Source organism: Parapedobacter flavus (assembly GCF_035818675.1).
Taxonomy (GTDB): Bacteria; Bacteroidota; Bacteroidia; order Sphingobacteriales; family Sphingobacteriaceae; genus Parapedobacter; species Parapedobacter flavus.
Genome location: NZ_JAYKZZ010000017.1, coordinates 1 through 57,671 on the forward strand (window position 1 = coordinate 1; position 57,671 = coordinate 57,671).

Below are 57,671 nucleotides of genomic sequence, written 5' to 3' on the forward strand. Positions count from 1 at the left end.
GTTCGGTAACTGTTGTTCGCCCTTTTTGAAATAACTCTGCCATTTACGCTTGCGTTAGCCAAACCGTTTCGTTTTCCAACCGGGCGGCGATAAAATCTTCATTAGAACATGTAGGTTTACAGCCCGAAGAAATTGGTCAGTCACCGATTTTCCGTGAGCCCGGACCAATATGAGGAAAAATAAAATCCGATTTTATCACGACGCCACACGAGAAAAAACCGATTGGTTTTGGATAATACGTGTTCCGCTCAACGACGGCCATGGCAGCGTGAAACTCGACCTTGACGAACCCGTATTCATGCGTATACGGGCGGCAAACCTGCAAAATTACAACTTGTTCATTTCTCCGGGCGACCGACTGGACATCGCGCCTCCAGAAACCAAAAACGGCCCAGTAATGGTTACCGGCAACCAGACCTGTAGTTTGGCGACTTTCTGAAAGAATTGGAACAGTTTAAGAATTTACTCATTCACAAACCAACCTCAGCGCTAATGAGAAATTTCAGCGAAAATTTGCAAAAGTGGGATGGCCCACTTACCTTTAAGCATGACAATTTATAACCGAAGGCAGGCAACCGCTCCACGGTCTGTGCCAGCAAAATAGGAACTAGTAAAAACGGAAAAATTATGGAATTACTTTTTTTGAATCTCGGAACCCAAGAGATGATTTTAATATGGCCGGTCTTTCTCACGGTCATACTGTATATATATTGCTTGATTCACTGCATCAGGAACAACCGGCTGCAAGGCAACAGCAAACTGCTTTGGCTCATCATCATACTCATAGCTCCTTTTATCGGGAGTCTAATTTATTTGGTGGTTGGCCGGAAAGGTAGTGGGGAGCCCTCCATATAGACTAGATATTAATCATTCAGAGATGAAATTCATTTACGTAACCGTAATTGCCTTCGTGGTGATTGCCTGCAAGAAAAGTGAGGTGGATATAGTGGAAAGGTTTGTGCGCGAAGTGAAGGCGGAGCGATATGAGGAAATTAAGCTACCTGCTTTCAACGCGTCATATATTGATGCGTTAATGCAGCATGCTTCGGATAAACAGATGGTATCCAATTACCCACGGCCTATGTATTCGTCATATTACGGTGGTTCTATGGAGGTGGGATTAGTGATGCTCTACACCATTGAGGCAGTAAGGCTTCAAGTTGACTGGCCGTCTTCGACGGTTCGGGTGTTTGACGAACAAGACATTAGCCGAGAGGTAGCCCTCAGCGAGGTATTACCGTATTATAAAGATTGGTGGGCCGAGAACAAAGGTAAAAGCCCTGCGGAACTTAAGGGTGCCGATCCGCTGGAAGGTAGTGGGCTGACTTGGCAGATTTATACGATAGCGGAATAGTATAGGGATATCATCAGATGCAGGTTAATGGCTAACATATAGGGAGCCCTGATTCAACGGAGTAGCAGAATTGAGGTAATATTTCAAAAAAAGGATCGTGAGTTTGTTGCTATCTACAGCTTTTATACTGATAAAGCGAAAAGACGATTGGCTAAGTATTGGAAAGCAACAGAACGCATACTTCGATATGACGATTGATAGGTAGTGGAAAGCTGCCGAGCCTCATCCAAAATCTATGTAATCTATTTCTTACCTTTAGCCGTAAGCATAGCAATGGAAAATACGATACCCGATCATATCCACTATACGATATACCAACCGCCCGGAGGGGCGATCAAGGCGGTCGTCCTCATCCTGCATGGCATGCAAGAACATAGCGGACGGTATGAGCGCTTCGCCAATTATTTAAAAGCGCGCGGTTATGCGGTACTCACGTATGACCACATCGGGCATGGGCGAACGGCGAAAACGGAGGCGGAATTGGGCTTTTTCCGTACGAATAATCCCGGCGGGTGCCTGATTGACGACGCGGAACATATGGTGCACTTCATGGCGCAACGGTTCGCCGGTGAAAAACTCATCCTGATGGGGCACTCCATGGGGTCGTTTATTGCCCGACTCCTATTAAAAAGGGTGCCGCACCACTTTGCGGGTGCAATTTTAATGGGAACAGGAGGGCCAAATCCTTTGGCGGCTCTCTTTCGTCCGGTATTATCTGTAGTTAACCAGGTTGCACCCAAACGCCGGAGCGAGCGACTCAACGCCCTCTTTTCGAAAATTAACAACAGAAAATTCAGGCATGAACATCCAAATGACGGAACGAATTGGCTAAGTGCCAACCTTGCCAACCGGAACGCATTCCTGCAGGATGAGCTATGCGGCGTAAACTTCAGCAATAACGCGTTCTTTGGCCTCATCTCCGTCAATGTAGAAGCGACAAAATCAAATTGGGCGGAAAACATACCGAAAAGCCTGCCAATGCTTTTTGTAAGCGGCGCAAACGACCCTATCGGCGACTTTGGGAACGGCGTGATAAAAACCGTGCGGGCATTGCGGAAAGGGGGCTTTGAGCGGGTGGAACTAAAGGTATATCCCGGCATGCGCCATGAGATACTCAATGAATGTGATCAAAAATCGGTTTTCGACGACATTGTGGTGTGGCTCGAGAAAACCTAGTAATTACTGGTGGGGATATTTTGCCTCCTTCTTCGCCTGCTTCCTGAAAAACCCACGGAACAGAAAATTATGCTGTAACGCTTCCATGTTCTGGTCCAGTTTTTCGGTACTCGTCTCGAGATTGATCAAGGTCTGTTTGATGTTCTCGGCCGCTTCGGGATCGTTGAGTAGTACGCCGATGGCATTGTCCTTATCGTCCAATTTACCGGCGGTTTGATTCAAATTGGTCACCAAAGCCGATGCCGTTTGGGTGATACCTTGAAGCTCGGCCACGGCGCCGCGAAGGTTGGCGTAAACCACGGTATCCGTAAGCAGGTCATTGATCAATGTCCCTTCCGCATTCAACTTGGTGGTCAACTGGTTGAGCGCACCGGATGCTTTAGCGGTATTGGCCGCGGTTTGGTTGAGGTTACTGATCATCTGCTTGATCTGCACGGCCATCAGCGAGTCCGTTAGCACGGCACCCATGGTGCCTTCGCCGCGGGCAATACGACCACTGATTTCGCCGAAATTGCGAGTAATTTCGACCAAGTTTTCATTATTCACCTGCAGGGTGGCCATCATGGCATCGAGTCCACCCGCCTCCGCGGCTTTCAGCACATCACCCTCTTCGATGGCAGGCACATCGCTGCTACCGCCTTTGATGACAATCAGTTTGTTGCCGATGAAGCTTTCCGACCCGATTTCGGCCACCGCATCTTTGCGGATGTATTCGCGCGATGACGCCTCGATATCCATCGCGATTTCCACGTCTTGGAGGTTCTTGAAACGGATGCTTTTGATGGTTCCGATCTTCACACCGGAAAACCACACGTTGTTACCCGCTTTCAGGCCGCTTACATCATCGAATACCGTGGTTACCGTAACCGTCTTCGAAAAGCGATTCTGCTGACCGCCAAGCACCAGGATGCCCGCCACAAGTATGATGATTCCAATCAGCACAAACAATCCGACGATTACTGAACGTTTATTTTCGCTAGCACTCATAGTTACTGAATAAAGTTGTAGTCATGAAACGGCTTCACACGGCCGTCGTCTGTATCAAAAATCTGATCAAAGCTTCCCTCCCGCTCAAACCGTCCGTCCAACAACATCACAATGCGGTCGCCAACACTTTTGGCGCAGGCCAGGTCGTGCGTAATGATGATCGAAGAGGTCTTATACTTCTCCTGCACTTCGTTGATGAGTCCGTTGATCTCGATGCAGGTAATCGGGTCGAGGCCGGCTGTCGGCTCATCATACATGATGATTTCGGGCCGCAGGATGAGCGTACGGGCGATGCCGATGCGCTTGCGTTGCCCGCCGGACAGCTCTGCAGGCATCTGGTTGAGGGTAGGTAACAATCCGACCGCATCCAGCACATCTTCCACTTCGTAGTTGATTTCCTTGCGCGAAAGGTGCCGTTTGTTGCGTACCAGCGGAAACTCCAGATTCTCGCGCACGGTCATGCTATCATAAAGTGCACTGTTCTGGAAGGAAAAACCGATTTTCAGCCGCAGTTGCTGCAGTTCTTTGTCACTAAGCTCATCCACATGCTCCCCAAGTACCTCAATGGTGCCCGTATTGGGTTTAAGTAATCCAGATATCAGCTTGATCAGCACCGACTTACCGGTCCCCGAACGCCCCAACACGACCAAATTCTCACCTTTAAACAAATCAAGATCCACACCGCGCAGCACGTCCAGTTCGCCGAAAGATTTGCTCACATTCCGCACGGTAATCACCCGTTTTTCGTAGTCGATATGTCCGCCTGTCTTTAACATTATGCACGCATGGCTTGAATGATCTGCACGATAAGGATTTCTTCAATGAACACCAGGAACATCGACATAACCACGGCCCAGTTGGCCGCCCGCCCCACCCCTTCAGTACCTTTGGATGAATGGTAGCCCTGGTAACAGCCCACGATGCCGATGGTGAAGCCGAATACAATCGCTTTCAAAACCAGTGAAAACACATCGAGAAACGTAACGGCATCAAACACCTGGTCGAAATATACGCGGAAACTGGTGTTTTCCACCTGGTTAACACTGAGGAATGCCCCCAGCAGGCCCACGGCTGCGGTGTAGCAAGAGAGGATGGGTATGCCGATGGTGGTTGCCAGCACCCTACTCACCACGAGGAATTTGAAGGGGTTGGTACCCGATACCTCCATGGCATCGATTTGCTCGGTCACCTTCATCGACCCAAGCTCAGCACCAATCTGTGAGCCTACTTTCCCTGAGGCGATAAGAGCCGTAACGAGTGGTGCCAGCGCCCGGATAATAGCGATGGATATCAATGCAGGCAGCCATGATGTGGCGCCAAACTCGGCCAGCGAAGGGCGCGATTGGTTCGTGAAAACGATTCCGGTAATAAAACCGGTCAGCGAAATAAGGGGCAGTGATTTCCAGCCAATTTCATAACACTGGCGGATAATTTCCTTAAACTCATACGGCGGCCGGAATACCTCCCGGAAGAAGCGCATCACAAACCGGTGAATATTGGCTAATTCGACAAGTGTACGCAGGATTTTCTTTGTTACCATCCGTAGATTTTCGCAGTTAAGGCGGCAAATTTAGCTAAAAAAGCCGTTAATTTCCTTATATAAACGCATGTTTTGGGAAATTGTTCTACAATGAACACCGTTGGCACTGGAGATCTGCTCCGGCACCACCGGATTAAACCATCGGGGTGTAGGCACAGTCATACTACCAGAACAAACAAGAATGTTGCACCTTTAAATCAGCAAGTCATGAAAACGATAAAAACGATGAAGAGAACCGGACTTACGCTACTGACAACAATCGCTTTTATAGCGACCATGGCAACACACGCCGTAAAAGCCCAACCCGGCATGAGCGTTTCGTTCCAACTGTTTTACGACGAATTGGCACCTCACGGGGATTGGGTGAACGACCCTGAATACGGATATATATGGCTTCCTTATGCTGACCAGGGTTTCCAGCCCTATGCTACGAACGGCCATTGGGTGATGACCAACTACGGAAACACTTGGGTATCGAACTACGAGTGGGGATGGGCCCCGTTCCACTACGGCCGTTGGATATATACCGATTACTACGGCTGGGGCTGGGTGCCGGGCTACGAGTGGGGACCGGCCTGGGTAAGCTGGCGGAGTGGCGGTGGTTACTACGGCTGGGCACCCCTGGGGCCGAGCATGAGTATCAACGTGCATTTCGGCATACCGCGCCATCATTGGGTATTCGTGCCGCAGCGCTATGTCTGCAGTCCCCGGTTGTACAGCTACTATGTGCCCTATCGTAACCGGGTACGGATATATAATACCACAACGATCATCAACAATACGTACGTATACAACAACCGTACGTATGTAAGCGGTCCACGCCGGGGCGAGCTTGAACGCGCCACCGGCCGCCGGGTAGCGGTACGTGAAATCAATCGTGCTTCGCGCCCCGGAAGGGCGTCGGTAAACAATCGATCGGTAAGCCTCTACCGTCCCGAGGTGGAGCGCAACAGCCGCTCGTCGGCACGCCCCGCACGGGTAACCGATGCGTCGGCCGCACGCTCGTCCAATCGGGTTACCAATGGCCGGACCCCCACCTCGCGGGCGGCAAACAGCCGCAATACGACCACTACGCGTGGCCAGGCCACACGGAATACCGAGAGCCGAAAGGCAAGGCCGACCAGTAGCCGCAATACGGAGGCCACGCGACCAACCCGTTCGAACAGCGGCCGCGAGGCTATACGCACAAATAGCCGAAGCCGGACACGTGAGGCCGCTAAGCCGGCAACACGCACACAAACCACTACGCCGAGATCGAACTCAGTACGCGGCACCGGCAACACGCCGCGCAGCTCGACGAAACGTGCCGAAAGACCAAAGCGCCAAAACCGATCGACAACGACCACGGTGCACCAGGCCAGCCAACCTAAGGTGGACCAGCGCAGTCGATCGTCTTCGCGCACACAGCGCGCCACGCCGGCGCGAAGCACCCGGTCTTCGCAACAGGCCAGTCGCCCCAGTCGCAGCACCACGGTGAAGAGCCAGTCTTCATCGCGCCCGAAAGCGTCAACGAGCAGCCGCTCAAAAAGCAGCCGGGGCAGTGCTACGCGCAGCAAGTCGGCGGAACGGAGAAGTTCTTCTGGACGTGACCGCGGGTAACGCGAGCGACCGATCGAAATCATAGAAATCAAAGAAGCTGTAACCCGTGTCGTTAAAAACGGCACGGGTTATTTTTTCCTGATAAATACCTACCTTTGAAGTTGTCAAAACCAAATGAATAACCATGGATAATAGTAGAAGAAAATTCTTAGGAACCACCTTGGCGGGCGCAGCGCTGGCCATCAGCCTCCCCGAAATCGTAAAAGCAGCTACCGCACCTGCCGCTGCAGCACCAAAAATCCGGATAGCGGAAAACGATGTCATCCTGTTCCAGGGCGATTCCATTACGGATGCCGGCCGGGACAAAAAGAACAGCTCGCCCAACAACAGTGGCGCGCTGGGCCACGGTTATGCCCTTTTGGCCGCTGCCAGCCTCTTGAACGCGCATGCGGCAAAGCAACCAACGGTTTACAACAAGGGCATTAGCGGCAATAAGGTACATCAGCTGGACGCCCGTTGGGAAGAAGACTGTATTACCATAAAACCCAATATCCTGAGCATCCTGATCGGGGTCAACGACTATTGGCATACGTTGTCGGGCAACTACGATGGCACCATCCAGGTGTACCGCGACGACTTCCGGAAGCTGCTCGACCGTACGATGAAGGCACTTCCCGATGTGAAGCTCATCATCGGTGAGCCATTTGCTGTAAATAATGTGAAAGCCGTTACCGACGACTGGTTCCCCGCGTTCGACGAATATCGCGCTGCGGCCCGTGAAATAGCCGACGAGTACCGTGCTGTCTTTATCCCCTACCAACGGGTATTCGACGAAGCTGCGAAAAAAGCCCCGGCCTCCTATTGGACAGGCGATGGGGTACATACGACCTTGGCAGGCGCACAGTTGATGGCAGAGGCATGGCTGCAGGCAGTGAAATAATTGACAACTAACAATTGACAATTGACAATTAGCTCCATACTGGATAACGATTTTTATAAGTTCACCATGCAGCATGCGGTGATGAAGCTTTTCCCAAAAGCGCGGGCAAAGTATCAGTTCATCAACCGCGGCAGGCATGCGTTCCCGGCCGGATTTGCAACGGCATTACAGACCGCTATTGCCGATTTGGCCAAATTGCAGCTTACCGACCGCGAGAAAAACTACTTTGCCACTACTTGTCCCTACATCGACCCCACGTATTTCGACTTCCTGCAGGGGTACCGCTATGACCCAACGGAAGTGCACATTGAGCAACACGGCGGCGAGCTCACCGTGGCCATTGAAGGCTATTGGTACCGCACCATCCTGTGGGAGGTGCCTATTATGTCGTTGATCTGTGAGCTCTACTACCAGCTTACCGGCCAGATGCGGCTACCGGATGAACAGGTAGTCAGCACCGCCACGGAGAAAATCGAGCGGTACGGGCGACTGGGGGTCACCATCGCAGAGTTCGGCACCCGCCGGCGCCACTCCTATTCGGTGCATCGGCTGGTGGCACAGGCGCTCCGTACCGCGGGCGAGGGCACCTTTATCGGCACAAGCAACGTACACATGGCCATGCGCAACCAAACGAAGCCCATCGGCACCCATGCACACGAATGGTTCATGTTCCACGCCGCCAAATACGGGTTTAAGATGGCCAACCTGCTGGGTCTGGAACACTGGTCGGACGTATACCGCGGCGACCTCGGTATAGCCCTCTCCGACACTTATACAACCGATGTTTTCTTCACCCAATTCGACAAGAAGCTCTCGAAACTGTTTGACGGGGTACGGCACGACAGTGGCGACCCGCTGGCCTTCGCCGATAAGACCATTGCCCACTATCGGGAACATGGCATCGACCCGCGTTCGAAGACCATCATTTTCTCTGATGGACTCGATGCAGACAAGGTAACCCGCATCGCCCTGCATTGCCGCGACCGTATCGGGATATCGTTTGGCATCGGCACCAATTTCACCAACGACGTGGGCTTACCACCGATGAATATTGTGATCAAAATGACCGAAGCACACCCTGAGGAAGCGCATTGGACACCCGTTATCAAACTTTCTGATGAACCAGGCAAGCACACCGGCGACAAGGGGATGATTGCGCTTGCTAAACAAATCCTTGACATTCCTTAAGAAAACTATGCCGCTTGATGTATTGGGCCGAGCCCTTCATGATTATTTACAAGGAAACCGCAAAGATGAACTGCTTACGCACACCGGCTTCGGTGGTGTGGAAGAAATGCCCGTGGCCGAATTTTTCCGGCAGCCGATTGATTTCCCCGAGTTGGAACACATTGCATTAGCGCTGTGCGATGGGCACGTGCTCGACGTGGGCGCAGGTGCGGGAAGCCATGCCTTATTTCTGCAAAAACAGGGAAGGGACGTCACGGCGCTGGAGCGCTCTCCCCTAGCCTGCGAGGTGATGCGTGCACGCGGTGTGAAACAAGTGGTAATGGCCGATTTTTTCGCGTATGCCGACGGCCGTTATGATACCCTTCTCTTTTTGATGAATGGCATCGGCGTGGCCGGGAATATCGAGGGACTGAAAAAGCTACTCAACCACTGCAAAACGTTGCTGGCCCCGGGCGGCCAGCTCCTTTTCGACTCGTCAGATATCACTTACCTCTATGCCGATGGCGCCGTGGACAGGCCTGCAGGCTATTACGGTGAAATCCGGTACCAATATGCTTACAAGGGTAAGCGCAGTGCACCCTTCGATTGGTTATTCGTCGACCAGGACACCCTCATCGGCATTGCGCGGCCGCTGGGTTGGGTGGTGCAGGTTTTGTATGAAGACGGGCACGACCAGTACCTGGTGCGGATGGAGTTACAACACACTTAGTCTACCCATTCGAAGCCGGTATACGGCACCAATACTGTCGGTACCTTTACGCCTTTTTCCGTCTGGTTGTTTTCCAAAATGGAGGCCAGGATCCGCGGCAACGCCAGTGCACTGCCATTGAGCGTGTGCGCCAGCTGCATTTTCCCGTCTTCGCCCTTGAACCGCACTTTGAGCCGGTTGGCTTGATAGGTTTCGAAATTGGATACGGAAGACACCTCCAGCCAACGCTGCTGGGCCGCACTCCACACCTCCATGTCGTAAGTGAGCGCGGAGGTAAAACCCATGTCGCCGCCGCAAAGCCGTAATACGCGATAGGGCAGTTCGAGTGCTTGCAATAACGACTGCACGTACGTACTCATTTCCTCAAGCACGTCGTAAGATTTGCCGGGATGGACGAGCTGAACGACTTCTACCTTATCGAACTGGTGCAAGCGATTGAGTCCACGCACGTGCGCACCATACGATCCGGCCTCCCGGCGGAAGCAGGGTGTGTAGGCCGTGTGTTTGATCGGGAAATCGCTTTCCTTCACAATGGTATCGCGGTACAGGTTGGTGATGGGTACTTCTGCCGTAGGGATGAGATAAAGGTCATCTACCCCAACATGGTACATCTGCCCTTCCTTGTCGGGAAGCTGGCCCGTGCCGAAGCCCGATGCTTCGTTGATCAGTATGGGCGGCTGCACCTCTTTGTAACCTGCCTTTTCCGCTTGGTCGAGAAAAAAGTTGATCATGGCGCGCTGCAACCGTGCTCCTTTACTTTTATATACCGGAAAGCCCGCACCGGTTATTTTGTTGCCCAGTTCGAAATCGATGATATCGTATTTGGCCGCCAGTTCCCAGTGGGGCAACGAACCCGCCGATAGCTCCGGCCGCTCGCCATGCTCCAGCAATACCTCATTGTCGTCGGCACCCACACCCTTCGGTACCGACCGGTGCGGCACATTGGGAATGAGCACGAGTTTCTCGTATAGGTCGGCCTCCACCGCCGCCAGCTCTTCGGCAAATTTCTTCTGCTGCTCCTTATATCCGCCCGATTGCGCTTTCGCCGCTTTCGCTTCATCGCGCTTGCCCTGGCGCATCAGCTCACCGATTTGGCGGGCTGCGGTATTCGCCGCTGCGGCGATGGCATCCGATTCGGTCTGGACCTGTCGGCGGCGTTCATCCAACGCGATCACGTCATCCACCAATTCTGCCCCTGGGAAGTTCCGCACAGCCAAACGTTCAATCACCTGATCGCGGTTTTCACGGATATAATTAACTTGCAACATATATTTCTTTATTTTGTGCTGCAAAAATAACAAAAATGCTTTACCTCGTCCCCACCCCCATCGGTAACCTTGAAGATATGACGCTTCGGGCTATCCGCATCCTTAAAGAAGCGGATTTTATCCTCGCGGAGGATACGCGCACGAGCGCCCCCATGCTCAAACATTTCGGCATTGCCGGAAAGGTGTTTGCCCACCATCAGCACAACGAGCACAAGGCCGTGGCCGAAATCATCCGCTTTCTGGAGGATGGAAAAACCGTGGCCCTGATATCCGACGCGGGTACCCCAGCCATATCCGATCCGGGATTCCTGCTGGTACGGGAAGCGATCAAACACGGCATGGCGGTGCAATGCCTCCCTGGCGCCACCGCCTTTGTGCCGGCACTGGTTGCATCCGGCCTGCCGTGCGACCGTTTCTGCTTCGAGGGATTCCTACCGGTAAAGAAAGGGCGGCAAACGCGACTGAAATCCCTTGCCGACGAAACCCGCACCATGGTCTTTTACGAGTCGCCCCACCGTCTGCTTAAAACACTCGATGAATTGATCACAGTATTCGGTGCGGAACGCCCCGCGTCCGTGTCGCGCGAAATCAGCAAGGTCTTTGAAGAAACCGTGCGGGGCACGTTGGCAGAACTCAAGCTGCATTTCGACACGCATACGCTCAAAGGCGAGTTTGTGGTTTGCGTGCAGGGGCACGATGTGTCGTACAAACGATGAGCCATGTATAAGTCCATTACGATCAAAGATATCGCCCAGGCGTTAGACCTATCACCGTCTACCGTGTCGCGCGCGCTCAGCGACAGCCACGAAATCAACGAGGAAACCAAAAAGCGTGTGGTGGATTATGCCGAGCAGCACAACTACCGCCGCAACCCTATCGCTTCCAGCCTCCGCCATGGGCGCAGCTACTCCATTGGGGTGGTGGTGTGTGAGGTGGCTAACAGCTTCTTCTCCCAAGCCATAGACGGCATCGAGTCGGTGGCCTACGGCGAAGGGTACCATGTGATCATTTCGCAGAGCCACGATGCCTATGAGCGGGAGGTGGTAAACATCCAGCACCTGGCCAACCGTGCGGTAGATGGCTTGCTCATTTCCATGTCGGCCGAAACAAAAGATTTTTCGCACATCGTGAAACTGCATGAGCAAGGACTGCCCATCGTGTTTTTTGACCGCATCATCGATGCTTTCGACACCCACACGGTTACCTCCAACAACCTGATGGGCGCGCAGAATGCCACACAGTCGCTCATTGGCCGGGGCTTCAAGAAAATAGCCCACTTGGCCAATGCACCGCACCTTTCTATTACCGCCGAGCGACTGGAGGGGTACCGGGAGGCGCTGGAAAGCAACGGCATCGAGTTGGATGAGTCGCTCATCCGCTACTGCCACCACGGCGGGCGCATACAGCAGGAGGTTGAAGGTGCAGTAGGGTATTTCCTCAACTTGGACGAGAAACCGGATGCCATTTTTGTGGCGAGCGACCGACTGAGTATGGGTTGCCTCAGCGCCTACAACAAACTGGCACCCAAAGAAACCCATCCCGCGATAGCGGGTTTCTCCAACTCGGATGTGCTGGATCTTTTCCAGCCGGGTTTTACCTGCGTACGCCAGCCGGCATTTGAAATGGGCCGCGTAGCCATGGACATGCTCATCCAACTCATCGAAAGCCGGTACCCGGTATACGATTTTGAAAACATCGTACTGGAAACGAAACTCATTGCGCGGTAAGTTCCCACTGCTAATCCCGCCTCGCGATTTAACTTTTTAAACCGTACCTTTGCGGCCATGATTAATGTATCCAATCTTTCGCTCCGCTATGGTAAGCGGGTTTTGTTTGAAGACGTCAACCTCAAGTTCACACCTGGCAACTGCTATGGCATCATTGGTGCCAACGGTGCTGGCAAATCCACGTTTCTCAAAATCATCTCTGGCGATGTGGACCCGACTTCGGGTTCTGTAAGTTTCACGCCGGGCGAACGGATGGCAGTGCTCAGCCAGGACCACTATGCATTTGACGAGTTTCCGGTGATCGAAACGGTAATGATGGGGCACAAGGCCCTCTATGACATCATGAAAGAGAAGGATGCCATCTACGCCAAGGAAGACTTTACGGATGCCGATGGAGAGCGGGCAGGTGAGCTGGAAGCTAAATTTGCGGAAATGGATGGCTGGAATGCCGAAAGCGACGCTGCCACGTTGCTCAGCAACCTGGGTATAGACGAAAACCTCCATTATAAATTGGTGAAAGAACTTGACGGCAACCAGAAGGTGCGGGTACTCTTGGCGCAGGCACTTTTCGGCAGCCCCGACATCTTGCTCCTCGATGAGCCTACCAACGACCTTGACATCCATACCATTGCCTGGCTGGAGGATTTCCTCGCAGGCTACGAAGCCATTGTGCTGGTGGTATCGCATGATAGACACTTCCTCGATTCGGTATGTACCCATGTGGTAGACATCGACTTCGGCAAGATGAACATCTATACAGGTAACTATACGTTTTGGTATGAATCCAGCCAGCTGGCCCTGAAGCAGCGCGCCGACCAAAACAAAAAGATGGAAGATAAGGTGAAGGAACTGCAGGAATTCATCCGCCGGTTCAGCGCCAACGCCTCCAAATCCAAGCAGGCCACCAGCCGGAAGAAGGCGCTTGAGAAGATCAATTTCGAGGAGATTAAGCCGTCCAACCGGAAGTATCCGGCTATTATGTTCAACACCATGGCCCGCGAGGCGGGCGACCAAATTCTGCAGGTGGAGAACTTGGGCAAAACCCTCAACGGCGAGACATTGTTCAGTGATGTGAACTTCATGGTGAACAAAGGCGACAAAATCGCGGTGCTTTCGCAGAATAGCTTGGCCACCACGGCATTTTACGATGTATTGACGGGACGGGATAAGGACCATACGGGTAGCTTCAAATGGGGCATCACCATCAGCATTGCCGACATCCCAATGGACAATGGTCCGTATTTTGAAGGCAAATCAGAAAACCTCATCGACTGGCTGCGCGAGTATTCCGCTGCAGACAAGGATGAGCAGTTCATCCGGGGCTTCTTGGGAAAGATGCTTTTTTCGGGAGAAGAAGTGATGAAAAAATGTTCGGTATTATCGGGCGGCGAAAAAATGCGCTGCATGTTCTCGCGGATGATGCTGCAGCAGGCCAATATGCTACTGCTCGACGAGCCAACAAACCACTTGGACCTGGAATCCATCACGGCACTGAACAATGGGCTGGTCGATTTCCGCGGAAGCGTCCTGTTTACTTCGCGCGACCATGAGCTGACACAGACCGTAGCCAACCGCATCATTGAGCTGACACCGGGCGGCATCATCGACAAGCTGATGTCTTATGACGAGTACGTCAACAGCGATGTGGTAAAAGAGCAGCGGGAAGCGATGTACGTGTAACCCGCCGTGCTTAATGCACGAACAGCCCCACCGTTAAAAAGATATTGTGCTGGTAGAAACTACTGCCGGAAAAACGAGAGTCGAACTGTTGGAAGCCATACCCTGTGCTGAACAACAGATCCGAGCCGCCTACCAGCATATGGCCATACGTGATACCGGCTTTGCCCATAAACCCCTTGAAGAAGTCTGCACCGATGCTGGGCGCATAGCCCGCATTGGCCAGTAGGCCAAACTTGCCTAGCGCTGATACCTGCGCAACCGGTACCCTGAAATCGGCGAATATGGGCAACGTATTGACACGGCGGGTAGACCGACTGCCATCGGCCAACGTTGCTCGCCCCCGATACACATCATTGCCGATACCCAAGCCGAGGTACATCCGGTCGTAAAAATTACGGCCGAATGCAAACTGGAATTGATAGCCATGCATCACCGATTGATCGGCCGAAGTGGCCATACCGAAAATGCCGCCTGCCTGTAGAAGCGTATAAGTGCCCCGGCGCTGTGCATGGGTAGAAAAACAGGTGCAGCACACCAGGCATACGAGTAGCAGCGTATTTTTATTCATCGTGTTTTTTGTCAATAGAGTATTTTATAAACCAGTTCTTTCAGTAAATCGCCTTGTTCCAGGTTAACCGCGTTCAAGCCCTTTGATTTCAGGTCGCACTCGCGCAAATGGGCCATAATATCGAATGTTTTGCGCCGGTTGAACGTACGGGCAGCGATGTCGTACTCCCGCGTAAAAAAAGGGTGTACACCCAGCTCACGCGACAACGATTGAGGCGACCTATCCGTCAAGTAATGATATTTCAACACTTTGGTAAAATAGCCACCCATTGCTCCCAATACCACCGGCATGGGGTTGCTGCGTGGATTGGCGGCAAAGTAGTCGACAATACGGAAAGCTTTGGCAACATCGCGCTTCGCCAGCGCTGTGGTGAGCTCGAACACATTGAAATCTTTGCTGATGCCGATATTACGTTCGATGTCTTGAACGGAGATTTCCTGTTCCTTGGGCACGTTGAGCATGAGCTTTTCGAGCTCGTTGACCACTTTAGACAGGTCGGCACCGAGGTACTCCGCCATCATGGCCGCGGCCTGCGGATGGATGCGCCAGCCCCTATCCTTCACAAAGGTGTTGATCCAGGGTGCTACTTTATCGTCGTATAGCTTTGGCGATTCCAGTACGATCCCTGCTTTTTGGGCAGCTTTATAAACCTTACGCCGCTTATCGAATTTGGCATGCTTGTAAGCCAGCACGAGTACCGTGCTCTTCATCGGGTTCTCAAGATACGCGACCAGCAATTCGTCTTCCTTCCATTTCAGGTTTTGCGCCTCCTTGACAATGATTACCTGGTAATCACTCATCATGGGGTACCGCCGTGCGGCACTCACCATCGTGGTAAAGTCGGTATCCTTACCATACAACACGGTTTGGTCGAACCCGCGCTGCGCCTCGTCGAGCACCTGCGTTTCGATGCAATCGCTCACCAAATCGATGGCATAGGGCTCCTCTCCATGCAAGAGGTAAACCGGCAGGAGCTTCTTGCTCTTGATATCGGAAATGATTTTATTGGTATCCATTTTTCACTACCGCCTTTCGCGTTGCCAAATTACACATTTAAACCCTACTTTTGCAAGATGTTTACCCCCATACCCCTCAATTTGCCAACGTATCCGGCCGACATCCAGCGGGACGGCACGAAGCTACTCATATTTGATGAATTGCGGAAGAAACAACTGGTGCTTACCCCCGAAGAGTGGGTCCGCCAGCACTGGGTAAATCACCTTATCCATGCGAAGCGATACCCCCGGTCGCTCATCAAATTAGAAGGCGGACTGACACTCAACAACATGCCGCGGCGTAGCGACTTGATGGTGTATGACACCCAGGGAAACAAAATTTTACTGGCAGAATTCAAAGCGCCGGCCGTAAAGATTACCCAAGCTACGTTCGAACAGATTGCACGATACAACATGGTACACCGCGTGCCGCTCCTCTTGGTAAGCAATGGGCTGCAACACTTCTATTGCCGCATCCATTTCGATGAGGGTCGCTTCGAATTCCTTGCCGATTTGCCCGACTACCGGTCGTGACGCACCGTCATTCTGCCGAATGGATACCGACAGGGTGACAGCTCGGTTACCCGGCATTTTGGCAGGGAAGCCGCACCATGGCCCGGTGGCGCGATGTTTGCCCAAAGATAAATAGCCAAATGGCTATTTAATAATTGGACAGAATCACCTATCTTAGCAAGATAATAGAACAGAAACCATGAGTATCGACAAAAACGAATTCAGAAAATACGCCATCAAGCACCATCGGATCGGTAGCCAACACGTAGACGGCTTCATCGGTCGCGTGGAACGCAAAATGCCTACATCGCTCACCCCCTACATCATCGAAGAACGGCAAATGAACGTTGCCCAGATGGATGTGTTTTCGCGGTTGATGATGGATCGCATCATTTTTATGGGCGACCCTGTAGGCGACCAGGTGGCCAATATCATCCAGGCGCAGCTGCTGTTCCTGCAATCTGCCGATGCGCAACGCGACATCCAGATTTACATAAACTCTCCCGGGGGCAGCGTATATGCCGGCTTGGGAATCTACGATACCATGCAGTATATCACTCCGGATGTGGCCACCATCTGCACCGGTATGGCTGCATCGATGGCAGCAGTGTTGCTATGTGCCGGTGCCAAAGGAAAACGCGCAGCATTGACCCACTCGCGGGTGATGATACACCAGCCTTCTGGCGGCGCGCAGGGTGTGGCTGCCGACATGGAGATTAACCTCCGCGAAATGCTGAAAATCAAAAAGGAACTTTACGATATCATCGCGCACCACGCTGGAAAAAGCTACGAATGGGTAGAAAAATCGTCAGATCGTGATTATTGGATGATTGCTGAAGAAGCCAAAGAGCACGGCATGGTGGATGAAGTGCTGGCGTCCAAAAAAGGAAAATAACCATGGCTAAAAACACAAAGGAAGTGACTTGCTCGTTCTGTGGCATACGGAAGCAGGACGCACTGATGCTCATCGCGGGCGATGGTGCGCATATCTGTGACCGTTGCATTGCCCAGGCCGGTGAAATATTGACCGAGGAGATGAACCTCCGCAAGAGCAAGGCGCTCCAAACTACATTGAAGCTTATACGCCCGATTGAAATCAAGGAGCACCTCGATCAATACGTCATTGGGCAGGATGATGCCAAGCGGGTGATGGCTGTAGCCGTATATAATCATTATAAACGGCTGAACCAAAAGACCGACAAGGACGAGATTGAGCTCGAAAAATCCAACATCATCATGGTGGGCGAAACGGGTACTGGCAAGACGTTGCTCGCTAAAACCATCGCCAAAATTCTAAATGTGCCGTTTTGCATATGCGACGCTACTGTATTAACGGAAGCGGGATATGTAGGCGAAGATGTGGAAAGCATTCTCACCCGGCTCTTGCAAGCGGCAGATTACGACGTGGCCGCTGCCGAACGGGGGATTATTTATATCGACGAAATCGATAAAATTGCCCGCAAAAGCGATAACCCATCGATTACACGTGATGTATCTGGTGAAGGAGTGCAGCAAGCCTTGTTGAAAATCTTGGAAGGAACCATCGTGAATGTACCGCCACAGGGAGGACGTAAACATCCCGACCAAAAGATGATTGCCGTGAATACCAACAACATCCTATTCATGTGCGGCGGGGCATTTGATGGCATCCAGAAGAAGATTGCCAACCGATTGCGTACCCAAACCATCGGATATAAGGTAAATCAGGATGAGGTGGAAGTGGATTTAAATAACCTGCTGAAGTACATCACCCCACAAGACCTGAAAAGTTACGGCCTCATCCCCGAGCTGATTGGCCGGTTGCCGGTACTTACTTACCTCAACCCGTTGGATAAAGAGACATTATTGAATATCCTTACCGAACCGAAAAATGCACTGATCAAGCAATATCAGAAATTGTTTGAATATGAGGACGTAGAGTTGAAGTTCGACGATGATGTTTACCAGTTCATCGTAGATAAGGCCAATGAGTTCAAGCTTGGCGCACGGGGGCTCCGGTCCATTTGCGAAGCCATCATGCTGGATGCTATGTTCGAAATCCCCTCAGACAAAGGCGAACAGAAAACACTGTATATATCGCTCGAATACGCCAAACATAAATTCGAGAAGTCCGATTTGAAGAAGCTGAAAGCAGCATAACGTTTGTCCCCCCCCCGATACAAAGTCGGGGGGATTTTCAACCCACGTGGTTGTGCCTTTCTCTTTCGGTTAACAGACGGGCGATGCAGTTTATTTTTAGGCTATGGCAAAAAAGAAGAATAATCCCGCAGAAACGCCCATCAAACCGGGCCTGAAAAGTAAAGGAGAAATTGTAAATAATTGGCTGCCGCGTTATACCAACCGCCCATTAGACGAATTCGGGGATTACATCCTGCTAACGAACTTTTCTAACTACCTAAAGCTCTTTTCCGAAATGCATGACAATGCCCCCATCTTGGGGTTGGATAAGCCGATGCAAAGTGTAACGGCCGAGGGCATTACCATCATCAATTTCGGGATGGGCAGCCCCATGGCGGCTACCATCATGGACCTGCTGTCGGCCATATCGCCGAAAGCGGTACTGTTCTTGGGCAAGGCCGGCGGGTTGAAAAAGAAAAATAAGATTGGCGATCTGGTGCTTCCCATCGCAGCCATCCGTGGTGAGGGCACCTCCAACGACTATTTCCCGCCCGAAGTACCGGCGCTACCCGCCTTTGCACTGCAGAAAGCCATCTCAACGACCATACGCGACCATGCCCTTGATTATTGGACGGGCACCGTCTATACCACCAACAGGCGGGTGTGGGAACACGATAAAGATTTCAAGAAGTACCTCAAGAGCATCCGCGCCATGTTGGTCGATATGGAGACCGCTACCATCTTTTCGGTAGGTTTTGCGAACAAAATACCAACTGGGGCACTGCTGCTGGTATCGGATCAGCCGATGATACCCGAGGGGATTAAAACGGCTGAAAGCGACTCGAACGTTACCGCCCAATTCGTGGAAACCCACCTTACCATCGGTATCGAATCCCTCCGTCAGCTCATCAACAACGGATTGACCGTAAAGCATCTGAAGTTTTAATCTCAATAACCTAGAAACCATGTGGCACAACAATATACTGGAGACCATAGGCAATACGCCTATGGTGAAACTCAACCGCATTACCAGCAGGTTAAAGGGCACCATACTGGTTAAAATAGAAACGACCAACCCCGGCAACTCCATCAAAGACCGCATGGCGGTAAAGATGATCGAAGATGCCGAAGCGGCGGGACTGCTCAAACCGGGTGGCACCATCATCGAAGGCACATCGGGCAATACCGGCATGGGCCTGGCCATGGCGGCGGTAATCAAAGGCTACCGCTGTATTTTCACCACAACAGACAAGCAATCGAAGGAAAAGATTGATGCCCTGCGGGCATTCGGCGCAGAGGTCATCGTATGCCCTACCAACGTAGACCCCGAAGACCCCCGCTCCTATTATTCGGTATCTAGCCGACTGGAACGCGAGATCCCCAACTCGTGGAAAGCTAACCAGTACGACAACCTCTCTAATACGCAGGCGCATTACGAGCAAACGGGGCCGGAAATATGGGAACAGACCGAAGGTAAAATTACCCACCTGGTTGCCGGCGTAGGTACCGGCGGAACCATCAGCGGGGCGGGTAAATACCTCAAAAAGAAAAAACCCGATATCCTTGTATGGGGTATCGACTCCTACGGATCGGTATTCAAAAAATACAAGGAAACCGGTATTTTTGACAAGAACGAGATATACCCGTACATCACCGAAGGCATCGGTGAAGATTTCCTTCCTAAAAATGTTGCATTTGACGTGATTGACTACTTCGAGAAAGTAACCGACAAAGATGCGGCATTGATGACGCGCGACTTAGCGCGTAAAGAAGGCATCTTCGCGGGTAATTCGGCGGGGGCTGCCGTAGCCGGACTGCTCCAGCTGGGCGATCAGCTCAACGATGATTCCGTAGTAGTGGTTATCCTGCACGACCATGGGTCGCGCTATATGGGTAAGATGTACAACGAAGACTGGTTGCGTGAGCGCGGATTCCTGGAAGATGAAAAACTAACGGCGCAGACCATCCTCAAGAAGCGGGGTGACGTGCCGCTCATTATGGCCGATGTAGAACAAACGGTCATCGAGACGTTCAACAGCATGAAAACGCTCAACATCTCACAAATACCGGTAACCCAACAGGGAATGATCATCGGAAAGGTCACCGAATCAGACATCCTGAATGCGTTGCTCGACAACCCGACACTGAAATCGGCTGAGGTCATGGAAATCTGTACCGCCCCATTCCCCTTTGTCGATCTACGCACTTCCATCGATAAGATCTCGTCGCTCATCCACAAAGACAACCAGGCTGTATTGGTAGAAGATGAATACGGCAAGATCACCATCATCACACAATACGATATCATCAATGCGATTTCCGGATAAAAAAACCCGTCTCGGTTGAAACGAGACGGGCTTTAATCTAGATCGATTGCACCTAATACTTACGCACCGGCAACAAGTGTCACTTTGAAATTGATTTCTTTACTGATGAGGTCGTCTGCCTGGCCGGCATAGTTAACGCCCCAGTCTTCACGGGCGATATTGAAATCGGCCGTTGCCTTCACCGCGCTAGCACTTGCTTCGTGAACCTGTGCATCGAATGTGATGTTCTTGGTAACCCCACGGATGGTTAGGTTGCCGGAAATCACAACATGGCCAGCCTCAGCACCTTCTTCCACGTTGGTGATTTCGAAATTCGCCTCGGGATGGTTATCCACGTCGAAGAAATCAGCGGATTTCAGGTGCCCTTCCAGCTTACCTTTGTATTCACCCTCCAGATCGTGGTTGGTAATGGTGGTGAGGTCGATAATAAAACTGCCACCTACCAACTTATTTTCCTCTACCGTCAGCGTACCCGACTTAACCTGGACATCGCCGTGGTGCTCACCGCTTACCTTCCTGCCTGTCCACTGCACCGTGGACTGTGCCGTGTCTACAGCCAGTTGGTTGGCGGTATGCGAGTGTGCCGCTTCTTCCACATTTTCCGACGTCTCCGCTCGTTTTCCTTCGGGGTTGCTTACGCATGATGTGAGCAGCAATGCGCCCGCTACCATTGTTAATACTACTTTTTCCATGATTTTCTGATGATTGGTAATTATATGGTTAAACATTAATATACAAGGTGCACGTTCTATCCAGTATATAGGCGAATTAACAAGCGCCGGTCAAAAATGTTTTCAGTGAAGTTTAGGGTCTGCCTCAATACGCTTGATATCGGCACCCAATGCCTGCAACCGCCGCTCGATATCTTGATAGCCACGTTCGATCTGCTCGATGTTATGTATAACGGATTTCCCTTGCGCCGAAAGTGCTGCAATCAACAGCGAAACCCCCGCGCGTATATCGGGCGATGTCATTTCGATACCGCGCAGCTTGAACGCGTGGTTGAGCCCGATCACAGTGGCCCGGTGCGGATCGCAGAGAATGATCTGTGCCCCCATATCAATAAGCTTGTCGACAAAAAACAGTCGGCTCTCGAACATCTTCTGGTGAATCAACACATTGCCTTTGGCCTGTGTAGCAATTACGAGCACAATACTGAGCAAATCGGGCGTGAATCCGGGCCAAGGTGCATCCGAAACCGTCAGGATGGAGCCATCGATAAACGTATCGATCTCGTAGTTGCTTTGTGCAGGTATGTAAATATCGTCCCCCCGGCGCTCAAATTGGATACCCAGTTTGGAAAACACCGCCGGAATGACACCCAGTTCGTCGAAATGCACATCCTTTATGGTCAGCTCCGAACCCGTCATTGCGGCCAATCCGATAAAAGATCCGACCTCGATCATATCGGGCAACATGCGGTGATCGGTACCCCCCAGCCTATCCACCCCTTCGATGGTTAACAGGTTCGAACCGATGCCGGCGATGCTTGCACCCATGCGGTTCAGCATCTTACACAGTTGCTGGAGGTAAGGCTCGCATGCGGCGTTATAGATCGTAGTTGTACCTTTTGCTAACACGGCGGCCATGACGATATTGGCTGTTCCCGTTACCGAAGCTTCCTCCATGAGGATATACGTGCCGGTAAGGTTGGTGGCATCAACATTGAAGAAATGGGTGTCGGCATCATAATGAAACCGGGCGCCCAATTTTTCAAACCCCAGAAAGTGGGTATCGAGCCGACGGCGCCCAATTTTATCGCCTCCCGGTTTGGGAATGGCCGCTTGGCCGAACCGCGCCAGCAACGGTCCTACAATCATGATCGACCCGCGTAGCCCGCTGCCTTTGGCTTTGAATTCCGTTGATTTGAAATAATCGAGGTTGATATCCTTTGCACGGAAGGTGTAGGTGTCTTTACTTAGTCGCTTCACCTCAACACCCAAATCGGTCAGCAGCTCGATGAGCTTATTCACATCCTTTATATCGGGGATGTTACTAATGGTCATCGTTTCTTCGGTAAGCAATACCGCCGAGAGAATCTGGAGAGCCTCATTCTTGGCCCCTTGGGGAATGATCTCCCCCTTCAGCGACTTACCACCGTGTATTTCGAATGCGTTCAATACTTCCTCTTTTTCTTTTGCGGCAGCTTTTTATTACTCTTCCCGTTACCACCGTTTTGCGGGGTGCTCCCGCCTTTCGTACGGCTTCCCGGAGGCGGGCTCTTGAAGTCGAGCTTTGTCAGGGTCACATCCGGCGACAGCTTCAGTTCGCCACCCGAAAGTTCGCGGAGATCGGCAATGATGAACTCGTCGGATACCGAATCCTTATTCCAGGTAAGGTAAGCCATTTTCATGAAATTGGCGATGGACAGCGTCATGCTCTGCTTCTTTTCAGGGTCGTTGATTATCCTGGCCCGCTCGATCATGTCCTCGACGGTGTGGCCATAATGCTTGTACCTGATGCGGTGCTGCGGATAGTTGAGCAGCTCGGGCTTAGGATGGATCGAATCCTGATCAGGTATAGGGTATGGCGAATCCACATCGATTTTAAAATCGGATATGATATGCAGGTGGTCCCACAGCTTATGCTTGAAATCGGCCACATCGCGGAGGTGGGGATTGAGGAACCCCATCATATCAATGATGACCTGGGCATAGCTATTGCGCTCTTCCTTGGTAGGTAATGCACAGATATAATCCACCATATTTTGCACATTACGGCCATATTCCGCCAAGATCAGCTTCGGCCGCGTGCTATTGTAATCAAAATTCATCTCCATAGTTCTTTCGTTCTTATTTCGCTTATCCCACGATTCGCAATTTCGCAAATTTAAGCAACAATTGTTTCTGTCCCAATTCTTTGAAGAAAATAGTTGCTTTCACATCGTTTTTGTTGCCTTCAACCTGTATCACCTTTCCGAAGCCGAAGCGCTCATGCTCTACTTCCATGCCAACCTGAAGGTTGCTCGTGTCTGATGGTGTAAACCCCGGCGTAGGGTTGTGCGCCTTGGGTAATAATGTCCGCGTTTTAGGCGTCACTTTCGGCTTCGGTTTCGTGAATACATCGCGCTCGCTCCATGCCGACCGCTCGCCGGCAAACGATGCGCCACTTTCAGGAACGGGCCGCGGTTTAAAATCGAGCTCAAGGTAGGCGGGATTCAGCTCATCAAGAAACCGGCTCGGCTCGCAATTATTGAGCGTGCCCCAGCGGTACCTGGAAGTCGCATAGCTGAGCGTAAGCTTCTTCTCCGCGCGGGTAACGGCCACATAGAAGAGTCGCCGTTCTTCCTCGAGGTCACTGCGGGAGTTGAGCGACAGTTGCGAGGGGAACAGGTTTTCCTCTAGCCCCACAATAAACACATGGGGGAACTCCAGCCCTTTCGACGAGTGGATGGTCATCAACGATACCGTATCCGCGTTTGGATCTTTATCGTTGTCATCGTTGGTAAGCAAAGCCACATCCTGCATGAAGACGTCGAGCCCCCGATCCTCAATATCCTCACGCTCACTGAACTCTTTGATGCCGTTGAGCAATTCTTGTATATTTTCGTAGCGGCTGAGGCCTTCTACCGATTTGTCGGCATAGAGGTCTTTCAATATACCCGACTGCTGGGCGATGTGCATGGCAGCATCATACGCGGGATGTTTCTTGGCCTCCACTTGAAACCCCTGTATCATTGCAGCAAATGCACCCACGGCGCCGGCACTGCGTCCATCGAGGTGGGTGGCGGCGTTGCTGATGACTTCCCACAGCGTCGTTTGGCGCTGGTCGGCCGCCACGCGGATGCGATCCACCGTTGTATCGCCGATACCCCGCCGGGGGTAATTGATTACGCGTTTGATGGCCTCCTCGTCGTTCGGATTAAATGTCAGCCGGAAATATGCGATCAAATCTTTGATTTCCTTACGCTGGTAAAAGGAGGTGCCACCATAGATTTTATAGGGGATATTGATTTTCCGAAAGGCTTCTTCCATCGCGCGCGACTGTGCATTGGTGCGGTACAGGATGGCGAAATCACGGTAGTTTCCGCCGTGCAGGGCCCGCTCTTGTGCAATCGCCTCCGCTACGATCTTCCCTTCCTCATTATCACTGAATGCCCGGTGCACCTTGATCTTTTCTCCGGTTTCGTTTTCAGAAAACACATGCTTCTGCAACTGGTTTTTGTTATTAGCAATGATGCTGTTGGCCGCATTCACGATATTCTGGGTGGAGCGGTAGTTCTGCTCCAGCTTAAAGACCTTCAGATCCGGGTAGTCCTTCTCAAAGTTGAGAATGTTCTGGATGTTGGCTCCGCGGAACGCATAGATGCTCTGCGCATCGTCGCCCACTACACAGATGTTCTCGTTGATGGCAGCCAGCTTACGCACGATGAGGTATTGCGAGAAGTTGGTATCCTGATACTCATCCACCATCAGGTATTTAAATTTATGCTGGTATTTGTGGAGCACATCGGGGTATTCGCGGAAAAGCACGTTGGTTTTAAACAAGAGATCGTCAAAATCCATAGCCCCCGCTTTATAACAGCGCTGGGCGTACGTGAGGTAGACCTGCCCCATCTGGCCACGGCCGTTGGAAAAGTCGTCGGCCTGGAGCTGTTCGTTGCTGTTGTACTCCTGGGCCGAAATGAGGTTGTTTTTGGCGGACGAGATCCGGTTGTAGACAAAATTCGCATTATACAGCTTATCGTCCAGTTGCATCTCTTTCAGGATAGTCCTGATGAGACTTTTGCTATCATCTGTATCGTAGATGGTAAAATTGCGCGGGTAACCGATGTGCTCGGCCTCGACGCGAAGTATCTTTGCAAACACGGAGTGGAAGGTGCCCATCCAAATATTTTTGGCCTCGTTGCCCACCACGCTCATGATACGCTGACGCATCTCTTTCGCCGCTTTGTTGGTAAAAGTAAGTACTAAAATATGGAACGGGTCCACGCCGTTTCGGACCAAGTGAGCCACGCGATAGGTGATTACCCGAGTTTTCCCCGAGCCTGCACCCGCAACGATCATCACAGGCCCTTCGGTTTGTTCTACGGCAGCCCGTTGCGAAGGGTTTAATCCAGCTAAATAATCCAAAGTCCGTGTATGTAAATATCTTTCTCGATTGCGGTGTAAAGATATGAAATTTCAGGCTAAAAAGGCGAATCGTCGTTCATGTCGTTCATGCGCGATTGCCGCGTGATGCTACCTGGTTGATCGAATGATGCTGAGGGCGCTATGCCCGCCGAAAATGAATCCTGTTCACCGAAAGCCGGTCCGCCGCCAAATGAAAAATCATCCTCCAAATCGGTAAATTTAACATATTTGCCGACAAAGCGGAGCTGTACCGTTCCGGTTTCACCATTCCGGTGCTTGGCAATGATGATCTCACCGACGCCGGCCGTGGGCCGCCCCGCTTCGTCTTCGGTGAGGCCGTAGTATTCGGGCCGGTAAAGAAACAACACCATGTCGGCATCCTGTTCGATGGAACCCGACTCCCGCAGGTCGGACAACATGGGCCGTTTGCTGCCCCCCGGGCGGCTTTCCACCGCACGGCTAAGCTGCGACAGGGCGATAACGGGAATATTCAATTCTTTGGCTACCGACTTGAGCGACCGGGAGATGCTACCGATCTCCTGTTCGCGGTTACCCCCCTTGCCATCATTCTTACCATGCATCAGCTGCAGGTAATCCACAATGACCATCTGGATATCGTACTGGGCTTTCAACCGCCTGCATTTCGCCCGGAACTCGAAAATGTTAAGTGCAGGTGTATCATCAATCAACAAGGTCGCCTGGGTAAGGCGGTCGATACGCGAATGGAGCTGCGTCCACTCATGGTCGGCCAAATTGCCTTTACGGATCTTTTCCTGTTCAATTTCGGTCTCGCCTGATATCAGCCGGTTAACCAATTGAACTGAAGACATTTCGAGAGAGAAAACCGCAACGGGCTTGTCGTGGTCTACCGCCGCATTGCGTGCGCAGCTCAACACGAAAGCGGTCTTCCCCATAGCTGGCCGGGCAGCCACAATCACCAGATCCGAAGGCTGCCAACCCGATGTCATCCGGTCTAGCTCGGTGAAACCCGACGGCACGCCGGTTAAGCCATCGGTACGGTCGCGCAGGGTCTCCAGCGCCTCCACAGCCTCGCGCATGATGTCGTCCATCTTGCGCGTATCACGACGGAGGTTGTTCTGGGCAATATCAAATAAGCTTTTCTCCGCATGGTCCAACAGGTCGAAGATATCGGTGGTGTCTTCGTATGCGTTATTGATGATTTCGGTCGATATCTTAATCAGTTCACGCTGGATGTACTTCTGGGAGATGATACGGGCGTGGTATTCGATATTTGCAGCCGAAACAACCCGGTCTGTAAGTTGCGTGATATAATACGCCCCCCCGACCAATTCCAACGCTCCCATTTTGCGCAGCTCGGCAGTGACCGTAAGCAAATCAATGGGTGATGATTTCTGGAACAGGTTGTAGATGGCCTCAAAAATCTTCTGGTGCGCCTCTACATAAAACGTTTCGGGCTTGAGGATATCAATGACTTCGCTGAGTGCGTCTTTTTCCAGCATGAGTGCCCCTAGCACGGCCTCTTCCAAATCGCCGGCCTGCGGCGGCAGCTTCCCCAATCCGCTCACCAAATTATTCAACCGTGTACGGCGCTCGGCAAACGAGCCCCGGCCTGAAGCACCTGTTGGATTGGATGTATGTTCATTCTGGTTTGTCATCTTTATTTACAAACAATATTTTATACCAATTTATCTCAATATATATCGTACCGACTTCGTGGTTTATTACCGGCTGCCAATAAGGGCTGACGAAAATCCAACCCTTTCAAATCCCGACCGAGCATTTAAACAGCGTAACAAAACTAGGGAAATTAACGACCCCCTTTTTCACAAGTTCTAAACAGCCTTTTCACAACTTCTTTTTTTAATGTGCTTACGCTTGAAACAAGTACAATTAGCAATATAACTTATTAACATCAATTGTGCAAAACATGTTAATAAAAACCAACGCACCTTGATAAACAACGTGATATGATTTTGTTAATAACTTTACGCGTTGTTAATGCACCAAAAACCAGGCCATTGAAACGCCTTTTGAATGGGTTCATGTAGAGAACAAATGAGTACCAACCGATTACCTCAAATCGCCTGTGCAATCACATAGCCGCTGGCCCATGCCCACTGGAAATTGTAACCGCCCAACCACCCGGTCATGTCTACTCCCTCCCCGCCGAAATACACGCCTTTGACACGCTTTGCCTCCAAGGTCTGCGGTACCAATTCATGGGTAGCCACACCACCCCGCATCACCTCGGCCCTGTCATACCCTTTATCTCCTGCTGGCCTTACCGTGAACCGGTGAATAGTTGTCGCAATACGCTTCGCATCGACCTTACTGAGTGAGGCTATCTTGGTATCGATGGGAAGGAATTTACCGAGTGATTCTACCAGCCTACGCGAATAGAAATCGCCCAAAAGCTGCCGCACCAGCAGTGCCCCACCTGCCTGGCGTTCGGACTTGATGAGCTGTTCGATCGAACGGCCGGGCAGCAGGTCGATCATGATGGTCTCTCCGGGCCGCCAATACGAAGATAGCTGCAGTATGGCCGGACCGCTGAGCCCCCAATGGGTGAAGAGGATGTTCTCTTCAAAGGTTGCTCGCTCATTAGACACGCGGCAATACACGCTGTTGCCCGAGAGTGCCGAGAACCAGTCGGCATCTTTACCGGTGATGGCCAGCGGGACGAGTGCCGGCGCGGTGGGCGTGACCTCCATGCCGAACTGGCGGGCAATACGGAGTGCTAAGTCACTGGCACCGAGCTTCGCAACGGGCAATCCGCCACTGGCAAGTACCACAGACGGCGCACGTACCCGCTGCACGCCACCATCCCGCTCGTACGTTATTTCGAAAAGATTATCGGCCAATCGATCGACAGCAATCACGTTGCTATTCAATAGCATTTCTTGCGCATACCGCTGCATCAAGTCAACTAAAACACGCACAACATCGGTTGCCTTATCACTGGTCGGAAACAGCTGGCCCAAGGTTTTCTCCTTGCCTCTGATGCCGTGTTGTTCGAAGAACCCCACGGTGTCTGCCACCGTCCATTGCGCAAACACCGTGCGGGCGAATTCCGGTTCTGCCGACACGAAATTTTCCACTGACGTATGAAGGTTGGTGTAATTACAGCGGCCACCGCCCGAAATCAGGATTTTGGCTCCCGGTCGATCGTTGCGTTCCAAAACCAACGTACGCCTGCCACGCGCACCGGCTTGGACGGCACACATGAGGCCACATGCCCCGCCCCCGATGATGATGGCGTCGTACTTGGTATGTTGTATGTCGTTAGCCAAATGTCTATTGTCAGTTATCTGTTGTCTGTTATCTATTGTCTGTTATCTGTTATCAGAAGTCTAACGTGCGTTTTTCGGCCCAGCTTTGCTCGGCCCGTTCAATCACCCGGATCACGTCCCGTGCCTGTTCCGGTTTCACCTGCAATTCACTTTGCCTGGTAATTGCTTCGTACACGTTCCGGTAAAACGCCGGATAGTTCCCCCGCTCGCTGGGAAGGTAACCAATGTGGTCCTGGCCGTTTTCAAGCACATTCAGTTTGCCCCATATTTCTTCGGGCTCCTTTCCCCAATGAAGATCATCCTTGGGCGACTTCCCCGCTTTGAGCGCTGCTTCCTGCGGATCGACCCCATATTTAACGAACGCACCATCCGTTCCATACAGGGCATACCTTGGCGACGGTTCTTTCACGAGCATGGCACCTTTGAGCGACACCTTTAACCGCGGATAATGGAGGATCAGCTCAAAATCGTCCACTGCTTGGGCGCCGGTCCGCTGCTTACGCAAATCCGCATTGACCGCCTGCGGCAGACCGAACAGGACGATGGACTGGTCGATAAGATGTGCGCCCAGGTCGTAGAGGATACCTGATCCAGGCAGATCTTCCTCGCGCCACGCATTTTCCTTAAGCGTATTACGGAACCGGTCATACCGTGCTTCGAAAGCGACCAGCCTGCCCAACCGCCCGCTTTCGATCACTTTCTTGACCGTCAGGTAATCACTGTTCCAACGCGCATTGTGGTGCACGGTGAGCAATCGGCTTTGCTGCTGTGCCAACGTGATGAGTTCATCGGCCTGTGCCGATGTGTTGGTAAACGGCTTTTCGACCACCACATGCTTGCCGGCGAGCAGCGCCGCTTTGGCTAAGGGGTGGTGCACGTCGTTGGAGGTGGCCACCACGACCAAATCGATGTCATCGGCTTGGATGATCGCCTCCGCGTTTGCAACCGGTATGGCGTGAGGGTACCGTTGCCGCAGCAACGCCTGTTGTTCCGGCTTTCGGGCAGTGACGCGGTGCAAGCGCAAACCGGCCACTGATGTGATAACGGGGGCGTGGAACACCTGGCCGGCGGCGCCAAAGCCGATCAGCCCTACATTGATTACCTTATCCATACGGTTAATTATGTTTTACATGCGATCTGGCACCTCAACGCCCAACAGCCGCATACTGTCGGCAATGATGCGCGCCGTGGCCGCCGAGAGATGCAACCTGAAATTCCGAACGGTTTCATCTGTTGCCTTGAGGATGGTCTCCTCGTGATAGAATTTGTTATATTGTTTAGCCACTTCATACCCGTAGTTGGCTATGTGTGCTGGACTGAATCCACTGGCTGCCGATGCAATGGTAGCAGGATAATTGCCGAGCAGCTGAATCAGATCACGTTCGCTTGCCGACAGGGTGGCTGGTGTTACCATGGCATGCTGCATGTGATAGTCTCCTTTGGCGAGTACCGACTGGATACGGGCATGCGTATACTGGATAAACGGCCCGGTATGCCCCTGGAAATCGATTGATTCATTGGGGTCGAAGAGCAAGCGCTTTTTGGGTTCCACCTTCAAGAGGAAGTATTTGAGCGCGCCCATGCCGATGATGTCATACAACTGCGCCTTTTCGGGTTCGGCCAGTCCTTCGGTCTTGCCGAGCTCCTCTGTGCGCTGTTTGGCAGTCGCCGTCATCTCGTCCATCAGATCATCAGCATCCACTACCGTACCCTCACGCGATTTCATCTTGCCCGAAGGCAGGTCGACCATCCCATATGACAGATGAAACAGACCTTTTGCCCATGGTTTACCCAGCTTTTCCAAAATATGGAAAAGTACCTTGAAATGATAATCCTGCTCGTTACCCACCACATAGATGGACTGGTCCATGCCGAAGTCGTCATACTTCAGCTGTGCGGTCCCCATATCCTGCGTGATATACACCGAGGTACCATCGCCGCGCAACACCAACTTTTCATCCAACCCATCGTCTGTAAGGTCTATCCATACCGAGTTATCTTCCTTACGGAAAAACACCCCTTTTTCTAACCCTTCATTAATGATGTCCTTGCCGAGAAGGTACGTGTCCGATTCGTAATAGTACTTATCAAAGTCCACACCGAGTCGAGTGTACGTTTGGTCGAAGCCGGAATAGACCCAGCCGTTCATCGTTTTCCAGAGCCCGATCACCGTTTCATCGCCCAATTCCCAACGTTGCAGCATTTGCTGCGCTTCGCGGATAATGGGTGCTTGCTTTTTAGCTTCTTCTTCTGTATATCCTTGTGCCTTCAGCTCGTCGATTTCCTGTTTGTAGGCTTTGTCGAAAAGCACGTAATACTTACCCACGAGGTGGTCACCTTTAAGGCCACTCGCTTCGGGCGTTTCGCCATTTCCCCACCGTTGCCAGGCTAGCATGGATTTACAGATATGGATACCCCGATCGTTCACCAGATTGGACTTGATGACGTCATAGCCATACGCTTGTAAGATGGAGGCTACCGAATAACCTAGGAGATTGTTGCGTATATGGCCCAAGTGCAGGGGCTTGTTGGTGTTTGGCGAGGAGTATTCCACCATGAGTTTCCGGCCATTGGAGGGAAACCGACCAAACTTTCCATGTATAATCGCTGTTGTAAACAAGGAGGTCCAGTACGCGTCAGACAAGCTCAGGTTCAGGAACCCTTTGATGGTATTGAATGCGGTAAGCTGCGGTAGTTGCTCCAGTAAGTAGGATCCGATATCATTTCCAGTGGCTTCTGGCGACTTTTTAGAAAATCGTGTCATGGGGAAAACAACGATGGTAAGTTGCCCTTCAAACTCCTTCCGTGTTTCCTGTATGGCTATCTGGTGTTCGGGTAAATCGGCCCCATATAATTCATTGATGGCCTGTTTGGTGTAGTAAATGAGTTGTTGTTCTATCGTGTTACTCATGTAAGTATTTAAGCATTAATTCCTTAGCTCAGGTACCGTGAATCACATTTTTACAATAGATAACTATTTTTTAGCGACGTATTCGTACCGAAAACATATCTTTGCCAAAACTAGACAAACCCCGTATTATTTGCAAACGGATGTTCGTCTAATTCGCTTCAGCGGCTGATGCGAAATATGTTGTTAGAATTAAAAAAAATACAATAAAGAGATGCAGAGCTATCAGGAATTTCTTGACCTCAGTGTGAGCTTTCCACAGGATGGGTTTGAAATCATCGATGACGAATTATTCTTCCACGACCTCAACCTTATGGAGATGATCGAGACATACGGTACGCCACTAAGGTTCACCTATCTTCCCATCATCAGCAAAAAGATACAGCAAGCAAAGATACTTTTCCAAACGGCGATCCTGAAACACAACTACCGGGGTTCCTACAAATATTGTTATTGCACGAAAAGTTCGCACTTCAGACATGTTGTCGAAGAAGCGCTGAAAAATGACATCCACTTGGAAACGTCATCAGCCTTCGATATGCCGATGATCGATGCATTGGAGAAGAAAGGCATAGTGAACAAAGACATCACCGTTATCTGCAACGGCTTCAAGACCTATCAGTACAAGCAATATATCCTGGATATGTTGCATGACGGTTTCAAGAACATCATCCCGGTACTAGATAATAAGGAGGAATTCAATATCTACGATGACGAAGTGGAGTTGGAGGAGCCTTGTAATTTAGGTATCCGCATAGCGGCGGAGGAGCAGCCGGATTCGCCTTTTTATACATCGCGCTTAGGGATACGGTTGGAAGACATCCTCGACTTCTACAACAATAAAGTCGTTCCCAATCCGAATTTCAAGGTCAAGCTGCTGCACTTTTTTATCAATTCGGGCATTTCCGATACGCCGTATTATTGGAATGAATTGGAAAAATACGTAACACTTTACTGCAAGTTCAAGAAGATCAACCCCGACCTCGACACGCTGGATATCGGGGGCGGCATGCCCTTTAAGGATTCGCTGGTACATGATTTCGACTACGAATATATGGTCAACGAAATCGTTAACCGCATCAAGCAGATCTGTGCGGTACATGAAGTGATGGAGCCGGACATCATCACCGAGTTTGGCAAATACACGGTGGCCGAGGCCTCAGGCATCCTCTACAAGGTGATTGGCCGCAAGCAGCAGAACGACCGTGAAAAGTGGCTGATGCTCGACGGGTCTTTCATCACTAACCTGCCCGATGTATGGGCACTCAACCAAAAGTACATTTTGGTGCCCATCAACAACTGGGATGCAGAATATGAGCGGGTAAACCTGGGTGGGATCACTTGCGACGGCCAAGATTATTACAGTCAGGAAGCACATTTAAACAGTGTGTTTATGCCCAAGACGCGGAAGTTACAATACCTGGGCTTTTTCCACACCGGCGCTTACCAGGAGGTACTTAGCGGTTACGGGGGTATACACCATTGCCTGCTCCCGTCGCCCAAGCATGTATTGATCCGGCGCAACCGCGACGAGACATTCAATTTCGAGGTATTCGGTGAGGAGCAGAACAGCAAGCAGGTGCTACGGCTGCTGGGATACCAATAGTTTACCGAGCCTCGCCATCTTTATATTTACGTTTGTAATACTGAAATAAACGCTTACTTTTGCAACCCACTCGGAGAGGTGTCAGAGTGGTCGATCGAGCACGCTTGGAAAGCGTGTGTACTTAACGGTACCGCGGGTTCGAATCCCGCCCTCTCCGCCACCCAAAATGAAGCCCGGCAATAGCCGGGTTTTTCTGTTTAAACAGGCGAGCCAAGCGCGCTTGAGCGAGGCCGGTTAAACAGAAAAAGGAATGAGCGTAGCGAATGGCTTCATTTTGGTGAAGCCTCCCCTACAAGGGATGGCTGCAGCCTTTGCGTGCGGGACCGTGCGGCGCAGCCAATCCCTTGAAGTCAATCTCAAGTGAGCTTGCTCAGGCAAAAGCAGAAAATAAAAAAAGGAATGAGCGTAGCGAATGGCTTCATTTTGGTGAAGCCTCCCCTACAAGGGATGGCTGCAGCCTTTGCGTGCGGGACCGTGCGGCGCAGCCAATCCCTTGAAGTCAATCTCAAGTGAGCTTGCTCAGGCAAAAGCAGAAAATAAAAAAAGGAATGAGCGTAGCGAATGGCTTCATTTTGGTGAAGCCTCCCCTACAAGGGATGGCTGCAGCCTTTGCGTGCGGGACCGTGCGGCGCAGCCAATCCCTTGAAGTCAATCTCAAGTGAGCTTGCTCAGGCAAAAGCAGAAAATAAAAAAAGGAATGAGCGTAGCGAATGGCTTCATTTTGGTGAAGCCTCCCCTACAAGGGATGGCTGCAGCCTTTGCGTGCGGGACCGTGCGGCGCAGCCAATCCCTTGAAGTCAATCTCAAGTGAGCTTGCTCAGGCAAAAGCAGAAAATAAAAAAAGGAATGAGCGTAGCGAATGGCTTCATTTTGGTGAAGCCTCCCCTACAAGGGATGGCTGCAGCCTTTGCGTGCGGGACCGTGCGGCGCAGCCAATCCCTTGAAGTCAATCTCAAGTGAGCTTGCTCAGGCAAAAGCAGAAAATAAAAAAAGGAATGAGCGTAGCGAATGGCTTCATTTTGGTGAAGCCTCCCCTACAAGGGATGGCTGCAGCCTTTGCGTGCGGGACCGTGCGGCGCAGCCAATCCCTTGAAGTCAATCTCAAGTGAGCTTGCTCAGGCAAAAGCAGAAAATAAAAAAAGGAATGAGCGTAGCGAATGGCTTCATTTTGGTGAAGCCTCCCCTACAAGGGATGGCTGCAGCCTTTGCGTGCGGGACCGTGCGGCGCAGCCAATCCCGCCAATCAAGATGAAACTCCCGTTCAGCTTGGGTTAGGTCAATGATGGGCTGGCACAGTGGTCGGCCACTGTACCAGCCCTGTATCAGGGTTAAGATGTCTACCCAAAAACAACGGGATTTCGGCTAGTTTGTATTCCTGGATGCTTTCTAAGTCCCTTGACTGAGAAACGCGATGGACTATAAGCGCGCCTTTTTGCGGTAGATGATGTCGTTTTCACCACAACAGGTTGCTTTTCTTGGGCCGTTTGATCTAAAATTTCTTCCATCATATTGACAATTAAAATTATGTAAACTGTATTGTTTCTAATAACTGGTGCAAAGGTACATCTTAAGACGTTATGATTTGTATACTTAGTGTCAAAATTACACACTATGAAATAGTTTTATATATTCCTTAATTACAACCTGTTTTAACCTTTATTTTGAGAATATATACAGAACACAAAAAACAAGAATAAGCGGGATAGCTGACGGTGAAATCGATACGAATAGTAGCCAATGCGTAGAAATTCTTAACCTGAGCCCTATTCAAAAACGTGATATAATCGAATATATCCAACACCATTCCGCTTGTCATATGTTATTTTAAATAAAACGGAATAAAAGACGCAGGCGCTGTAGCGTTTGTCGGACCCAGCACGTCAAAATAGACATATGATGAAGAAATTAAATTTGATTACGGCCCTCGTAGCCAGCGTTGTACTGCTAGGAGGATGTTTGAGAGATAATGATCCCCAGCCCCAGCGGATTGGGGGGACTACGTTTGTAAACGCGTTTATCGAAGCCGATGCAGTGTATTGTTACATCGATCGTAACACGGTACCGGTGTTAAGTCCACTTGGCTATCGAAGTTACGGCCCTAGCCTGCCATGGTACGTGTTGCCAGGCGAAAACCGTCGGGTCGAAATCTACTCGATGTATGAAGACAACAGACTTGTAGACACCACCATTAACGTGCAGGATAGCGTCTATTATTCGTCGATTGTTTACGGTACGCACGATGCCCCCCGCCACTTCATTACAGAAGACCGGATACCTGAAGGCGAGGATGACCCAGCGGCCATCGCTGCAGTGCGGTTTTACAATCTGGCGAACACCGATCGTCGTATGACCCTGCATATCGGCGATATTGAACCTGCCGCGGCTTTCAGCAACAGGCCCACCGAAACCACCCAGACCGGTAAGAACGGCGAGGCTTTTATTCCGGTAACCACTGGAACCTATACCGTGAGCGTGGTGGATGAAGATGGCGAAATAGTAGCGACCAGAGAGGGTACGCTCGATTTGTCTCCGGGCAGGTATGTCAGTATTTTCCTCACTGGCGACGAAAGGGACCCCGCGACCTTCTACGTAGGCAGGGTGTGGCATTGGGTAAACTAATAACATAACGTGCGATGAAGACCAATTATACGTTTTATGCCATGCTCTTTTCATGGCTTATCTTTTTTGCGGGCTGTATAAAAGACGAGGAACCGACACCGGACATACGGTCCGGGTTGTCCGTAGTCAACTCGTTTTTGGAGGCGCAAGCCGTATTGCACCGGTTGGATGTGGGCCGTGGGCTCCAGCAATTGGGCCAAGGACAGGGTTACCGGGGCGTTGATTATTATACTGTCCCCAGCCATGAAGATTGCAGGATGGAAATCCTCTCGTCTAACGAATTGGCCCAGTTGGTAAACACTACATTTACGTTGGTGGAGAACAAGTATTACACATCGTTTCTCTTTGGCACGGAAGCCGCCCCACTACATTTCCTTACCGATGACCGACTGCCTGACGATGTCGAAGATCCCACGGCCGTGGCAGGTGTGCGCTTTTTTAATCTGGCCGAGACGACGCACCGCGCCACGCTTCACATCGGCGCGGCGGAGCCAATTGCGGCTTTCAAAAACCGCCCAACCGAAACACCACAAACCGGCAAGAATACCGAGGAGTTCGTGATAACCACAGATACGGGCACCCACGTGCTCACCATTGTCGACGAAACCGGTGAACAACTGGCCCGGCGAACGGGCGTAGCATTGGATCCGGCAGACTACCTGACCATCTTTTTAACAGGCAATGGTAGTGAGTCGGCCCCCTATTATATCGGTATCGTGCGCCATCGTGGAGTTAACAATATTCCATGATCTTCCGCTCATAATCCAACGGATTTCGCTATTTTAGGCCGATTTTATTTCAAAAGAAAGGCCGATAACGAGTTATGAGCAAAAAATCAATCTTCATGAAGGATGGGGTGAATTACGCCACCCCGTTCATGGCAATCAGTGTGTTGTTTCTTACTTGGGGTGTCGCCCATGGTTTGCTGGATACACTTGACAAGAACTTCCAGGAATTGCTGCACTTGAAAAAGTGGCAATCGAGCTTCATTCAGGTTTCTCTTTACGGAGCCTATTTCTGTATGGCCGTACCCGCAGGGTTGTTCACCAAGAAATACGGCTATAAAAAGGGCATTATATTCGGTTTGTGCCTATTCGGCGCCGGAGCATTGCTCGCAGCGGGTACGGCGCCATTTCAATCATTTGTACTTTTTCTCATCTGCCTACTGGTTATCGGCGCCGGCCTGGCCACCATCGAAACGGGAGCCAATCCTTACACCACCAAGTTGGGTCCGCCCGAATCCGCCGAGAGGCGCATCAATATTGCCCAATCGTTCAACGGCTTTGCGTGGGTGGTCGGCCCACTGATCGCTTTATCCATCTATGGTAACCGCAGCCATGTAGAGGGTGAGAAAATGATATCCATTGTGATGCCGTTCGCACTTATCGGATTGGCTGTGCTGGCCATTGCCTTTGTTTTCTCGCGGTTGAAGCTACCAAAGATCGATGAAGAGGATCTGATGCATGCACACGGTGCCGCCGCCATACCAGGTGGCGACACTGAAATTTCGGACCCCGAGCATCCTGCCTTTGTTTCAAAGAAACCGCTATGGAAAAACAAGCACTTTAAACTGGGTGTCGCTGCACAGGCGTGTTATGTGGCGGCGCAAACCGGTGTTTTCAGCTACCTCATCAATTTTGTGACGGACCACGATATGCACCCTAGTTTTGATGTGCAATACGGCCCTTATTTTTTATCGCTGGGTTTCTTTCTGTTTATGATGGGCCGCTTTTCCGGCAGTGCACTCATGAGGTATTTCAAACCTGCGCGGATGTTGGCATGGTATGCGTTGCTGGTGTGCTTGTTATTGCCGCTGGTCTCGTTAAAACTGGGATGGGTGTCCTTCGTTGCACTGTATGGTGTCTTCTTTTTCATGTCCATCATGTTCCCTACCATATTTGCCTTAGCCATTAGAAGCTTAGGAACTAACACCAAACAGGGAGCTTCCTTTTTGGTGATGTCCGTAGGAGGTGGAGCGGTATTTCCGCCGATAATGGGGTACGTTGCGGACGTATATGGCATGGCGGCGGGCTTTTTCGTGCCTATCCCGTTATTTGCATTCATCGCTTATTACGCCATCAAAGGCCATAAGATCGAGGTTTAATTTTTTTCCGTACTTTTGCCGCCGAAATTGAATTGAGATCATGAGCGACCGTACCAAAAGAATTTTTCTTGCTATTTGCATTATCTTCCCTTTCCTGCTGTATTGCTTTTATTATTACAGCCAAATGTTCAAAAATGCGCCTTTCCGCTTTGCAGATTTCGAATCGATTGTACTGAAATATGGTGAGGGCGACGACCTGATTAACCAATTTGATTCGGCGACAGGGCTTTACCGGTTTACGAATACGCAAGACTCGATGGTGGTAGATACTGTAAGATTGCGTAAAGACGATGTACAATACCTACACGGAAAAGCGACCCAGCTTGGATTCTGGAATCTGCCAGATGACATGACCAGCGGAGCACCGGATAGCACCAAACCGGCAGCCCGCTTCTACCTGCAGTTCAATTACAAGGAAAAGAGCAAAGAGGTAACCCTCGACGCTGATTTTGACGGCAACACGAAAATGCGCGACGTAGCGAAAACCATGGTAGATGAAGCCATGCGGGTTGTCAACGATGCCCGGATCCGCTAGTATCCGCCAATCCTACCCCGCGCTCTGGCGTATGGGCACCGGGGCTCCGTTATCGCCGTTGGGTGATGACAGCCCCAGGCTACGCACATCGTCGGCAGCTGGCGCTTCGAAAACCTCCAGTCCGAAAAACTTGACGGACGCCAACAGGTGGTCGAAAATATCGGCCATCGCGTTTTCGTAGATCCCCCACCTAACATCCGACGTGTACATGTAAAGCTCTATCGGCAACCCGGTTTCTTTGGGTTGCAATTGGCGGACAAGCATCGTATAGCCTTTGTGGATTAATGGATGCTGGGCGGTGTACTGGGTAATATATTGGCGGTATAATCCCACGTTCGTCATCTTCCGACCGTTCACAGGCATGGTCGGGTCGGCCCCACTCTCCGTATTGTATTGCTCGATCTCTTGCTGGCGCTCCTCGATAAATGGTTTCAACAATTGTATTTTCTTGAGATGTTCGATTTCATCTTTTTCCAGGTAACGTATGGTGGATATCTTGATGCTCACCGAACGCTTGATTTGGCGCCCCCCGCTCTCCTGCATGCCGCGCCAGTTCTTGAACGAGTCCGTAACCAGGTAATGCGTGGGCACGGTGGTGATGGTCTTATCCCAGTTCCTCACCTTTACCGTATTGAGGTTGATCTCAATCACATCTCCATCGGCATTGTACTTGGGCATCTCTATCCAATCGCCTACACGCACCATATCGTTGGTAGAGACCTGTATGCTGGCTACGAAGCCCATGATGGTGTCTTTGAAGACCAACAGCAGGATAGCCGATGCGGCGCCCAATGCACCCAAAAAGGCCCATGGCGACTGGCCGGTTAGCATGGAAAATATAATGACACCAGCCACAAAAAACAGGAAGATATTAATCACCTGGATGTAGCTGTCTAGCGGCTTGTCTTCAAACCCTTTTTTGGTGCGTAGGTGATCGCGTATGGACCGGAAGACGGCCCTGAACAGCATTACCCATACAATAACCAAGACGATATCGAAAAACTTGCGCACCGGGCCAATCCATTCGGGAAAAGCGGAAAAAACGACCGGGATGAACTGGATGGAGATCAGGAGCGGCACCAATCGCGCCAATTGTGCCATGGCCCGGTTGCGCACGAGGTGATCATCGAATTGCGTCTTCGAGCGCTTGGCTAACATGGCCAACGCATTAACAAGGAACTTACGAAGCACGTAATAGACAATGCTCAACGCAATGAAGAGCAGTGCCAACAACACGAAAAGGTTCACAATGTCTGCTTGTCCGGCAGGAACGCCCCAGCCGATAAGCATATCATAAGTCCACTGATAAATGATGTTTGAGGAATTTGCAATCGTAGGTATTTCCATAAATTAACTGATTGAGCGGTAAAAAAGAAGACGTAACAAGCTGCAAAGCTAAGGATTCTCAACGGATAACAAAACATTATAGAATGACTTAAAAAATTCGTAATTTCGCATGCTCAACAAGCATGTTTATGCATGGTCTTGCTGTGCCTTTTGATTTAAGATTGGTAAACATATAATGGCTGAAGAAACAGAAAACGGCAACAACCTCGTTCCGGCAAACGATCGGATCATCCCCATCAACATCGAAGACCAAATGAAATCGGCATACATCGACTACTCGATGTCTGTTATTGTATCGCGTGCATTGCCCGACGTACGGGACGGTTTGAAGCCGGTACACCGGCGCGTACTATATGGCATGCTCGATCTGGGGGTGACAAGTGGGAAGCCCTATAAAAAATCTGCCCGTATTGTGGGCGACGTACTCGGTAAATATCACCCCCATGGCGACTCGTCGGTATACGACACGATGGTGCGTATGGCGCAGGAATGGAGCCTACGGTACCCGTTGGTAGACGGCCAGGGAAACTACGGGTCGGTAGACGGGGACCCGCCAGCGGCCATGCGGTATACCGAAGCACGGTTGAAAAAAATTGCCGAAGAGCTACTCTCCGATATTAATAAAGACACCATAGACTACCAGCTCAATTTTGACGACTCCATCGAAGAGCCTACGGTGCTTCCTACCCGTATTCCCAACCTGCTGGTAAACGGAGCTTCGGGCATTGCCGTGGGTATGGCTACCAATATGGCGCCCCACAACCTATCGGAAGTGGTAGATGGCATCATTGCCTACATCGACAACCGTGATATCGAAATCAGCGCGTTGATGCAACATGTGAAGGCGCCCGATTTCCCCACGGGGGGCATCATTTACGGGTATGCCGGCGTACAGGATGCCTTCCAAACCGGCCGGGGCCGCATTGTGATGCGCGCTAAAGCGGAAATTGAAACCACGAAGACCGGGCGCGAACAGATCATCGTCACCGAAATCCCTTATCAGGTGAATAAATCGGACATGATCAAGCGGACGGCAGATCTGGTTAATGAAAAGAAAATTGAAGGAATTTCTGAAATCCGCGACGAATCCGACCGGCACGGAATGCGGATTGTATATGACATCAAACGTGATGGAAATGCATCCATCATACTGAACAACCTATACAAGCATACCGCCCTACAAACCTCATTCAGTGTAAATAACATCGCCTTGGTTCATGGTCGTCCCATGATGTTGAACCTCAAGGATATGATTTACCACTTTGTGGAACACCGGCATGAGGTAGTGGTACGACGCACGAAATTCGAATTGGCAGAAGCCGAAAAACGTGCCCATATCCTGGAGGGGTTACTCATCGCGCTCGATCACCTCGATGAAGTGATTAAGCTTATCCGGGCCTCGGCGACGCCGGATGACGCCCGGGTTGGCTTGATGGAGAAATTCGGCCTATCCGACATTCAGGCCCGCGCCATCCTCGATATGACCCTGCGCCGGCTTACCGGACTGGAGCGCGACAAGATCAAGGAAGAATATGCCGAGCTGATGAAAACCATCGAGTACTTGAAGTCCATACTGGAAGACGAGGGGCTCCGCATGAGCATCATCAAAGACGAACTGCGTGAAGTGAAAGAGAAATACGGCGATGAACGCCGCTCCACCATCGTGCATTCGGCCGAGGATATGCGCATGGAAGACTTCATCGACGACGAAGAGATTGTCATAACCATCTCGCACGAGAGCTACGTGAAGCGTACGCCCCTAACCGAATACAGAACGCAAGGCCGCGGCGGGAAGGGCGCAAAAGGCTCCAATACCCGCGAAGAAGACTTTACCGAACACATCATCACGGCATCGGCCCACAACTACATGCTGTTCTTTACCGAAGCCGGGCGCTGCTTCTGGCTGCGGGCATTCGAAATCCCCGAAGGTACCCGCACCTCCCGGGGCCGTGCGATACAGAACATCATCAATATCCCGAAAGAGGAAAAAATCAAGGCCTACATCAAGGTGAAGAACCTCAAGGACCAGGAGTATCTTGAGAATAATTTCATCATCATGTGTACAAAGCGCGGCACCATTAAAAAGACGTCGCTTGAAGCATACTCCCGGCCGCGAGCCAATGGCATCAATGCCATCAACATCAATGAAGGCGATCAATTGCTCGAAGCAAACCTCACCGATGGCAACAGCGAGATTGTAATGGCGTTGAAGTCGGGAAGAGCCATCCGTTTCAACGAATCGACCGTCCGCCCGATGGGACGAACCGCCACGGGTGTACGCGGGATCACGCTGGCCGGTCCGGACGACGAGGTAGTTGGCATGATTAGTGTTAATAATTTCGACACAACCGTACTGGTCGTTTCCGAAAAGGGATATGGCAAACGGACGGATATTGAAGACTACCGGATAACCAACCGTGGCGGAAAGGGTGTGAAAACCATTAACGTGACGGATAAGACGGGCAAGCTGGTAGCCATCAAAGATGTTACAGATAACGACGACCTGATGATTATCAATAAGTCTGGTATCGTTATCCGGATTGCGGCCAGTGAGTTACGGGTTATGGGAAGAGCCACCCAAGGTGTTCGGCTCATCAGCCTCAAAGGCGATGATGAGATTGCCTCGATTACAAAGGTGGAACGCGAAGAAGAAGATGAATTTATTGAAGAAGGAGAAAACCAAGAACACAGTGAAAATACCGGTGAAAACGACAATACAACAACGGACGAATCATCGCCTTCTGACGAAGAATAGCGTGAGGGCAGCTGCCGCCCTGGCTATCCTGCTGGTGGCCAGTATGTCGCCCGTTATTGCCCAGTCAGACCTTAAAGAAGGCAATAACAGTTTTGCGCGGTACATGCAGTCTAAAGATTTCAAACAGCTGGAAGCCGCACGGAAGTTTGCTGACGCAGCGTTCAAAACGAAGAGGGACTCAACAAGTTTCAGAAATATCCTACTCCATGGGTTGGTATACAGCACCTTGGCGGTGGTCGATTCAAACCGTACGCAGAAGTACCATGCAGACCCGAATGATATCGCGTTGGCTGCGTGGAAACGGCTGACCAATAGATCGGTTGATTTCGAATACGAGTCGCAAATCGATTACATACAGCGATCTTTGACCAAAGCATACCTCATCAAAGCGAACCGTGCGGTAGCCAGTGCAAACTACGAGGAGGCGTTTCATCAATACCAAATGGTAGACTCGATTAGCGGAAACACCATCGATGTAAAGCACAACCTCGCTGTATTGAGTGCCAAAATAGGACACGAGGAAGATGCCATCAACAGGTATAAGACGTTCACCGCCCAGTCAGAAACCTCATCCCCTACCTACATCCTCAAGTTGGCTAAACTTTATAAAAAAAGAGGGGACAACCGAGAAATGCTCAACACGCTGCTTACGGGGCGACAACAATTTCCGGAGAGTAAAGAAGTACTTTTTACCTTGATCAATGCATATATGGCGAATGGCGCCTACGAAGCCATCGTTCCATTGGCAGACGAGGCCATTTCCCATGAGCCGGAAAATGTAGGCTTGAATTATATTGCCGGCTACGCCAACGAAATGGAAGGCAACAACGGTGCGGCCAAAAAATATTACGAAAAAGTGATTAGCCTGGATGCCAACAGTTTTGAGGGAAACCTCGAATTGGGGCTGTTGTATTTAAAGGACTACATCGCCGACCCGAATAATGAGGAAGTGAAAAGCAAAGCGCAAGAGCACTTATTAAAAGCCAACCAGATACAACCTTCTGAAGTGAACACACTGAAGTCGCTCGCCGTGCTATACGAACGTGCAGGCGACGTCATCCAACAAGAACGAGTAAATAACATATTAAATCAACTCACAATAAACTAGAATCATGAAAGTGAAATCGATTTTACTAGGCATGCTGGTACTTACCGCTTCGGCCGCCTTTTCCCAAAACAGCAATTTAAGAAAGGCAAAAGCCAGCTACAACAAATTCAATGAAGTTAAATCCGTCGGAACTGCTGCATTGGGCATATCGGACCTGACGGACGCAAAAGAGGCGCTGGAGAAAGCGATTGAGCATGATAAGACAAAGGATCTGGCAGAAACTTGGACCTATTATGCCTTGGTAAATGCCGACTTGGCCCTGCTCGATTCGACCGATGCTGCCGACAGCTATATCCAAACCGCTAACGAAGCACGCGAAAAGGCGGTGAGCCTCGACACGGAAAAGGAGCACGAACAAAACCTGAACATACTCAATTCCATCGTCGCTCAATATGAAATGAATAAGGGCGTGAAAGCGTGGGACAGCCAAGACTTTGACGCCGCATACAGTGCGTTCGACAAGGGCCTGGCTTACCTCCCCAATGATACGACCTTATTATATTATGCTGGATTAGCGGCGATCAATTCCCAAGACTATGACAAGGCGTTATCTAAATATGTGGAGCTTGTGCCCATAGACAGCTTCTCAAACAACAAGCAGATCATACTGGACGTTTCTCGCCTATACCTGATGCAGGGCGACACCACCAATGCTATAAAATATGCAGAAATAGGTGCCGACAAATATCCCGATGACAGCGAATTGGCTACGCAAAACATCGAATTGAACCTGATGGCAGGCAATGAGCAGAAAATCATCAACACCATCACCGCCCAGGTAGAAAAAGATCCCCAAAACGAAAACCTGCATTATTACCTCGGTATTGCTTACGCAGAAATGGAAGAGGTAGAAAAGGCCGAAGCAGCGTACCGGAAATCAATCGAAATCAATCCGGATTACCTCGAGGCCAACATCAACTTGGGTGGCTTGATTTTGAATAAGGGGATTGACCACTTTAACAAGACAAATAACGCCAGCCTTCAGCAAGCCGAATATGATGCAGAAATCCAGAAGGCTTACGACATCTTTGATTCCGCGTTGCCATACCTGGAAAAAGCGGTCGAATTGGACGGTTCATCCTACTTGGCATTAACAAACCTCAAGAAATACTACGAAATCAAAGAAGACGACGCGAAGATAGCAGACTTGCAGGCTCGCATCAATGCGCTGCAATAATCATCCAATAAACTTCCCAAAGAAAGCCCTCCGGTTGATTACCTGGAGGGCTTTCTTCATTACTAGTTGTGCATGCCGTTACCCGTGGGCCACTAGCTTTTTACAAATACGCTTGACCAGATCGGGACCTTCGTAAATGAAGCCGGTATAGAGTTGCACCAATGCGGCACCCGCAGCGAGCTTTTCGATAGCATCGTCGGGCGTATGTATGCCCCCCACCCCGATGATGGGAAACGCATGTTCGGATTTCGTAGCCAGGTAACGAATTACTTCTGTAGCACGTTTAGCCAGTGGCTGTCCGCTCAAGCCCCCAACTTCCGACGGAAGATGTCCACCACTCAACAGGCCTTTGCGCGCTATCGTCGTATTGGTGGCTATTACGCCTGCTATCCCTGTATCGCGAACAATATCGATGATGTCATCCAGCTGGTTATTGGTCAGGTCGGGCGCAATTTTCAACAAGATCGGCCGTGATACGTCGCCCTTGCGATTACGCTGCTGCAAGGCATTCAAGATGTGCGTAAGTGGTTCCTTTTCCTGCAATGCACGGAGGCCCGGCGTATTGGGCGAACTTACATTCACGACGAAATAATCCACCACGTCAAATAACGCATCAAAACACTTGATATAGTCACTTATCGCTTCTTCGTTGGGTGTCAGCTTATTTTTACCGATATTCCCCCCGATGAGGAGATTTCGTCTATTTTTCAATTGGCTTAATCGCATAGCCGCTACGTCGACCCCTTGGTTATTGAACCCCATCCGGTTGATGAGTGCCCGATCGTCAACAAGACGGAATAGACGCGGCCGCTCGTTGCCGGGCTGCGGCCGTGGTGTTACCGTGCCGATTTCGACAAAACCGAAACCCAACGCAGCCATTTCTTCCACATACTCGGCATTTTTATCAAACCCTGCCGCCAAACCCACCGGGTTACTGAATTTCAGGCCAAATACTTCGCGTTCGAGGCTCGGATGTTCGTAGCCATAAGCAGCGCGCAGCAGACGCTTGCCGCCCCATACGGCGCAGAATGACCGTAGGCCGCCCGATACCGTATGGTGGGCGGTTTCAGGATCCATCGAAAACAGCAGTGGCTTAATCAGTTTATACATGGCCACAAAGGTACCTGAAAAAAACGTACTTTTGCACCCAGAATGATTGCTATAAATAACCTTACGTTTGAAATAGGTGCACGTGCACTATATGACGATGCCAACTGGCATATCAAGCCCGGCGACAAGACCGGATTAATCGGCGCCAATGGTACCGGCAAAACCACCCTACTGAAACTGATTGTGGGCGACTACGCCCCTACCGCCGGTACGATCTCGATGGCTAAGGACATCAAAATTGGTTACCTCAACCAAGACCTCCTTTCCTACCAGTCTGACAAGAATATCCTCCACGTGGCGATGGAGGCTTTTGAGCGGCAAAACCAACTCCTCGTTGAAATTGAGGTATTGCTCAAAAAGCTGGAAACGGACTATTCAGACGACATCATCCAAAAATTAAGTGATAAACAGACCGAGCTTGAAGCACTGGATGGCTATAACATCGAATACCGCGCCCATGAGATCCTCGCCGGACTGGGATTCAGCGATAGCGACCAAAAGCGGACGTTGTCCGAGTTCTCCGGAGGCTGGCGGATGCGTGTGATGCTTGCACGGATATTGTTACAGGCGCCCGACATCCTGCTGCTCGACGAGCCAACGAACCACCTTGACCTTCCCTCCATCAAATGGCTGGAAGGCTATTTGCAAGCATTTGATGGGGCCATAGTCATCGTCTCGCACGACCGCTATTTCCTCGACCGGGTGGTCAATACCATCGTGGAATCGCAACGTGGAAAACTCATCCAATACGCCGGCAACTATTCCTTCTACTTGGAAGAAAAGTCGCTACGTGAGGAAATTCAGGGTAACCAATACAAAAATCAACAGGCGAAGATAAAACAGGAGGAGCGGCTCATTGAGCGGTTCCGTGCAAAAGCGAGTAAGGCAAAAATGGTGCAGTCGCGCATCAAGGCATTAGAACGCATGGAGAAAGTCGCCGATGTGGACGACTACAACCCCAGCGTGAACTTCCGCTTCAAATTCAGCAAACAATCGGGCAGGCACGTTGTACGGCTCGAGCACATAAGCAAGTCGTATCCAGGTATCCCTATCCTTGAGAAAACGGATGCCATCATTGAAAAAGGTGATAAAATAGCCCTTATCGGAGCCAACGGAAAGGGAAAGTCTACCCTATTACGTATCGTCGCTAATGCCGACCAAGATTTTACCGGTCAATCCGAAACCGGGCATAACGTGAGTCGGACATTCTTTGCCCAACATCAATTAGAAGCATTACACCTGGATAACGAAATCTTGCAAGAGCTGCAGTTGTTTGCACCCAAGCACACCGAAACGGAGTTGCGGGCCATACTGGGCTGCTTTCTCTTCACGGGCGACGATGCTTTCAAGAAAATAAGGGTGCTCTCGGGAGGTGAGAAATCACGGGTGGCGCTGGCGAAGGCGCTTACCGCCGATGCCAATTTCCTGGTGCTTGATGAACCGACCAACCATTTGGATATCCAATCGGTCAATATCCTCATCCAAGCCCTCCGGCAATTCGAGGGCACGTTCATCGTCGTCTCCCACGACCGCTATCTGCTGGATAATGTAGCCAATAAAATCTGGTATATTGAGGACCGGAAAATAAAAGAATACCCCGGCACCTACCAAGAATACGAGGAATGGCAGGCAAAACGAATAACGACAACAACACCGAAAACGGATGTTTCCAAACCCACCAAAACCGCGGCTAAACCGTCCGCAGTAAAAAATACAATGCTGGAAGAACGGGATACAAAAAAACTCCATAAGGAACTGGAAAGCATTGAACAACGTATCGGGCAATTGGAGGAAACCGTGAAAGCAACCGAATTGAAGATGGCGGAGGAAAGCACCTATGCAGACCCAACGAAATTGGCAGAAGCCTCCCGGCAATACGATGCGTTGAAACGCGAATTGGCAGCAAGCCAAACGCAATGGGAAAAACTGGCTGAAGAAATCATGGCAACGGAAGGATAGGTATGAGAAAGCTGCTGGTCGTAACGATATTGCTCTTGGGCTGTATGGCCGTGATGGCCCAAAAGCAGAAAAAGAAGCGTACCAAGCGCGAGCGAACACCGCAACAGGAATTGGTCTACGACAATACCAACTACCTGCCGGCGATCAAATCTGTACAGTTTTATCCCATTGATCAAGAAAATGCATTGCCGGTCATCGAGTTACACAGCGATGACCAACTGATGCTTGCTTTTGACGATCTTCGGGGAGATGTACGCAATTATTATTTCAGCCTGGAACATTGCGATGCCGATTGGAAGCCGAGCCGGTTATCACCGCTTGAATATGCCGAAGGATTTAACGAGGAACGCATTGTAGACTATGCCTCCTCGGTAAATACGCTGCAACCGTATACGCATTACCGCGTAGATTTCCCTACCCCGAACATCAAACCGAAATTAGCTGGCAATTACCTATTAAAGGTATACGAAGACGCCGACAAGCGCCGCCTGATCATCTCCCGGCGCTTCTATGTGCTAGCGCCGTTGATGATGGTGTCTGCCCAGTTCGCCCCCTCGGTAAATGTGGCCAAACGCCGCACCAACCAAAAGATAAACATCAAGGTCAATACAGGTGGGCTCACGGTAAACAACCCTTACCAAGATATTCGTATCCTGGCAATGCAAAACCAACGCCCCGATGTGCAGCAGTGGCTAACCACCCCCCATTTCGTAAACGGCAACGAACTGACCTATAACGACAATAAAACGCTGGACTTCGATGGCGGCAACGAATTCCGGTATTTCGATCTGCGCAGCCTGCGCTTGGCATCCGATCGGGTGGCCAATATCAGACTGGATAGTGCCGTCCACGTATACCTTGTTGCCGACGAAAACTATCGCGATGCGGCGTATGCTTCTACATTCGATGAAAACGGGAATTTTTTTGTGCGGAATCAGGATAAGACAGATGCCGATACGGAATCTGACTATGCGTGGGTTACCTTTTCGCTGGTTGATGAATCGACCACCAGTGGGGCAGTCTACGTGGTTGGTTCGTTCAATAGCTATATGCGAAACGAGGCGAACAAGATGACGTACGACCCCTCGACCAAGACATGGCGATGCTCTCTTTTACTTAAGCAGGGCCTATATGACTATGCCTATGTACATGCAGATACGCCGAGCACGGTGGATGTGTCGTTTTCCAGTGGAAATCACTTTGAAACGGACAACACCTATCAAATCCTTGTGTATAACCGACGGCCAGGAACAACGTGGGATGAGTTGGCAGGCTTTATCGAGATCAGCAATTGACAAACGCCAACCGCTCTTGTAGCATACGGGATATCCGATTAAAATAACGTTTCTGTTTATACCCCATTACCCACTGCACGCCGTGTATGGCATTGGTATGGAAAATCTCATCCGCCGCTCGCAAGATATCCGGACTGATCTGGGCTTCGATGACCTCCATTCCACTATCCACTGCGAGATCAATGACCACCTTGCGCATCACCCCATCGATGCACCCCTCGCTGATGGCCGGCGTATACAGCTTTTTTTCGTACCAGATGAACACGTTGGAACTGAGTGACTCGCAGAGGAACCCTTCCTGGTTTAACAACAACACATCGTCTAGCCCATTCTTGGTGCGATAAAGTCCCGCCATGACGTATACCAATGCGTTAGACGACTTTAATTTCGAAAGTTCACTATATGGCTTTTTAACCTCATTATATACATCGATTATCAGCCCGATTTTGCGGTGTTTCACATCGTCGGGATCCAGCTTTGAAACTTCCATAACATAACAAGCACTATTCTGTTGTGGACTATATAAGCCACCGCCACCACGGAACACTTGTAATCGCACACGCACGTGCTGGTTTTCCAGTCCGTTGCGCTTGATGAGCTCTGCTGCGCGCGAACGGATAAAATCCGCCGTAAACTTTTCGGTCTGCTCCAGCTTAAGCACACGCATCCCTTCATGAAGCCGGGCAATATGATGGGACAAAAACCGGATGTCGCCGTCCATCCAACGCATGGTTTCAAACAAACCATCGCCATATCGGAACGCCCTATTATCGGCTGTAAGGACCGTTTCTTGTTCGGGTATAAAACGGGTATTAAAATCTATAAAATGTACCGGCATTCGCTCAACTTATTTTCGTAATAATAATAACTAGGATTCCCCATACGGCAACTCCTGTGCCATAAAGACGACGGCTAATGGTGGGACACATAACTACGCCATTTTTCCAGACATAGCCGAAAATCCTCCGGTAATGGCGTTTGGAATGCCATAGTTTCGCGGGTGGTAGGATGTACAAACCCGAGGCTTTGGGCATGGAGTGCTTGCCGCGGCAACAGCGCGAAGCAATTTTCCACGAACTGTTTGTACTTGCTGAATACCGTCCCTTTCAATATCCGATCGCCACCATACACCGCGTCGTTGAACAACGGATGCCCTACGGACTGCAAATGGGCCCGGATTTGATGGGTACGGCCGGTTTCCAACCGGCACTCGATGAGCGTGACGTAGCCCAGCCGTTCCAAAACACGGTAATGGGTAACCGACCATTTCCCTTTCTCCTCCTCATTGTACACGGCCATCACCCGCCGGTCTTTCGCACTTCGGCCAATATACCCGGTAATGGATCCTTCGTCGGCCATATCACCCCACACCAGCGCGATGTATTTGCGCGATATGCTGTGGTCAAAAAACTGCTTGGCTAGGTAGGTCAATGCCCACTCATTCTTGCCGACGACCAGCAAGCCGCTCGTATCTTTGTCGATGCGGTGCACCAACCCCGGCCGGCCATCATTGCCCGGCAATGATGGTAAACTGGCAAAATGGTGAGCCAACGCGTTCACCAGCGTACCGGTGTAATTGTTGTAGCCCGGGTGAACCACCATACCCGCTTGTTTGTTGACAATGAGTACATCATCATCCTCATATGGGATGTCTAACGGGATATTTTCGGGGTAGATTTCCGTGTCACGTGGTGGGTGGGGCAAAACCACCGAAATGATGTCTAACGGCTTTACCTTATAGCTGGCTTTTATGGGCTGCCCGTTTACCAGTACCGTACCAGCGGTAACGGCATGCTGAATGCGGTTACGCGAAGCGTTCTCTACCCTGTTCATCAGGAACTTATCGATGCGTAATAGCGCCTGCCCTTTGTCTACCACAATGCGCAGATGTTCATACAAATCCTGCTCTTCCGACTCTTCCAATGCTACGTGATCTGCCATGGCGCAAACATAAAAAAAAAAGCAACCCCTACCTGAAGCTTTTTTATCTAAATTTGTCGTGATTCAGTGGTACCATTCGACATCCATAGCCCGGTAGAAACGCTTGATTTCTCCCTATTCGACGACAAGTCGCTCATCGTAGACATCAAGCGCGACGATAAAATTCACCCTTTTATTTCGGGCAATAAGTGGCGTAAACTCAAATACGTACTCCAATCGGCACGCCATGAGGGAAAGACACACCTCGTAACGTTTGGTGGTGCGTGGTCTAACCACCTATTGGCTACGGCATGCGCCGGGGCAACATTCGGCTTCAAGACAACAGGGTTTGTACGGGGGGAGGCCGTATCCAACCCCAACCTCTCATTATGCAAGGTATATGGCATGGAGCTACACTTTGTAGACCGGACCGCCTATCGAGACAAACACCTGCTCTACGAACAACATACCGCTCATGACCCACATGCCTATTTCGTGGATGAAGGGGGTTACAGCCCCGAAGGTGCAAAAGGATGTGCCGAAATTATCGATGAGCTGCCGCACCCCTACGACCATATTTTCTGTGCCTGCGGCACGGGCACTACGATTGCAGGATTGCACGCCGGGTGCAAAAGCCGGGCGCTGGCTACCCAAGTGCATGGCATTTCCGTGTTGGCGGGCGGCGATTTCATTCCCGATGCGGTCCGCGCGCTCTACCCGGCGATGCCGCTGGACCAACTGACCAGCCATACCGATTACCACTTCGGCGGATACGCCAAAACATCGCCGGTGCTCAGCGCGTTTATTCGGGAATTCACGGGGCAGACCGGCATCCTCATCGAACCTGTATATACGGGAAAGCTGCTTTATGGCGTGTTTGATCTCGTGCAACGTGACTATTTCGAGCGGGGCGACCGTATTCTGATTATCCACACGGGCGGATTAACGGGAATACTTGGGCTCCACGAGCAGCTTGTATAAAAGCTAGGTTTAACGTGTTTAAGCGGAGAGATCGATAAAAGTTGTTGCATTTTAAAGCGACTTTATCTAAGTTTGGGCATAACCAACCCATATTATGAGGTATCAAATCGCTGTAACACCAGAGGAAGTCCACCATATATTAGCCAACTATATCCTTGCTGACGGATACGATATGACCTTCGATATGGCGCGTAGTCACGGGGTAACGATCTACGATTCGAAGCACGAGCGCGAACTCCTTGATTTCTTCACGTGTTTCGCCTCGGTCCCTTTAGGATACAACCACCCGAAAATGGTGAACGATACGGCGTTTACAAATAGCCTCCTCCGCGCCGCGGTGACCAATCCATCAAATTCCGACGTGTACACGGTTGAGTATGCGCAATTCGTCAAGACATTTGGAAGAGTAGCGATACCCGATTATTTGCCCCATGCCTTTTTTGTCTCAGGTGGCGCACTTGCGGTGGAAAATGCACTTAAGGTAGCGATGGACTGGAAAGTACAAAAGAATTTCCAAAAGGGCTATACCGATGAAAGGGGCACTAAGGTACTCCACTTCGAACGCGCCTTTCACGGCCGTTCCGGGTATACACTGAGCCTGACCAACACGCAGCCCAATAAGACGAAGTGGTTTGCGAAGTTCGACTGGCCCCGGGTGAGTAGTCCCATGCGGACGTTTCCTGAAACCGCTGATAACCTAGCAGCCACGCTTGAACGGGAACAGCAGGCCACGCGACAGTTGAAGCAGGCTTTCGCAGACCATAAGGATGAGATATGCGCCATCATCATTGAGCCCATCCAGGCCGAGGGCGGCGACAACCATTTCCGCAGCGAATTTATGGAGCAACTACGTGTGCTGGCCGACGAAAACGAAGCCTTGCTTGTATATGATGAAGTACAAACCGGCGTAGGCCTTACGGGCAAGTTTTGGTGCCATGAGCACTTCGGCGAACGGGCACGGCCGGATATTATCGCTTTTGGGAAAAAGATGCAGGTATGCGGCATCCTGGCCGGCACACGGGTAGATGAAATCGACACCAACGCCTTCCGGGTGCCATCACGGATTAACTCCACGTGGGGAGGCAGCCTCGTGGATATGGTACGGGCGACCAAGATTCTTGAAATTATAGCGGAAGATCAGTTACTTGCACAGGTAGCGGAGACGGGCAAACATTTACAAACGCGTTTACACGATCTGGCCGCTAGCTATCCGGCGATTTCCAATGTGCGGGGCAGTGGTCTGCTGTGCGCCTTCGATTTACCCGACACCACGCGCCGGAACACGTTTCTGGAAAAAGGCCTGACACAGGGTGCACTCTTTCTCGGTTGCGGCGAGCGCTCCATCCGTTTTAGACCTGCACTGATCATCGAGCCCGCCGCGATAGACGAGGGTGTGGATATCATCCGTCGGGTTATGGGCGGGCTCGGTTAGCGCCGTGCTATGGCCGGCTGTGATAATTCGGTGCCTCCTTGGTAATGGCGATGTTGTGCGGGTGACTCTCGCGCAATCCAGCTCCGGTAATTTTCACGAAACGGGCACCTTGCAATGCTTTGACTGTCGGTGCGCCGCAATATCCCATACTGGCGCGGAGACCGCCCACATACTGATAAACCACTTCTGCCAGTGTGCCCTTAAACGCTACGCGCCCCACAATGCCTTCGGGAACCAATTTCTTGATATCGTCTTCAACATCCTGGAAATAACGGTCTTTAGACCCTTTCTCCATCGCTTCTACGGAACCCATACCACGATAGGATTTGAATTTACGTCCTTCGTAGATGATGGTCTCGCCGGGAGCCTCTTCCACACCGGCAAAGAGCGATCCGGCCATTACCGTATCCGCTCCCGCGGCAATCGCTTTGGCAATGTCGCCGGTTTGCTTGATGCCGCCATCGGCGATAACGGGGATCCCACGGTCGCGAAGCGCACGTGCCACTTCGTATACGGCATAAAGCTGTGGAACACCTACCCCTGCGATGATGCGCGTGGTACAGATAGACCCCGGCCCGATGCCCACTTTTACAGCATCGGCCCCCGCATCAGCCAGCGCAATGGCCGCCTCGGCAGTGGCAATGTTCCCTACAATAACTTCCAGATCGGGAAATGCAGCCTTCACCTCCTTCAGCTTGTCGATTACCCCTTTTGAATGGCCATGTGCCGTGTCTATGGTCACCACATCTACCCCGGCCTTTACCAATGCCGTCACGCGTTCCATGGTATCTCCGGTGACGCCGACAGCCGCCCCTACGAGCAGTCTGCCGTGGCGATCTTTGGCTGCATTGGGAAAATGACGATATTTCTGGATGTCCTTGAATGTGATCAATCCTACGAGAACATGATTATCATCCACCACCGGCAGTTTCTCGATTTTATGGTTTTGTAAGATGTTTTCAGCTTTGAGCAAGTCGGTACCAACAGGTGCCACGACCAACCCCTCTTTGGTCATCATCTCGGTGATCTGGCGCCGCATATCCTTTTGGAATCGGAGGTCGCGATTCGTTACAATACCCACCAATTTACCTTGGTCATCTACGATCGGGATGCCCCCGATCCGATGGTCTTTCATGATCTGGAACGCATCCCCCACCGTCGCTCCTTCGCCAAGTGTCACCGGGTCCTGTATCATACCGCTTTCCGACCGCTTCACCTTGCGTACCTCGGCCGCTTGGTCGGCAATGCTCATGTTTTTGTGCAACATTCCCAATCCGCCAGCCTGCGCAATGGCAATGGCTAGATCTGCACCCGTTACGGTATCCATCGCGGCAGATACCAATGGAATATTCAGCCGCGTATTTCTGGTCAGATAAGTAGAAGTATCCACATCGCGCGGCAATACTTCGGAATAAGCGGGAATTAACAGCACATCGTCGTAGGTGAGGCCTTCAGCTACGAATTTTTCGGGGTCTAATTGCATGGCAAATATCTCTTGGGGTTATTATTTGCCGGGCAAAATTACTTATTTTTTATGTCTTTTACAAGAAAAAAATAGCTGTATTCCGGAGGACCGTGAGCGCACGGGAATGTGAAAAATCCGGAATACAGCCGATGCCCATGGGGCGCGGTGAACGATTAAAACGAATAACTCAGCCCCAGCTGGAATACCCGGTTGAGCGAGATGTCATCGGGATCGTCAAACATGCCCAGGAAATAATCGTTGTTAAACGCATCCAGCATACCGGTTTTGAAGCGGCCTTCAAAAGTAAGGCCGATGGGAAGCGTATAACCAAGTCCGAGTGAAATCCCGAGGTCGACCCCACCATAATCATCATCATCGAAATCGATACGCGGGAAGTTCTTACCGATTTTCATATCGAGCGATGGGCCGATCAGCCCGTGGAAACCATCCACAAAATAGAACTTGTTGATCGCCCCCAAGGACAGGTACTGAATGGTGACGTTTTCCTGCCCTGTAGGTGTGCCGGTTTCTTCATCTACAAAAGTGACATTATTAGCCCCTTGCCTCGTATAGATCAACTCGGGCTGCAGCGTATACCGTTGCCCCAGATGGAGGCTAAGGATACCACCAACGTATAAATCGGTCTTAAAGTCCGCATTGATGTTACTTAACGTCGCCACATTAACCCCGGCCCTAATACCCGGAGAGACTTTCTTTTGCGCAAATAGTTGTGTAGTTGCCACTATCGCCACCACCAACAGGAGCGTTATTCTTTTCATAATTCGCTATATGTGTTATTTCTTATTTTAATGTAAACTTGAAACCCAAGGTAAAGCGTGCCGGCTCAAAGTGGCTGTTATTGCTTAAGTTCCACCAAGGTTTCCAGTCGAAATGAAAAGCCAGTGGTGCCGATGGGATTTTAAACTCCAAACCTGCCGCGGGACGAAGGGCGAAAAACGTTTCATTGCCATCCCAATCATCATCGTAATACCACCAGCCGCCATGGTCTACAAAAGCCAATTGCGGTCCGACCCCGACATACCAGGTCAATCCGTTGGCTCCGCTGATGGCTTGGTTATAGGAGTAATCAACCCCGAGTACGGTAACATCATCGCCAAACAATACCTGGGCATTTCCAGCGTTGGTACCATCAAAAAAATGCTTGATTTGCGGCCCTACAAGTGTCGGTCCATCGCCTAGATCAATTCCCAAACCCAGCGCCGTGCGGTAACGGGCCTGCGCCTGGGATTCTTGGGCGCCTAGCATCAAGATTAAAATAGCCAATAAAGGTAAGCATACGTTTTTCATCGTGTTATCGATTTTTGTGTTTCATTATACAGTAACGGGTTTTTGTCAACCCCGCTGTTATTTTAGCAAATAGTCTGCCAAAATGATGAACAGAAGCTCTATTAAACGCCAAAATTCGGTAGGCTTTAGACAAAAATTTTATACCTTTGCCGTCTTAACTAAATTTTGTTAAAAATAGAATAGATTAATACTAGCTAACGAAAGAAAATGCAAGGTACAGGGTTGATTAAATTTTTGGTAGTAGTGGTTGCCGTCGCGTGCCTCTATTCCCTATCATTCACATTCGTAACCCGCAAGGTGGAACGGGATGCCGAAGCGTATGCCCAGGGCGATATGGCGAAAGAGAAAGCGTATCTGGATTCCATGGCCGGGGAAGTGGTATATAACTTAGGCATAGCGAAGTACACGTACCGCGAAGCCAAGGGGCAAGAGATTGCGCTGGGCTTGGACTTAAAGGGGGGCATGAACGTAACGATGGAAGTATCGTTGCAAGAATTAGTCCGCAACCTAGCCAACAACCCAAAAGATGCGAACTTCAACAAGGCCCTGGAAAATGCCTATACCCAGAGCCGGAGCAGTCAAAGTGGTTATGTGAGCCTGTTTGTCGATGAGTTTGAGAAACTAAGCCCCAATACATCGTTGGCTAGCTTCTTCGCTACCAAAGACAATGCAACATACATTAATGCGAACAGCACCAATGCGCAGATAGAAACTTTCCTTCAACGCGAATCAAATAATGCCATTGAAAGCTCCTTCAAGGTGTTGCGTACACGGATTGATAAATTCGGTGTTACCTCGCCCAATATCCAGCTGCAACAGGGCACCAACCGGATCCTTATCGAGTTGCCCGGCGTAAACGACGAAGAGCGGGTACGCAAGCTGTTGCAAGGTTCGGCCAAGCTTGAATTCTGGGAAACCTACGATAACATGGACATATACCCCATGTTGGAAAACGTAAACAGCGCGTTAGCCTCAACACAGCAAGCTGCAAAAAAAGAAAACACCAACACCGCTGACAGTGCGGCGGCCGACAGTACCGACGCCGGTTTACTGGCTACCCTCGGTGCCG

50 protein-coding genes and 1 tRNA gene (1 of these 51 running past the window's edge) are annotated in these 57,671 nt (G+C 50.8%); 30 read left to right on the plus strand and 21 right to left on the minus strand.

All coding sequences use genetic code 11. From position 1 onward, the window contains the following. Positions 1-169: 169 nt before the first annotated feature. The 4 genes from U9S71_RS14360 to U9S71_RS14375 all read left to right on the plus strand — a co-directional run bounded on the left by U9S71_RS14360 (position 170) and on the right by U9S71_RS14375 (position 2,530). On the plus strand, positions 170-439 hold the full coding sequence (locus U9S71_RS14360; protein ID WP_326328206.1) for a hypothetical protein: 270 nt from the start codon (positions 170-172) through the stop codon (positions 437-439). A 224-nt stretch (positions 440-663) separates the two neighbouring features. Beyond that, the gene (locus U9S71_RS14365; protein ID WP_326328459.1) at positions 664-855 is read left to right on the plus strand and encodes a PLDc N-terminal domain-containing protein; all 192 of its coding nucleotides are present in this window, start codon (positions 664-666) and stop codon (positions 853-855) included. A gap of 22 nt (positions 856-877) precedes the next feature. Beyond that, on the plus strand, positions 878-1,354 hold the full coding sequence (locus tag U9S71_RS14370; RefSeq protein ID WP_326328207.1) for a DUF4943 family protein: 477 nt from the start codon (positions 878-880) through the stop codon (positions 1,352-1,354). A gap of 273 nt (positions 1,355-1,627) precedes the next feature. Beyond that, positions 1,628-2,530: an alpha/beta hydrolase gene (locus U9S71_RS14375; protein ID WP_326328208.1), complete on the plus strand. Its 903-nt coding sequence runs from the start codon at positions 1,628-1,630 to the stop codon at positions 2,528-2,530. A 3-nt stretch (positions 2,531-2,533) separates the two neighbouring features. On the opposite strand, the gene U9S71_RS14380 is transcribed toward U9S71_RS14375, so the two are convergent. The 3 genes from U9S71_RS14380 to U9S71_RS14390 are packed head-to-tail and all read right to left on the minus strand — an operon-like array spanning position 2,534 to position 5,057. Further along, positions 2,534-3,517, minus strand: coding sequence for an MlaD family protein (locus U9S71_RS14380; protein ID WP_326328209.1), 984 nt, complete (start codon positions 3,515-3,517; stop codon positions 2,534-2,536). A gap of 2 nt (positions 3,518-3,519) precedes the next feature. Next, positions 3,520-4,293 (minus strand): ABC transporter ATP-binding protein, encoded by a 774-nt coding sequence (locus U9S71_RS14385; protein WP_326328210.1) that lies wholly within the window; start codon positions 4,291-4,293, stop codon positions 3,520-3,522. After that, a complete protein-coding gene (locus U9S71_RS14390; protein WP_326328211.1) occupies positions 4,293-5,057 on the minus strand; it encodes an MlaE family ABC transporter permease in 765 nt (254 codons plus the stop codon). Before U9S71_RS14390 ends, U9S71_RS14385 begins: the two co-directional genes overlap by 1 nt. Positions 5,058-5,264: 207 nt before the next feature. Here U9S71_RS14390 and U9S71_RS14395 point away from each other — a divergent pair, with 207 nt between their 5' ends. The 4 genes from U9S71_RS14395 to U9S71_RS14410 all read left to right on the plus strand — a co-directional run bounded on the left by U9S71_RS14395 (position 5,265) and on the right by U9S71_RS14410 (position 9,433). Further along, on the plus strand, positions 5,265-6,656 hold the full coding sequence (locus U9S71_RS14395; RefSeq protein ID WP_326328212.1) for a DUF6600 domain-containing protein: 1,392 nt from the start codon (positions 5,265-5,267) through the stop codon (positions 6,654-6,656). A gap of 124 nt (positions 6,657-6,780) precedes the next feature. Continuing rightward, positions 6,781-7,536 (plus strand): SGNH/GDSL hydrolase family protein, encoded by a 756-nt coding sequence (locus U9S71_RS14400; protein ID WP_326328213.1) that lies wholly within the window; start codon positions 6,781-6,783, stop codon positions 7,534-7,536. Between the two features lie 21 nt (positions 7,537-7,557). Then, complete coding sequence (gene pncB / locus U9S71_RS14405; protein WP_326328214.1) at positions 7,558-8,724, plus strand: nicotinate phosphoribosyltransferase; 1,167 nt, start codon at positions 7,558-7,560, stop codon at positions 8,722-8,724. Then, positions 8,711-9,433: a class I SAM-dependent methyltransferase gene (locus U9S71_RS14410; protein ID WP_326328215.1), complete on the plus strand. Its 723-nt coding sequence runs from the start codon at positions 8,711-8,713 to the stop codon at positions 9,431-9,433. Before pncB ends, U9S71_RS14410 begins: the two co-directional genes overlap by 14 nt. Here U9S71_RS14410 and serS read toward each other — a convergent pair. Then, positions 9,430-10,701: a serine--tRNA ligase gene (serS, locus tag U9S71_RS14415; protein ID WP_326328216.1), complete on the minus strand. Its 1,272-nt coding sequence runs from the start codon at positions 10,699-10,701 to the stop codon at positions 9,430-9,432. The genes U9S71_RS14410 and serS overlap by 4 nt on opposite strands. 35 nt (positions 10,702-10,736) lie before the next feature. Between serS and rsmI the strand changes: the two genes are divergently transcribed. The 3 genes from rsmI to U9S71_RS14430 are packed head-to-tail and all read left to right on the plus strand — an operon-like array spanning position 10,737 to position 14,108. Further along, positions 10,737-11,417 carry a 16S rRNA (cytidine(1402)-2'-O)-methyltransferase gene (rsmI, locus tag U9S71_RS14420; protein ID WP_326328217.1) on the plus strand — a complete coding sequence of 227 codons (681 nt, stop codon included), beginning with the start codon at positions 10,737-10,739 and terminating at the stop codon, positions 11,415-11,417. Positions 11,418-11,420: 3 nt separating this feature from the next. Next, positions 11,421-12,428 carry a LacI family DNA-binding transcriptional regulator gene (locus U9S71_RS14425; RefSeq protein WP_326328218.1) on the plus strand — a complete coding sequence of 336 codons (1,008 nt, stop codon included), beginning with the start codon at positions 11,421-11,423 and terminating at the stop codon, positions 12,426-12,428. Positions 12,429-12,485: 57 nt separating this feature from the next. After that, positions 12,486-14,108, plus strand: coding sequence for an ABC-F family ATP-binding cassette domain-containing protein (locus U9S71_RS14430; protein ID WP_326328219.1), 1,623 nt, complete (start codon positions 12,486-12,488; stop codon positions 14,106-14,108). Positions 14,109-14,118: 10 nt separating this feature from the next. Here U9S71_RS14430 and U9S71_RS14435 read toward each other — a convergent pair whose 3' ends face one another. Continuing rightward, a complete protein-coding gene (locus U9S71_RS14435; protein ID WP_326328220.1) occupies positions 14,119-14,676 on the minus strand; it encodes a hypothetical protein in 558 nt (185 codons plus the stop codon). An 11-nt stretch (positions 14,677-14,687) separates the two neighbouring features. After that, on the minus strand, positions 14,688-15,692 hold the full coding sequence (gene holA, locus U9S71_RS14440; RefSeq protein WP_326328221.1) for a DNA polymerase III subunit delta: 1,005 nt from the start codon (positions 15,690-15,692) through the stop codon (positions 14,688-14,690). 57 nt (positions 15,693-15,749) lie between these two features. On the opposite strand from holA, the gene U9S71_RS14445 reads away from it, so the two are divergent. The 5 genes from U9S71_RS14445 (at position 15,750) to U9S71_RS14465 (ending at position 20,629) form a co-directional block, all read left to right on the plus strand. Then, on the plus strand, positions 15,750-16,205 hold the full coding sequence (locus U9S71_RS14445; protein WP_326328222.1) for a type I restriction enzyme HsdR N-terminal domain-containing protein: 456 nt from the start codon (positions 15,750-15,752) through the stop codon (positions 16,203-16,205). Between the two features lie 178 nt (positions 16,206-16,383). Beyond that, positions 16,384-17,079, plus strand: a complete 696-nt coding sequence (locus U9S71_RS14450) for an ATP-dependent Clp protease proteolytic subunit (protein ID WP_326328223.1) — start codon at positions 16,384-16,386, stop codon at positions 17,077-17,079. Between the two features lie 2 nt (positions 17,080-17,081). After that, positions 17,082-18,323 (plus strand): ATP-dependent Clp protease ATP-binding subunit ClpX, encoded by a 1,242-nt coding sequence (gene clpX / locus U9S71_RS14455; RefSeq protein WP_326328224.1) that lies wholly within the window; start codon positions 17,082-17,084, stop codon positions 18,321-18,323. A gap of 103 nt (positions 18,324-18,426) precedes the next feature. Further along, entirely contained in the window at positions 18,427-19,248 is an 822-nt protein-coding gene (locus U9S71_RS14460) for an AMP nucleosidase (RefSeq protein ID WP_326328225.1), read from the plus strand. Between the two features lie 19 nt (positions 19,249-19,267). Then, the gene (locus U9S71_RS14465; protein WP_326328226.1) at positions 19,268-20,629 is read left to right on the plus strand and encodes a pyridoxal-phosphate dependent enzyme; all 1,362 of its coding nucleotides are present in this window, start codon (positions 19,268-19,270) and stop codon (positions 20,627-20,629) included. Between the two features lie 59 nt (positions 20,630-20,688). Here U9S71_RS14465 and U9S71_RS14470 read toward each other — a convergent pair whose 3' ends face one another. The 8 genes from U9S71_RS14470 to argS form a co-directional block, all read right to left on the minus strand. Continuing rightward, positions 20,689-21,321 (minus strand): YceI family protein, encoded by a 633-nt coding sequence (locus tag U9S71_RS14470; RefSeq protein WP_326328227.1) that lies wholly within the window; start codon positions 21,319-21,321, stop codon positions 20,689-20,691. Positions 21,322-21,423: 102 nt separating this feature from the next. Continuing rightward, positions 21,424-22,749 carry a UDP-N-acetylglucosamine 1-carboxyvinyltransferase gene (gene murA, locus U9S71_RS14475; protein ID WP_326328228.1) on the minus strand — a complete coding sequence of 442 codons (1,326 nt, stop codon included), beginning with the start codon at positions 22,747-22,749 and terminating at the stop codon, positions 21,424-21,426. Next, on the minus strand, positions 22,746-23,402 hold the full coding sequence (locus U9S71_RS14480) for a DUF4290 domain-containing protein (protein ID WP_326328460.1): 657 nt from the start codon (positions 23,400-23,402) through the stop codon (positions 22,746-22,748). Before U9S71_RS14480 ends, murA begins: the two co-directional genes overlap by 4 nt. Before the next feature lie 28 nt (positions 23,403-23,430). Then, positions 23,431-25,701, minus strand: coding sequence for an ATP-dependent helicase (locus U9S71_RS14485; RefSeq protein ID WP_326328229.1), 2,271 nt, complete (start codon positions 25,699-25,701; stop codon positions 23,431-23,433). A gap of 56 nt (positions 25,702-25,757) precedes the next feature. Continuing rightward, on the minus strand, positions 25,758-27,338 hold the full coding sequence (dnaB, locus tag U9S71_RS14490) for a replicative DNA helicase (protein WP_326328230.1): 1,581 nt from the start codon (positions 27,336-27,338) through the stop codon (positions 25,758-25,760). 420 nt (positions 27,339-27,758) lie between these two features. Then, complete coding sequence (locus U9S71_RS14495; protein ID WP_436410333.1) at positions 27,759-28,907, minus strand: BaiN/RdsA family NAD(P)/FAD-dependent oxidoreductase; 1,149 nt, start codon at positions 28,905-28,907, stop codon at positions 27,759-27,761. A gap of 118 nt (positions 28,908-29,025) precedes the next feature. Then, on the minus strand, positions 29,026-30,084 hold the full coding sequence (locus U9S71_RS14500) for an oxidoreductase (RefSeq protein WP_326328232.1): 1,059 nt from the start codon (positions 30,082-30,084) through the stop codon (positions 29,026-29,028). A gap of 15 nt (positions 30,085-30,099) precedes the next feature. Next, entirely contained in the window at positions 30,100-31,884 is a 1,785-nt protein-coding gene (gene argS, locus U9S71_RS14505) for an arginine--tRNA ligase (protein ID WP_326328233.1), read from the minus strand. Between the two features lie 211 nt (positions 31,885-32,095). Between argS and U9S71_RS14510 the strand changes: the two genes are divergently transcribed. The 6 genes from U9S71_RS14510 (at position 32,096) to U9S71_RS14535 (ending at position 38,745) form a co-directional block, all read left to right on the plus strand. After that, positions 32,096-33,487 (plus strand): arginine decarboxylase, encoded by a 1,392-nt coding sequence (locus U9S71_RS14510; RefSeq protein ID WP_326328234.1) that lies wholly within the window; start codon positions 32,096-32,098, stop codon positions 33,485-33,487. 72 nt (positions 33,488-33,559) lie between these two features. Then, positions 33,560-33,647: transfer RNA gene (locus U9S71_RS14515), tRNA-Ser, on the plus strand. Positions 33,648-35,380: 1,733 nt separating this feature from the next. Continuing rightward, positions 35,381-36,106 carry a hypothetical protein gene (locus tag U9S71_RS14520; RefSeq protein ID WP_326328235.1) on the plus strand — a complete coding sequence of 242 codons (726 nt, stop codon included), beginning with the start codon at positions 35,381-35,383 and terminating at the stop codon, positions 36,104-36,106. Between the two features lie 14 nt (positions 36,107-36,120). Next, a complete protein-coding gene (locus U9S71_RS14525; RefSeq protein WP_326328236.1) occupies positions 36,121-36,855 on the plus strand; it encodes a hypothetical protein in 735 nt (244 codons plus the stop codon). 74 nt (positions 36,856-36,929) lie between these two features. Further along, complete coding sequence (locus U9S71_RS14530) at positions 36,930-38,210, plus strand: MFS transporter (protein ID WP_326328237.1); 1,281 nt, start codon at positions 36,930-36,932, stop codon at positions 38,208-38,210. A 124-nt stretch (positions 38,211-38,334) separates the two neighbouring features. Then, the gene (locus U9S71_RS14535) at positions 38,335-38,745 is read left to right on the plus strand and encodes a hypothetical protein (protein ID WP_326328238.1); all 411 of its coding nucleotides are present in this window, start codon (positions 38,335-38,337) and stop codon (positions 38,743-38,745) included. 12 nt (positions 38,746-38,757) lie between these two features. Here the strand turns inward: U9S71_RS14535 and U9S71_RS14540 are convergent, their stop codons facing one another. Beyond that, on the minus strand, positions 38,758-40,092 hold the full coding sequence (locus U9S71_RS14540) for a mechanosensitive ion channel family protein (RefSeq protein ID WP_326328239.1): 1,335 nt from the start codon (positions 40,090-40,092) through the stop codon (positions 38,758-38,760). Positions 40,093-40,267: 175 nt separating this feature from the next. Between U9S71_RS14540 and gyrA the strand changes: the two genes are divergently transcribed. The 3 genes from gyrA to U9S71_RS14555 are packed head-to-tail and all read left to right on the plus strand — an operon-like array spanning position 40,268 to position 45,132. Continuing rightward, positions 40,268-42,847 (plus strand): DNA gyrase subunit A, encoded by a 2,580-nt coding sequence (gene gyrA, locus U9S71_RS14545; protein ID WP_326328240.1) that lies wholly within the window; start codon positions 40,268-40,270, stop codon positions 42,845-42,847. After that, positions 42,795-43,955, plus strand: a complete 1,161-nt coding sequence (locus U9S71_RS14550; RefSeq protein ID WP_326328241.1) for a tetratricopeptide repeat protein — start codon at positions 42,795-42,797, stop codon at positions 43,953-43,955. Before gyrA ends, U9S71_RS14550 begins: the two co-directional genes overlap by 53 nt. A 4-nt stretch (positions 43,956-43,959) precedes the next feature. Further along, the gene (locus U9S71_RS14555) at positions 43,960-45,132 is read left to right on the plus strand and encodes a tetratricopeptide repeat protein (protein WP_326328242.1); all 1,173 of its coding nucleotides are present in this window, start codon (positions 43,960-43,962) and stop codon (positions 45,130-45,132) included. A gap of 78 nt (positions 45,133-45,210) precedes the next feature. On the opposite strand, the gene U9S71_RS14560 is transcribed toward U9S71_RS14555, so the two are convergent. Further along, entirely contained in the window at positions 45,211-46,242 is a 1,032-nt protein-coding gene (locus U9S71_RS14560; RefSeq protein WP_326328243.1) for a quinone-dependent dihydroorotate dehydrogenase, read from the minus strand. A gap of 42 nt (positions 46,243-46,284) precedes the next feature. On the opposite strand from U9S71_RS14560, the gene U9S71_RS14565 reads away from it, so the two are divergent. Together U9S71_RS14565 and U9S71_RS14570 are read left to right on the plus strand one after the other, a co-directional pair. Next, positions 46,285-48,201: an ABC-F family ATP-binding cassette domain-containing protein gene (locus tag U9S71_RS14565; protein ID WP_326328245.1), complete on the plus strand. Its 1,917-nt coding sequence runs from the start codon at positions 46,285-46,287 to the stop codon at positions 48,199-48,201. A 2-nt stretch (positions 48,202-48,203) separates the two neighbouring features. Beyond that, the gene (locus U9S71_RS14570; protein WP_326328247.1) at positions 48,204-49,496 is read left to right on the plus strand and encodes a type IX secretion system plug protein; all 1,293 of its coding nucleotides are present in this window, start codon (positions 48,204-48,206) and stop codon (positions 49,494-49,496) included. On the opposite strand, the gene U9S71_RS14575 is transcribed toward U9S71_RS14570, so the two are convergent. Continuing rightward, positions 49,486-50,334 carry an aminotransferase class IV gene (locus tag U9S71_RS14575; RefSeq protein WP_326328249.1) on the minus strand — a complete coding sequence of 283 codons (849 nt, stop codon included), beginning with the start codon at positions 50,332-50,334 and terminating at the stop codon, positions 49,486-49,488. The two genes, U9S71_RS14570 and U9S71_RS14575, sit on opposite strands and share 11 nt — an antisense overlap. Positions 50,335-50,408: 74 nt before the next feature. Then, the gene (locus U9S71_RS14580) at positions 50,409-51,437 is read right to left on the minus strand and encodes an RluA family pseudouridine synthase (protein WP_326328251.1); all 1,029 of its coding nucleotides are present in this window, start codon (positions 51,435-51,437) and stop codon (positions 50,409-50,411) included. A gap of 66 nt (positions 51,438-51,503) precedes the next feature. Between U9S71_RS14580 and U9S71_RS14585 the strand changes: the two genes are divergently transcribed. Both U9S71_RS14585 and lat read left to right on the plus strand, forming a co-directional pair. Then, on the plus strand, positions 51,504-52,397 hold the full coding sequence (locus U9S71_RS14585; RefSeq protein WP_326328252.1) for a 1-aminocyclopropane-1-carboxylate deaminase/D-cysteine desulfhydrase: 894 nt from the start codon (positions 51,504-51,506) through the stop codon (positions 52,395-52,397). Between the two features lie 94 nt (positions 52,398-52,491). Continuing rightward, the gene (lat, locus tag U9S71_RS14590) at positions 52,492-53,829 is read left to right on the plus strand and encodes an L-lysine 6-transaminase (RefSeq protein WP_326328254.1); all 1,338 of its coding nucleotides are present in this window, start codon (positions 52,492-52,494) and stop codon (positions 53,827-53,829) included. A 7-nt stretch (positions 53,830-53,836) separates the two neighbouring features. On the opposite strand, the gene guaB is transcribed toward lat, so the two are convergent. The 3 genes from guaB to U9S71_RS14605 form a co-directional block, all read right to left on the minus strand. Beyond that, a complete protein-coding gene (guaB, locus tag U9S71_RS14595) occupies positions 53,837-55,312 on the minus strand; it encodes an IMP dehydrogenase (RefSeq protein WP_326328256.1) in 1,476 nt (491 codons plus the stop codon). 155 nt (positions 55,313-55,467) lie between these two features. Beyond that, positions 55,468-56,073 carry a porin family protein gene (locus tag U9S71_RS14600; RefSeq protein WP_326328258.1) on the minus strand — a complete coding sequence of 202 codons (606 nt, stop codon included), beginning with the start codon at positions 56,071-56,073 and terminating at the stop codon, positions 55,468-55,470. A 22-nt stretch (positions 56,074-56,095) separates the two neighbouring features. Then, positions 56,096-56,602: a hypothetical protein gene (locus tag U9S71_RS14605; RefSeq protein ID WP_326328259.1), complete on the minus strand. Its 507-nt coding sequence runs from the start codon at positions 56,600-56,602 to the stop codon at positions 56,096-56,098. A 207-nt stretch (positions 56,603-56,809) separates the two neighbouring features. Here U9S71_RS14605 and secDF point away from each other — a divergent pair, with 207 nt between their 5' ends. Further along, positions 56,810-57,671: the start of a protein translocase subunit SecDF gene (secDF, locus tag U9S71_RS14610; protein ID WP_326328260.1), read on the plus strand. 2,153 nt of this gene lie beyond the right edge of the window; the window shows 862 of its 3,015 coding nt (coding positions 1-862); it begins with the start codon at positions 56,810-56,812; its stop codon lies beyond the right edge, outside the window.

Coding starts and splice junctions, on each gene's coding strand:
- U9S71_RS14360 (WP_326328206.1), top strand. CDS start 170: ATGAGGAAAAATAAAATCCGATTTTATCACGACGCCACACGAGAAAAA.
- U9S71_RS14365 (WP_326328459.1), top strand. CDS start 664: ATGATTTTAATATGGCCGGTCTTTCTCACGGTCATACTGTATATATAT.
- U9S71_RS14370 (WP_326328207.1), top strand. CDS start 878: ATGAAATTCATTTACGTAACCGTAATTGCCTTCGTGGTGATTGCCTGC.
- U9S71_RS14375 (WP_326328208.1), top strand. CDS start 1,628: ATGGAAAATACGATACCCGATCATATCCACTATACGATATACCAACCG.
- U9S71_RS14380 (WP_326328209.1), bottom strand. CDS start 3,517: ATGAGTGCTAGCGAAAATAAACGTTCAGTAATCGTCGGATTGTTTGTG.
- U9S71_RS14385 (WP_326328210.1), bottom strand. CDS start 4,293: ATGTTAAAGACAGGCGGACATATCGACTACGAAAAACGGGTGATTACC.
- U9S71_RS14390 (WP_326328211.1), bottom strand. CDS start 5,057: ATGGTAACAAAGAAAATCCTGCGTACACTTGTCGAATTAGCCAATATT.
- U9S71_RS14395 (WP_326328212.1), top strand. CDS start 5,265: ATGAAAACGATAAAAACGATGAAGAGAACCGGACTTACGCTACTGACA.
- U9S71_RS14400 (WP_326328213.1), top strand. CDS start 6,781: ATGGATAATAGTAGAAGAAAATTCTTAGGAACCACCTTGGCGGGCGCA.
- serS (WP_326328216.1), bottom strand. CDS start 10,701: ATGTTGCAAGTTAATTATATCCGTGAAAACCGCGATCAGGTGATTGAA.
- rsmI (WP_326328217.1), top strand. CDS start 10,737: ATGCTTTACCTCGTCCCCACCCCCATCGGTAACCTTGAAGATATGACG.
- U9S71_RS14425 (WP_326328218.1), top strand. CDS start 11,421: ATGTATAAGTCCATTACGATCAAAGATATCGCCCAGGCGTTAGACCTA.
- U9S71_RS14430 (WP_326328219.1), top strand. CDS start 12,486: ATGATTAATGTATCCAATCTTTCGCTCCGCTATGGTAAGCGGGTTTTG.
- U9S71_RS14435 (WP_326328220.1), bottom strand. CDS start 14,676: ATGAATAAAAATACGCTGCTACTCGTATGCCTGGTGTGCTGCACCTGT.
- holA (WP_326328221.1), bottom strand. CDS start 15,692: ATGGATACCAATAAAATCATTTCCGATATCAAGAGCAAGAAGCTCCTG.
- U9S71_RS14445 (WP_326328222.1), top strand. CDS start 15,750: ATGTTTACCCCCATACCCCTCAATTTGCCAACGTATCCGGCCGACATC.
- U9S71_RS14450 (WP_326328223.1), top strand. CDS start 16,384: ATGAGTATCGACAAAAACGAATTCAGAAAATACGCCATCAAGCACCAT.
- clpX (WP_326328224.1), top strand. CDS start 17,082: ATGGCTAAAAACACAAAGGAAGTGACTTGCTCGTTCTGTGGCATACGG.
- U9S71_RS14460 (WP_326328225.1), top strand. CDS start 18,427: ATGGCAAAAAAGAAGAATAATCCCGCAGAAACGCCCATCAAACCGGGC.
- U9S71_RS14465 (WP_326328226.1), top strand. CDS start 19,268: ATGTGGCACAACAATATACTGGAGACCATAGGCAATACGCCTATGGTG.
- U9S71_RS14470 (WP_326328227.1), bottom strand. CDS start 21,321: ATGGAAAAAGTAGTATTAACAATGGTAGCGGGCGCATTGCTGCTCACA.
- U9S71_RS14480 (WP_326328460.1), bottom strand. CDS start 23,402: ATGAATTTTGATTACAATAGCACGCGGCCGAAGCTGATCTTGGCGGAA.
- dnaB (WP_326328230.1), bottom strand. CDS start 27,338: ATGACAAACCAGAATGAACATACATCCAATCCAACAGGTGCTTCAGGC.
- U9S71_RS14495 (WP_436410333.1), bottom strand. CDS start 28,907: ATGTGTGCCGTCCAAGCCGGTGCGCGTGGCAGGCGTACGTTGGTTTTG.
- U9S71_RS14500 (WP_326328232.1), bottom strand. CDS start 30,084: ATGGATAAGGTAATCAATGTAGGGCTGATCGGCTTTGGCGCCGCCGGC.
- argS (WP_326328233.1), bottom strand. CDS start 31,884: ATGAGTAACACGATAGAACAACAACTCATTTACTACACCAAACAGGCC.
- U9S71_RS14510 (WP_326328234.1), top strand. CDS start 32,096: ATGCAGAGCTATCAGGAATTTCTTGACCTCAGTGTGAGCTTTCCACAG.
- U9S71_RS14520 (WP_326328235.1), top strand. CDS start 35,381: ATGATGAAGAAATTAAATTTGATTACGGCCCTCGTAGCCAGCGTTGTA.
- U9S71_RS14525 (WP_326328236.1), top strand. CDS start 36,121: ATGAAGACCAATTATACGTTTTATGCCATGCTCTTTTCATGGCTTATC.
- U9S71_RS14530 (WP_326328237.1), top strand. CDS start 36,930: ATGAGCAAAAAATCAATCTTCATGAAGGATGGGGTGAATTACGCCACC.
- U9S71_RS14535 (WP_326328238.1), top strand. CDS start 38,335: ATGTTCAAAAATGCGCCTTTCCGCTTTGCAGATTTCGAATCGATTGTA.
- U9S71_RS14540 (WP_326328239.1), bottom strand. CDS start 40,092: ATGGAAATACCTACGATTGCAAATTCCTCAAACATCATTTATCAGTGG.
- gyrA (WP_326328240.1), top strand. CDS start 40,268: ATGGCTGAAGAAACAGAAAACGGCAACAACCTCGTTCCGGCAAACGAT.
- U9S71_RS14555 (WP_326328242.1), top strand. CDS start 43,960: ATGAAAGTGAAATCGATTTTACTAGGCATGCTGGTACTTACCGCTTCG.
- U9S71_RS14560 (WP_326328243.1), bottom strand. CDS start 46,242: ATGTATAAACTGATTAAGCCACTGCTGTTTTCGATGGATCCTGAAACC.
- U9S71_RS14565 (WP_326328245.1), top strand. CDS start 46,285: ATGATTGCTATAAATAACCTTACGTTTGAAATAGGTGCACGTGCACTA.
- U9S71_RS14570 (WP_326328247.1), top strand. CDS start 48,204: ATGAGAAAGCTGCTGGTCGTAACGATATTGCTCTTGGGCTGTATGGCC.
- U9S71_RS14575 (WP_326328249.1), bottom strand. CDS start 50,334: ATGCCGGTACATTTTATAGATTTTAATACCCGTTTTATACCCGAACAA.
- U9S71_RS14580 (WP_326328251.1), bottom strand. CDS start 51,437: ATGGCAGATCACGTAGCATTGGAAGAGTCGGAAGAGCAGGATTTGTAT.
- lat (WP_326328254.1), top strand. CDS start 52,492: ATGAGGTATCAAATCGCTGTAACACCAGAGGAAGTCCACCATATATTA.
- guaB (WP_326328256.1), bottom strand. CDS start 55,312: ATGCAATTAGACCCCGAAAAATTCGTAGCTGAAGGCCTCACCTACGAC.
- U9S71_RS14600 (WP_326328258.1), bottom strand. CDS start 56,073: ATGAAAAGAATAACGCTCCTGTTGGTGGTGGCGATAGTGGCAACTACA.
- U9S71_RS14605 (WP_326328259.1), bottom strand. CDS start 56,602: ATGAAAAACGTATGCTTACCTTTATTGGCTATTTTAATCTTGATGCTA.